Origin of the sequence: Exiguobacterium sp. s150, from assembly GCF_018618435.1 — a bacterium.
Classification (GTDB): domain Bacteria; phylum Bacillota; class Bacilli; order Exiguobacteriales; family Exiguobacteriaceae; genus Exiguobacterium; species Exiguobacterium alkaliphilum.
This window is the reverse complement of sequence record NZ_JACSMC010000010.1, coordinates 1-57,671: the sequence shown is the minus strand read 5'-3', so window position 1 is coordinate 57,671 and position 57,671 is coordinate 1. Positions and strand designations below refer to the sequence as shown.

Below are 57,671 nucleotides of genomic sequence, written 5' to 3'. Positions count from 1 at the left end.
CGCGTCTTGACGCATCGCGTCGCCTATTTGATGGCGTCGAAACAGATTGCGCCGTGGAACATTCTCGCCATCACGTTTACGAACAAAGCGGCCCGTGAGATGAAAGACCGAATCGCCCGTCTCGTCGGCGGTGTCGCGGACGATATTTGGATTTCGACGTTCCACTCGATGTGCGTCCGAATTTTACGCCGGGACATCGATCGCATCCGTTATGACCGGAACTTCTCGATTCTTGACTCGTCCGATCAATTGACGGCGATCAAGCAAGTGCTCAAAGAGTTGAACCTTGACCCGAAAAAATACGAGCCACGGACGCTCCTCGGTATGATCTCGAACCATAAGAACGAGCTCCGCACGCCACAAGAGGCGGCCGCACTCGTCGGCAACAACCCGTACGAAAAAGTCATCTCGGACGTTTATACGGCCTATGAGAAGAAGTTGAAGCAAAACAACGTGCTCGACTTTGACGACTTGATTATGAAGGCGATCCAGTTGTTCCAAGAAGCGCCGGACGTGCTCGCGTTCTATCAGAAGAAATTTCGATACATCCATGTCGACGAGTATCAAGATACGAACCGGGCCCAATATACGCTCGTTAAACTGCTCGCCGAGGCGCATGAGAACTTGTGTGTCGTCGGGGACTCAGACCAGTCGATTTATCGCTGGCGCGGCGCCGACATCGCCAACATCTTGACGTTTGAGAAGGACTATCCGAGCGCGCACGTCATCTTGCTCGAACAGAACTATCGCTCGACGAAACGCATTCTAGAGGCGGCGAATGGGGTCATCCAAAACAACTCGAGCCGTAAAGATAAAAAATTGTGGACGGAAAACGCGGAAGGGGAGAAACTCCTCCTTCATGTCGCTTCAGACGACCGTGATGAAGCGTTCTTCATCATCAATCAGATGAAAGAGCTTCGCCAAGAAGGAATCGATTACGGCGAGATGGCCGTCCTTTACCGGACGAACGCCCAGTCACGTGGTCTCGAGGAGATGCTTCTCAAGTCGAACATCCCGTACAAGATGGTCGGTGGGACGAAGTTCTATGAACGAAAAGAAATCAAAGACATCTTGGCGTATTTGCGCTTAATCGCCAACCCGGATGAGGACATCTCGTTCGTCCGTGTCGTCAACGAACCGAAGCGGGGCATCGGCGCCGCGACGGTCGACAAGCTCGGCGACTTCGCCGCGATGCAAGGCGTATCCCTCATGGAAGCGATTCGGGACATCGAACTGTCGGGCATCGCCCCGCGCACAGCGACGAAACTCGCCGAATTCCGCAAACTCATGGTCGACCTTCGTCAAATGGCCGACTACTTGTCGATCTCCGAGTTGATTGAAGAAGTGTTGAAGAAGTCAGGCTACGAAGAGATGCTCAAAATCGAGAAGACGCTCGAAGCGGAGAGCCGGCTCGAGAACTTGCAGGAATTTCTCTCCGTCGCCCAAAACTTCGAAAAGGAAAGTGATGAACAGACGCTCGTCGCCTTCCTCACCGATTTGACGCTCGTCTCCGACCTCGATTCACTCGAAGAAGTCGACGAGTTGCATCAAGTCACCCTGATGACGCTCCACTCGGCGAAAGGACTCGAGTTCCCGGTCGTGTTCTTAATCGGAATGGAAGAAGGGTTGTTCCCGCATAGCCGTGCGTTGAACGACCCCGAGGAGATGGAAGAAGAGCGCCGTCTCGCCTACGTCGGCATCACGCGGGCCGAGAAGCGTCTCTATTTGACGCGAGCCCAGTCCCGCATGTTGTACGGCCGCTTTCAAAACAACCCGGAGTCGCGCTTCTTACATGAGTTGCCGGAGACGTTATTAGAACGTTCAGGTAAAGCGAAGAAGCCGATGCCATGGAATCCGGTCGAGTCGCCAGGGAAACTTCCCGTGAACGGCTTCAGCTCAAAACCGAAACCGAAGCTCGCCCAGTCGTCTGGCGCCGAGTCGATCGGTTGGAATGTCGGAGATAAAGCGAATCATAAGAAGTGGGGACAAGGCACGGTCGTTCAGACGCGTGGCGAAGGCGATCAGCTCGAACTCGATATCGCCTTCCCGGCCGTCGGCATCAAACGCCTACTCGCCAAGTTTGCCCCAATTGAAAAAGCGTGAGGTGATCATATGGAGATGGCAGAACGTGTTGAAGCGTTACGACAGAAGTTAAATCAGTACGGCTATGAATATTATGTGCTCGATCGACCGAGTGTCCCGGATGCGGAATACGACCGTCTCATGAACGAGCTCATCGAAATTGAGACTGATTATCCGGAACTCCGGAGTCCCGACTCACCGACGCAACGGGTCGGCGGCGCCCCGCTTGACGCGTTCGTCAAAGTGACGCACGACACACCGATGCTATCGCTCGGGAACGTCTTCTCAAAAGAAGAGCTCGTCGAATGGGTCGAACGCATCGAGAAAGACCTCGGCTACAGTCCACTGTTCGTCGCCGAGCTCAAGTTTGACGGGCTCGCCGTGTCGCTGAAATACGAGGACGGCCGGCTCGTCCGTGGCGCGACGCGCGGTGACGGGACGACCGGGGAAGACATCACGCAAAACTTAAAGACGATTCGTGCGATTCCGCTCCGATTGAACGAGGACGTCACGTTCGAGGTGCGCGGTGAGGCGTACATGCCGAAACGGTCGTTCGAACATTTGAACGACGAGCGCGAACGTCTCGGTGAACCGCTGTTCGCCAACCCGCGCAATGCGGCAGCCGGTTCGCTCCGACAGCTCGACTCGAAAATTGCGGCGGCGCGGAACTTGGCGTTCTTCGCCTACGGCCTCGTCTCGACCGATGACCTCGTCGCCTCGCACGACGAAGCACTCGCGTATTTAGGCCGTCTCGGCATCGCCGTCAGCCAAGAGTACACGACGTGTCAGACGGCCGATGAGTTGTGGGACTATATCGAGACGTACGTCACGAGACGGTCTGAACTCCCATATGAGATTGACGGCATCGTCATCAAAGTCGCGGCGTATGAAGAACAAGAGCAGCTCGGCTTCACAGCGAAGAGCCCTCGCTGGGCGGTTGCCTATAAGTTCCCGGCCGAGGAAGTCGTGACGACGATTGAAGACGTCGACTTCAGCGTCGGCCGGACCGGGAAAGTCACGCCACGGGCGCGGTTCGCACCGGTCTCCGTGGCCGGTTCGACCGTGACGTACGCGACGCTTCACAATGAAGACTTTATCAAAGAGAAGGACCTCCACATCGGCGATCGTGTCGTCATCAAGAAAGCCGGGGACGTCATCCCGGCCGTCGTCTCCGCGCTCGTTAGTGAACGGACCGGGAACGAACAGGAAATCGTCTTCCCGACACATTGTCCGGCGTGTGACTCGGAGCTCGTCCGATTAGAAGGCGAGGCCGATCATCGTTGTGTCAATCCGGAGTGTCCGGCTCAGCTATTAGAAGGGTTGATTCATTTCGTCTCACGTCCGGCGATGAATATCGATGGACTCGGTGAGAAAGTCATCACCCAACTGCATGAGGCCGGTCTCGTCCATAATGTCGCCGACTTGTATCGTCTTGACCGCGAGGCGCTCCTTGCGCTCGACCGGATGGGTGAGACGTCGGTGACGAACTTGCTCGCGGCGATCGAGCAATCGAAACAGAACTCGCTCGAACGGGTATTGTTCGCGCTCGGCATCCGTCTCGTCGGCCAAAAGGCGGCGACGCTCATCGCCGAACGATTCGAGACGATGGATCAAATCATGACGGCTTCTGTAGAAGCGTTGACGGCGATTGACGGCATCGGTACGAAGATGGCCGAATCGATCACCCTCTATTTCGAGAAACCGGAAGCCCAAGATCTCGTGCAGGAACTCGCTGAAGCAGGTGTCAATTTGACGTTCAAAGGGACGAAGCGCCCCGTCGACACGGACGCGCCGCTTGCAGGGAAGACGGTCGTCTTGACCGGCAAACTGCATGAGATGACGCGTGGCGAAGCCGGGAAGAAGCTTGAACTGCTCGGCGCGAGCGTCACCGGAAGCGTCAGCAAGAACACAGATTTGCTCGTCGCCGGTGAGAAGGCTGGTTCGAAATTGACGAAAGCGGAGTCACTCGGCATCGAAGTGTGGGACGAAGCGGCGCTCCTTTCGTTCTTATCCGAACAGAATTGAAACGAGTCACCATCTGAACGATTTTCAGATGGTGACTTTTTTTCATTGACCTAACGTTCAAAAAAATCAAGGTTTCGACGGATTTACGAAAACGCCGGAAGGGTAATGAATAGTATCCTTACAATTTGCAAAATCTTCCTGAATTAGAGGACCCTTTGACACCACGACTCGCGCACACACATCCTCTTTTCTCCCTCCGTGCCGAGGCGGTCATCGGACAGACATGTCGACTGGCATTCAGCTTAGAGGAGGGACACATCATGACGCACGCCACCCGTCAATGGACTGCATGGATCGCTTTGATTGCCTTATTGATCAGCTTACTTACACCGAACGTTCTTTACGCCGAGACCGCGAGTACGGTTTATGTACAGGTCGACTTGACGACCGAGGAAGCAGACAGCTTATTCGAATCGAGTCTCGTCTATGAAGACGTGACGTATTACGGGGTTCGGGAAACTATGGACACATGGCGCTTCATGATTGATGCGCCGAGCGTCGACGGGTCCTTGATTGACACGGTCACGCTGTACGATGAAGGTCGCGTGCCGTACTCGTTTACGGCCTTCACGATTACAGAGGGAGCGGCGATTGAACCGGTCGTGGAAGAAGTGTTAACGGAAACGCCACCTGTCGAAGAAACAGAGTCGGCGGAATTGATTGTTGAAGAAGTCGTGGAAGAAGCGCTTCCTGAAGAATCGGTTGTAGAAGCAACCGTCGCAGAGGAATCGAGCGTGGAAGAAGCAGGTGTCGAAGAACCGGTCGTGGACGTCGAGGTGATGACAGAAGAAATAGCGGCGACCTCTGTCACCCCTTCTGTCACGATCGAGAAGCTCGCACTCGGGGCGGACGGCGAAATCACGGAAGTGCTCGCAGGCGACTTGTTGACGTATCGACTCATCATCAACGTGACAGGGGCACCGATTGAAAACTTCTCGGTGTCGGACACGGTACCGGAAGCGTTGACGGTCGTCACGGATTCGGTTGAAGTGATTGGTCCGGAAGGTGTGGAGACGCCCGTCCCGACCGTCGTCAGCGGCCCGCCCGCCTTCTATTGGACGTTCCCGGTCATACCGGTCGGGACGACGACGATTCAGTTTGACACGTTCGCCCCAGACGTTGAGATGGAGACGGATGTGACGAACACGTTTTGTATCGGTGTCGAAAGCCAAGACATCCCGAACGACTGTGCAAACGTGACGGTGACCGTCGTGCCAAACCAAATGATTGGACTTGAGGTCGGAAAAGAAGCGAATATCGATCAAGCCGTCGTCGGCGGGATGATCCCGTACACGTTCGTCATCGAGAACACTGGGGAGACATCGCTCACGATCACTTCGATTGAAGATGAATTCTTTGACGGTGGCATCAGCACCGAAGCCGTCCGCGCATTCAATGAGACGTTGCAGACGAGACTCGACGGGTTGATTGGAGAGGACGGGCTCGCTCCGTTCGAACGGGTTGAAACGACAGTCAACCTTGACGTGCCGGACGATTACGACGCGGCGACCTATCCTGAAATCGGGAATATCTTCCGAGTGGCCGCGACTGACGAATACGGTCGCGTGATTGATGCCGAGAGCCAACAAATCGTCTTGTTGAACCGGATCGACTTCACCGTGACAAAAGAGGCGACTCCTAAAACGGTGCACCCGGGTGACACGATCATTTACACGTATACAATCACAAACACGTCGAACGTCACACTCCATTTCGTCGACGTGATGGAAGAATGGACGAGCGGGGCGTTGACCGTTGCAGAACAGCGTGAGACGACCGAGACGTTACGCGACGGCATGCGTGCCCTGGCGGAAGTCGAGAACGGCCTCATACCCGGTGAAGAAATCGTCTTGGAGATGGAGAAAGTCTTATTGCCATCTTATGATGTACGAGCTGGCGAGACGTTGACGAATCGGGTAACCTTCACATTCGAAGTGAGCGGCAATCGCGTCTCTCGCTCGGCCGAGGCGACGGTGCATGTCAAACAAGCCATTCCTGAACGGGAAGATGACAGCGCGTACGTCCCAGCACCGACGACACCGACAACACCGACACAGGGCACGCTTCCGATGACAGGTTCGACGAGTACATGGGTGACGGCGCTCGGTCTCGTGTTCCTCATCCTCGGGCTGTTCGTGTTGACACATCGACGGCGCCCGTCGAATAAAGCATAACGCGTCTTCCTCCGGCTCAAGCGCCGGAGGATTTTTTGTCTAGTGGACTGATTCCGCTTCGACACTTTTTTCAGCGGTCGATTTTGCTATAATAGAAAAAGTGTATGAGGAATCGACTTGTAAAAGGAGTTAACTATAGATGAAATGGAAACAACTCGTCATTCCCGCAGTGGCCGCCAGTTTGCTACTCAGTGGATGTTCAATGAAGATCCCGATGGGGGAAGAAGAAGCGACGCCGACCGGGAATGAGACGGTGTCAGAAGGGGTCACCCCTGCCATTGAGGCCCGTGATTCATACTATCAGATGGTGATTCCGTTCAAACCGGCCGCCGCCCGTGGACTCGCACAGCGTCAAGTTAGTTCCTCGCTCGAGCTTGAAGAAGTCGAGCTCGGCTTGATGCGTCATTCGACTGGAGCGTTCAATCCGGACCAGTTCGCGTATCAAGAAGGTCAGCTCTTGACGAACACCGACGTGTTACAGCTTCTCGGTCGTAAGAGCAAAGAGCAGGAAGATGGCGCCTTCGTCCCACTCAACCCTGCCTACCAGAACGGGACGGCGGAAGTCTCGGAGGCTGATTTTGTCGACGCGAACAAAGAATCGCCGCTCTATCTCGCCTCGCTCGTCGAACAGAACTACATGCAACGAGCCGATAACGGCTATACGCTCGGCGGTGTCTCGTTCGCGCTCATCTTGAACCGGGAGTACGTCTTCCAAGCTCCAAACTTCGGGCCGACATATACCGAGCGATTGGACGAGAGCAAAGTCATCGCGGAAGGCGAGCGGATGGCGAATGAACTCGTGACGCAACTGCGGGAACGGGAAGATTTCAAAGATCTCGATATTAACGTGGCGTTATATATGAAGGCTTCGCAAGGCTCGCCGACACCCGGAAACTACATCAAGTCGGCTTTCGTCGGCAAGTCGGATCAAATCGCCTCAGGTGATTGGAAAGCAATCGATGAGCGTTATTACTACTTCCCGTCACGTGAGGCGACGAACGAAGTGCGCGACGACTCTCAAAAGTTCACGTTGTTCAGTGACCGGATCGCCGACGTCTTCCCTGACTTTAGTGGGATGATCGGCAAAGGATTCTATCAAAACGGTGACTTGTCACGGCTAGAGATTGATATCCCGATTCAGTTCTATAGTCGCGCCGAACTCGTCGGCTTCACGCAACATATCGTCGGTTTGCTCGAGAACCGCTGGGAATACAATCGCAGCGTCCCGATTCGGATTAACGTTACTTCGCTCGGAGGCAACCCAGAAGTCACGATTGTGTTTGAAGAAGGCATGTCGAATCCAAAGGTATATTTCTAAGAGAAAGGGCTTCGTTTTGAAACGAAGTCCTTCTTTTTTTCGTATAAAATAGTGAGGGTAATCTTTGACCTTATTTGACCAATTGGGTAGAATAGACTTAACAGAATCGGGAAAGGGATAGGTGAGGTGAAACGAAATGGCAAAAAACTATTATGACGTCCTCGGCGTGTCGAGGCAGGCATCCGAGCAGGACATTAAACGAGCATATCGAAAGTTGGCCAAACAATACCATCCGGACGTAAATAAAGACCCGGGCGCACAAGACAAGTTCAAGGCGATTCAAGAAGCGTTTGACGTATTGAGCGACCCAGAGAAAAAAGCAAATTATGACCGCTACGGAAGTGCGGAAGGACCGACGTTTGGTGGCGGGACATATAGCGGAGATGGGTACGGAGAAGGTTCGGCCCAGTTTGAGGACTTGTTCCGACAATTCGGGGGCGGCTCACGGACGACGTCCCGGACGTTCGGGTTCGAGGACATGTTCGGCAGTTTCTTCAATCAAGCCGTCGAGGAAGACTTGGATGAGACGGTACGCGTCAACGTACCGCTCAGTCAATTGACGAAAGATGCGAAAGTGAGTTTGCGTCTCCAGTCGGGGACAGTGAACGTGAAGCTCCCCCAAGGGGCCTATGAGGGACAAAAGCTACGCCTAAAAGGGAAGAGCAGCAAAGTCGGGCAGTCCGGCGACCGCGGCGACGTCTACGTCGAGCTCCATTTCACGGACGACGAGGCGTATCATCGGGAAGGTGCGAACGTGATTACCGTCAAACGACTGCGCCCGCTCGCGTTTCTGGATGGGACGGAAGTCATCGTCGCGACGCTCGACGGGGGCCGCGTGAAATTGAAAGTGAAACCGGGTTCGCGTCCAGGGCAACGGATGCGGATTCCAGGACGTGGCTTTATGACGACCTCGAAAGTCCGGTCTGACTTGTTCGTCCAGCTCGAGGTCGACTTGCCACTCGACGCCGCCCACCGATCTGTTTATGAACAACTTGAACGCTGAACATAAGGAGGAAACGGGATGGATTTCAATCGATTTACCGATAAAGCGCATGAAAGCATCGTCAGTTCACAAGCGCTCGCGAAACAGTATCACCATAGTGAGATGAACGAATGGCACGTCTTGGCATCGATGATCTCGCAAACGGACGGCATCATCCCACTTTTGTTGCAGAAGATGGAGTTAAACGTCGCAGAGATTGAAGCCGAAGTGGCGATGGCGCTTAAAAATGCGCCGAAGTTGCAAAATCCGACGACGCCGATGATTTCGGCCTCGCTGTTGAACGTTTTGACGACGGCCGAACGTGAGGCGACCGGGATGAGTGACGAATACGTCTCTGTCGAACATGTGTTGCTCGGCATCCTGTTGAATAAAAGCCAAGCGCAAAGCATGCTCGAACGAAAAGGGGTAACCGAGGACAAGTTACGCGAGGCGCTCACCGCCGTCCGCGGCAATCGCCGCATCACCTCGAAATCTCCGGAAGCGACGTATGACGTGTTGACAAAATACGGACGTGACTTGATTCAAGAAGTGAAGACCGGAAAAATCGACCCTGTCATCGGGCGTGATAGCGAGATTCGCCGCGTCATCCGCATCTTGAGCCGGAAGACGAAGAATAACCCCGTCTTGATCGGGGAACCGGGTGTCGGGAAGACGGCCATCGTCGAAGGGCTCGCCCAGCGGATCGTCCGCGGGGACGTCCCGGAAAGTTTGAAAGACAAGACGATCTTTAGCCTCGACATGAGCTCGCTCGTCGCCGGTGCCAAATATCGCGGGGAGTTCGAAGAGCGTTTGCAAGCCGTCTTGAACGAAGTGAAAGAGGCGGAAGGGAAAATCATCCTCTTCATTGATGAATTGCATACAATCGTCGGGGCCGGTAAGTCCGAAGGGGCGATGGACGCCGGGAACATGCTCAAGCCGATGCTCGCCCGTGGTGAGCTCCATTGTATCGGGGCGACGACGCTCGATGAGTATCGTCAATATATCGAGAAAGATCCAGCACTCGAGCGACGCTTCCAACAAGTGCTCGTCGACGAACCGGATGTCGAAGACACGGTCTCGATCTTACGCGGCTTGAAAGAACGGTTCGAGATTCACCACGGTGTCCGCATTCATGACAACGCGCTCGTCGCGGCGGCCGTCTTGTCGAATCGCTACATTACCGACCGTTTCATGCCAGACAAAGCGATTGACCTCGTCGATGAGTCGTGCGCGATGATTCGGACCGAGATGGAATCGATGCCGGCCGAACTCGATGAACTCGTCCGTCGCGTCATGCAGCTCGAGATTGAAGAGGCGGCGCTCAAAAAAGAAAGCGACGACGCGTCGAAGAAACGGCTCGAGGCGCTTCAACAAGAACTCGCCTCGTCACGCGAACAAGCGGACGCGCTTCGTCTACGTTGGGAAAACGAGAAAGAATCGACCCACCGCGTCCAACACATCCGTGGCGACCTTGAGAAAGTGAAGCTCGAACTGCAAGAGGCAGAGAGCCGCTACGACTTGAACCGGGCGTCGGAACTCAAATACGGACGTATCCCGGAACTCGAGCGTGAACTTGAAGAAGCCGAACGTCTCGCGGGATCGGTGACGCGTGAACTCGTCCGGGAGGAAGTGACGGAAGAAGAGATTGCCGAGGTCGTCTCGAAATGGACGGGCATCCCGGTGACGAAGCTGACCGAAGGGGAACGGGACAAGTTGCTCAACCTCGAGACGGTGCTCCACCAACGCGTCTTCGGCCAAGACGATGCGATTCGCCTCGTCAGCGACGCCGTCATCCGAGCACGGGCCGGCATTAAAGATCCGAACCGCCCGATCGGGTCGTTCCTCTTCCTTGGGCCGACCGGGGTCGGGAAGACGGAACTCGGGAAAGCGCTCGCCGAGGCGATGTTCGATTCGGAAGACCATATCGTTCGTCTCGACATGAGCGAGTATATGGAGAAACATGCCGTGTCGCGTCTCGTCGGTGCGCCTCCGGGCTATATCGGCTACGAGGAAGGCGGTCAATTGACGGAAGCGGTCCGTCGCAATCCGTACTCGGTGTTACTACTCGATGAAGTCGAGAAAGCGCACGCCGACGTGTTCAACATCTTGCTCCAGTTGCTCGATGACGGTCGCTTGACCGACTCGCACGGACGAGTCGTCGATTTCAAGAACACGATTGTCATCATGACGTCGAATATTGGGGCCGACATCTTGCTCGAGGCGGCGAAAGACGGCGTCATCGATGAGGCGGAGGAACGTCAAGTCATCGAGCGACTCCGTCGTCACTTCCGACCGGAGTTCTTGAACCGTGTCGATGAGACGATTCTGTTCCATCCGCTCACACGCGACCAAATCGGCCAAATCGTCGAGAAGGCGGTCGCCCGGATGGGAAGCCGTTTGACGGCCCGCTCGATTCACATCGAAATCACCGACGCGGCGAAAGCGTTCATCGCGGATGAGGCGTATGAACCGCAGTTCGGGGCCCGTCCAATTAACCGCTATGTGCAGCGGACGATTGAGACAAAGCTTGCCCGCAGCATCCTCGCCGGTGACGTCGAGGATGGCCAGACCGTGATGATTGATGTCGAGAACGGAGAGTTGACACTCCGTCCGACAACCGTGACCTATTAAGGAAAGGAGCGCCAGCAGATGCCGGCGCTCCTTTTTTAGTGATTGACTCGTGTGCGTCGATGGACGGCGCGTAGGACGAAATAACTGAGTGCGAGAAACGTTACATACAACAGGACGGCGAACGCAAAATTGAAGACGACCGGGATTGTCCCCATATCACGCTGTCGCGCGGCCTCGTCAAACCAAATCACAAGCCAAAAGAACAAACCGAGACTGACCGCGACGAGCGAGTAAAATCCGCCGTTCACGGTCTTTCCAAATCGCATGATCAAATGGCCGACCGGATAGCTAATCAAGGCGATGAGTGCGAGGCCGATGTAAAACAAGCCGTCAATCGGGACATACACGAACATGTGATCTCCACCTTTATCGAAGTAAAAGCAAATTCAATATATTTACATGTATCATACGATAAACCTAAAAAATGTAAAATGATTCTTTTTACGTAGACGGTTGATAGACGCAGTACGGTTCTTCGGCTTTATAGTCGCCCGTCACGGCGAACGCACGGGCCCGCGAACCGCCGCAGATGTAACGATATTCGCAATACCCGCACTTGCCTCCGTGCGTATCGGGGTCCCGGAGTGAGGTGAATACCGGATGATGTCGATAAAGGTCGGCGAGCGATGACTGTTTGACGTTGCCGCATTTGATCGGGAGAAAACCGGACGGCTGGACGTCACCGGTATGTGAGATGAAGACGAACCCGTTCCCATCGTTCGTCCCACGTGGCGCTTTTGCCAAATCATCGTGCGGATGACCGATGGGTGGAAGCCCGAGTTGTTTCCGGCGCGCGTTCTCTTGTCTAGCGACGCGGCGATAAAATTGGGCCTCGGTCGTCGAGACGATGAACGGGACCTCGGCTTGGAGGGCGAACGCCCAACGTAGCACTTCTTCATGCCGCTCTGGCGTGATCGGTTGTAAGAGCGAACCGCGTCCGGTCGGAACGAGGAAAAAGAGGGTCCAGACGGAGACACCGAGCGCACCGACGAGTTCGGCAATCGCGGGAAGTTGGTCCACGTTGTATTCCGTGACGGTCGTATTGATTTGAAATGACATGTCTTCCTGTTGAAAGTACGAGATGCCGCGTAATGTCCGGTCGAAACTGCCGCGTGTGCCTCGGAAGTAGTCGTGCGACTTGGCGTCCGGTCCATCAATTGAGAACGCCCAGCGTGAAAGTCCGGCCGCTTTAGCCCGCTTGACCGCATCGTGGGTCACGCGTGGGGTAGCCGAAGGCGTCATCGAGACGCGCATGCCGAGCGAGGCTGCGTACCGGGTCAGTTCGAATAAGTCGTCACGCATGAGCGGGTCGCCACCGGTAAAAACAAGAATCGGGTTGCCCATGGCGTGAATGTCACGGATGAGTGCTTTCGCCTGATCGGTATCGAGTTCATCGGGATACCGATGATATTGGGCTTCGGCCCGGCAATGAAGGCATGACAACGCGCAGGCGCGCGTCACTTCCCAAATGACGATGAACGGATTGACGTTGTAATCGATTCCGCTCATACGAGCACCTCTGGCGTTACGTTCAGACGTTCGACGGCCCGTTTGGCCGAATCGACACAGTCCGGCAATCCGACCCCGTCAAGAATCGCGCCGCACGCCTCGACCCCGTCCAGTGCGGCGAGGGCACGATTGAAGGAACGGACGTACGCTTTATGGCCGACTTCATATTGGGGCATCGTATCGAGGTGCCGTTCGACTTTCGTGAAGAGCGGCTTCCCGACGTGTTGAATCGTTCGTAGCTCGTCTAAGGCAAACGCGGCAATCGTCTCGTCGTCTTCCTTCAACAGGGGAGGCACGTGCTCGGATCCGATATAGACGCGTAGGAGCGCCATACCCGCAGGTGCCATGTGCGGCCACTTCTTATGCATCCAGCTGCAGGCGGTCAGTGCGTTGCCTTCCCGTTTGGCGATGACATACCCGGTCCCGTCGAGCGCTGCGACATCGGTCTCTTTGAAGGCGGCGAGCACGTTCAAGGAAGACGTTCGTTTCAAGTCGGATAACTGTGCTGCTTCAGCCAATCCGAGCATCGGGCCGAGCGCCTCTGGAGAAGTCGCGAGAATGATACCGTCAAACGTCTCGACCGTCCCGTCCGAGAGCTCGACTTCATGCGGGCGAATCGCGGCGACGCGTGTGTTCAAATAAAGCTGATCGATGGCCGGTCGGAGCGCTTCAGTCAATGTGCCGAGCCCGTTACGGAGCGACAAGAACTTCCCTGCCTCACGAGGTGTGGCCCCGGCTTGAACGGGCGGTGTCAATGCTTTCATGCCGAGGATCAGGCTACGTTTTTTCCGTTCAATCGTGATAAACTGAGGAAAAGTAGACTCGATGCTCATGTCTTGGAGCGTCCCGTTATAAATGCCCGACAAGAGCGGTTCGATCATCGACTCGACGACTTCAGGACCGAGCCGGGTACGGAAGAACGTGTCGAGCGAGATGTCTGTGCCGTGATAGACGCGCGGAAGCACGAGGTCGAGCCCGGCCCGGAACTTGCCGCGCCACGTGAATAAGTCGGTCTTGACCATCGGCCAAAACTTTGTCGGGATGCCCATGACGGAACCGTCCGGCATTTGACGCAGTTTTTGACGGACATAGATGTACGACGTCCCAGTCTTCGAACGAACCAGCTGCCCGTCTAAGCCGAGCTCTTGAATCAAGTCGGGCAGCGTCGGTTTCCGGGCCATATAGCCGTCGGGTCCGCACTCGAGGACGAATCCGTCCCGATGAATCGTTTTGATTTTCCCTCCAAGTCGATCGTTCGCCTCATAGAGTGTGACGTGCGCCCCGGCTTGTTTGGCGTAATAGGCGGCGGCAAGCCCGGTGATTCCGCCGCCGATGATTGCAATCTGTTTCAATTCATTCACCCATTTCCGTATAGTCTCACGCTTAACGGTACCGAGAATCGGCAACGAGACATAGGATAAGTATCACGCCGTTGTTAGACAAAACTGTCACGAATGAAAAGGAGGAACTGCCATGCTCTCATTCTGGCTGATGGCGTCCGTCGTCATCGTAGGCGTCATCACGTTCATCCTCGTGATGAATCGGCACGGCGACAAGCTCGAGGGCGACGAAGAGAGTCCGCCAATTCTATGGGCCGATGACAAGTGGTATAAAGATGACGGGCCGCCGGATGGATAACCGCGAGAAGATGTGGTAAGATGACCCGGTTGTAAACTATCGGATATGAGGTGATGATGATGAACGTATTAGAACAGCAGTTGGCGCATTTGGTCGACGAGTGTCGTCCGTATACGGCTCAAGGGAAAGTGGCCGATTATATTCCCGAGCTGGCTCATGTGAAAGACGATTTACTCGGCGTGGCGATTTGTCTGCCTGACGGTTCTTACATCCATGCGGGTGACGTCCATCATAAATTCACGATTCAAAGCGTCTCGAAGGCGCTCACGCTCTGTTATGTCTTGATGGAGTTTGGCGAAGACTATGTGTTCTCGAAAGTGGGGATGGAGCCGACCGGGGATGCGTTCAACTCGATTGCAAAACTTGAAGAGACGGTGCCGTCAAAACCACTCAACCCGATGATCAACGCCGGGGCGCTCGCCGTCACGAGTATGATTTTAGGCGACACGGCCGAGCTGAAGATTTATCAGTTTCGTCAATTTTTGGCGACGTTATTAAACGTGCCTGTCGAAGAGGTGCGCTACAACGAAAAAGTCGCCCGCTCGGAATACGAGACGACCGACTTGAACCGGGCCTTGCTTTATTTCATGCGTCATCACGGCATCGTCGAAGGAGACGTCGATGAGATTATCGATGTATACACGAAGCAATGTGCCATCGAAATCGATTGTTTTGACTTGGCTCGCATCGGCCGGATTCTATCCGGTAACGGCGAGGACCCGGTGACAGGCGAAGAGTTGATTCCGCGCCGTGTCGTCCGAATCGTCAAAGCGATCATGACGACGTGCGGCATGTACGATGCTTCGGGCGAGTTCGCCGTCCGCGTCGGACTTCCTGGTAAGAGTGGCGTGTCGGGTGCGATTCTCGCGACCGGCAAGCATGAGCTCGGGCTGAGCGATGTCGGATTCGGAATTTTCGGTCCCGCCCTCGACTCGAAAGGGAACTCGATTGCCGGGATGAAGTTGCTTGAACTGCTCGTCGAACGCTATACGTCACGTTAAAGCTTGACAGCGTTGACCGATTCGTCGAGTTCTGCCTCGAGTTGGCGCAGTTTCGATTCATATGCGGCACTCAGCTCTTCGGGCGGGGTGAACGCGGACCAGCGCAACAATAACTGATGGTGGTCGTTCATGTTCCCGAGCTCGGTCTGGAGCCGTTTTAATTTATGGACTTGGTCTTTCGACGCCTCGTCCTCATAGTTCAACAAATATTCATGCAAATAGCGCTCGCGTTTCACGGCGAGCCGGACTTTATGAAGCGTCTCGAGCCGGTCGGCCATCTGTGACGCTTCTTTATGGGTGGCGATGCGACGTTTTCGTTCATCTTTCGCTTTCTCGAGGAAAGACGCCGCGTCTTGTTTTTTGAAGGCGCGGAACAGCTGGCCACCGAGGAAACGACGCACTTGTTGGTCGAGTGACGGCGTCATCTTCTCGCTCACGCGGGTGGCGAGTACGGTTCGATTGACGGCACGCTGTCGCTCCATCTCGTTGAGAAAAGCGATATCGAGTTCCGAATCGGTCTCGAGCGCCTCGACGAGTACGTCGCCGTCCCGAACCGTTCCGAGTGCCTCCATGAGTTGTTTCAGCTGACGATACGTGGACGGTTTCGTCTCGTACAGTTGCATGAACGTTAACAGCTTCCGGAGGTGAACGCGCGCCTGATGGATGTCTTCACTGTTTTGAAACGTGAGCGCTTCGGTCATATAATGGTTGAACGTATTCCACGTCTCGAGCAACTCATATTTTAGTTTTTCCGCATTCCGTTGATTCATTCTACTGTTTCCTTTCTGAAATGAGATGAGGGTTGTCCATGTACCAAACACATACGCTTCAAGAAAAAATCAAACTGTTCTTCACCATCTTCTATCCGATTTTGGTGACACAAGTCTCTTTTTACTTAATCAGCTTTTTTGACACGGTCATGTCCGGCCGGGCCGGAGCGGTCGACTTGGCCGGTGTCGGCGTCGGGTCGAGTCTATGGATGCCGGTCTATACGGGACTGAGCGGGATTTTGCTCGCTGTCGCGCCGATTGTCGCGCAAGCGCTCGGGGTGAGAAATATCCAGCAGATTCAACGGACGTTGTTCCAAGGCGTCTACTTAGCGGTCGGCCTGAGCATCGCGACGCTCATCCTCGGATTCATCCTCGTGCCGACTGCCGTCGACGGGATGGGTCTGAGTGAAGAAGGGAAGCGCATCGCCAAAGGGTATTTGCTCGCCCTCGGGTTCGGGGTGTTGCCGATGTTCTTGTTCAACGTGTTACGCACGCTTATGGATTCACTCGGCAAAACGCGCGTCTCGATGCTGCTTATACTATTAGGGTTACCCATTAACGTCGGTTTAAACTACATCTTCATCTTTGGAAAACTCGGCGTCCCGGCTTACGGTGGCATCGGGGCAGGCATCGCCTCGGCGATCACGTATTGGCTTCTATTTTTCATGGCGCTCGCTTTCGTCCGAAGCGGCAAACCGTTCCTCGAGTATCGTTTCTTGCGCTCGTTTGAACGACTGCTTTGGCCACGCCAAAAAGAACTGTTGCAACTCGGGACGCCAATCGGGCTCGCCATCTTTGCCGAGGTGAGCATCTTCGCGGCGGTCACGCTTCTGTTGAGTTCGTACGGCGACAATATTGTCGCCGCGCACCAGGCGGCGATCAACTTCGCATCGTTCGTCTACATGTTGCCGCTCTCCGCATCGAGTGCACTCACAATCGTCGTCGGCTATGAGCTCGGGGCCCGCCGCTTAAAAGATGCGGTCCGATACGCTAAGATCGGCCTTTCGCTCTGTTTGGCCGTGTCGATTTTCTCGGGGGCGTTCTTGTTCTGGCAAAACGAACGGGTCGCCGCGATTTACACGAACGACGCGGCTGTCGTCGAACTCGCCGCCCACTTCATGATCTTCGCGGTGTTCTTCCAACTGTCGGACGCGGTCGCCGCGCCGATTCAAGGGATTTTGCGTGGTTTCAAAGACGTGAACGTGACGCTCGTCTTGTCACTCATCGCCTACTGGGTGATCGGGCTGCCGCTCGGGTATACGCTCGCCGAACCGCTCGGTGTCGGTCCGGACGGGTATTGGATTGGGCTCATCGCCGGACTTGCCGCTGGGGCCGTGCTCTTATTTGTTCGTCTCGTGTATATCGTCCGGCGTTATAAACCGGAACCGGTTGAAATCAAATCGTAAGTATATGGGAGACCCAGTCGACTGACTGGGTCTCGGTTTGTTGACTAACAGAATGATTTCACTCATCCTCTTGGCGCCTTCGCTTTCCTAGGGGCGAGCAGGGAGCCGCATCGCGTAACGCTGCTGCGCTCGCTATCCCCTTAGGAGTCTCCGGCGCCGCCGGATGAGCGCCGCGAGAGGCCGAACTTGTGAGGTCTCTCGTCTTTACATTTCTTCAATTTTATGTCGGGCAGTGCGCCACGGGACCATTGAATCCAAAAGAAGATGAACCAAATCACATGTCACGATTTGGTTCGTCAACAGATTGGGTCTTCTTTCGTGAAAAGAAATTCAATGTGGTTAAATTGGTATATACAACTATACTAGTTATTTGTTATGATAATGGGGAAGAACAGTGGTAGAAAGGTGGAGATTGATGATGGTGATTATCAATGCACACATCGTCTCGGGCGACGAGACGTTTGAACGAGGGTTTATTCGAATCAACGGGGCGACGATCGAACAAGTCGGCTCGATGTCAGACTATGTCGAACAAGAGGAAACGGTACACGATGTCTCCGGTGCGCTCGTCACCCCTGGGATGATTGATGTGCACGTCCACGGCGGGTATGACGTCGACACGATGGACGCTGACGAGACGACGTTGCGCCAATGGGCCGAATCGATGTTTGCTGAAGGCGTGACATCATTTTTTGCGACGACGATCACCCAGTCACCGTCGAACATCTCGCGTGCGCTCGAGGCGACGCGCCGTGTCATCGAGACGAATGATACGTCGCTCATCGGGATCCATTTAGAAGGGCCGTTCGTGAACGTCGAGAACGCGGGGGCGCAACCGGCCGAATACATTGTCGACCCGGATGCGGAGTTGTTCCGTTCATGGCAACAGGAGGCAGCCGGACATATCCGGCTCGTGACGTACGCACCGGAGCGACCGGGCGCACGGGAACTCGAGGGAGTGATGCGTGAGACGGGGGCTATCGGGTCGGCTGGTCACACGAACGCGACATACGTCGAGAATAAGCGAGCGGGCGTCAAACACGGGACGCATCTATACAATCAGATGCGCGGACTGCATCACCGGGAGCCCGGAACGGTCGGCTATTGCCTGCTCGAACGGGACGTGATGGCAGAGATCATTCCGGACGGGATTCACAGCCGCCCGGAAATGGTCGACTTCGCCTATCGGATGAAAGGGGCAGACGGGCTCGTCGTCATCACGGATGCGATGCGGGCCAAAGGATTGCCCGATGGACGGTATGAGCTCGGCGGACAGCCTGTCATCGTGGAGGCGGGGGCTGCCCGTCTAGAAGCGGGCAACTTGGCGGGAAGCGTGTTGACGATGGACGCGGCATTTCGGAACATCCTCGCGTTCACCGGCTGTACGACCGAAGAAGCCGTGAAGATGACTTCGCTCAACCAAGCGCGCGAGTTCGGGTTGACACATAAAGGGAACATCGCCAGCGGCTTTGACGCCGACCTCGTCATCTGGGACAAGACGTTATCAGTCAAACAGACGATTCACCGTGGGCGAATCGTCTTTCAGAAGGAGGAGCACGCATGAACATCTTAGTCGCCAATACACCACAAGACGCCGAACAGATTGCATACACGCTCATTAAAGAACGCCTGACCGGGAAACGTGAATTCGTCCTCGGGCTTGCGACCGGGAGTACGCCGGTCGGCATGTATAAAATGTTCAAACAAGACCGATTGGATTGCAGCCATGTGACGAGCGTCAATTTGGATGAATATATCGGGCTCGCGCCGGACCACCCTCAAAGCTATCATCACTTCATGGAAGAGAAGCTGTTCGATGACGTGCCGTTCAAGGAGAGCCATGTGCCACGCGGGGACGCGCCCGACCCGGAACAAGAGACGGCACGTTACGAGGCGCTCGTCCGTTCGATCGGTGTCGACCTGCAGTTGCTCGGAATCGGCGAGAACGGACATATCGCCTTTAATGAGCCGGGGACTGCGCTCGACGCGAAGACGCACGTGACAGAATTGACAGAGTCGACACGCGAGGCGAACCGACGTTTCTTCGACTCGATTGACGAAGTGCCGACCCAAGCCATTACGATGGGCCTCGACACGATCATGAACGCACGTGAGATCGTCCTCGTCGCGACCGGGACACGAAAAGCGGAAGCGGTCCATCACATGATTGAGAGCGTCCCGACGATCGAGTGGCCGGCGACGATTCTACAGGCCCACCCGAGCGTCACGGTCGTCCTCGACAAGGAAGCGGCGTCGCGATGCGCGGAGGCGCTCCAAGCCCGAGGCAATGAGGCCGCGGCCCGTTTCTTCTCTATCCGAGCTTGACTCCTGCGGACATCAGTCCGCAGGTTTTTTATTTGTGGGAAATTGTATGGAAATGAATTTGTCATCAAAACGTTTTCGACAAACGGTATCGTTTCCTCTATAATAAGTGAAGCTCGTATCATTCGACCGTGAAGGAGAAACATATGAATTCAAGAACCCAGGCTCGTAGACGTCGCACAGGACCGTCTGCGTTTTATAAACTGTTCAGTGCAGTATTACTCATCGTCATCATCGCCGGCTCGAGCATGTATGGGACAGCCTTTTATAAAGCACACAACATGTTGTCGGGGACACAAGTGACACTTGACGACGACCCGATGGTAGAACCGACCCGGTTTGATAAAGAAGATACTGAAAGCTTCCTCGTGCTCGGGACGGATTTATCGCCCCAGAAGAAAGCACGTGGTGAATACGGACGTTCTGACGTCATGATCGTCGTCATCTTGAACAAGAAAGAAAAACAGACGACGATGCTTAGCATCCCGCGTGACTCATACGTCAACATCGACTATACCGGCTACAACATTCCGTACGGGAAGACAGGTCTTGACCAAGACAAAATCACGCACGCCTATTACTTCGGTTCGATGGACGAGTCGAACCCGAACAACGGTATGCGGATGTCAACGAAGACGGTCGAAAACCTCGTCGGGATTGAGATTGACCACGTCGTCTCACTCAACTTCCAAGGGTTCGTCGACTTTATCGATGCCGTCGGCGGTGTCGAGATTGACGTCCCGTTCTCGTCGAAACAAAACAGCTACGACGCTTCGCGTGAGGTCGTCGAAGTCGAGGCCGGCCTCCAGCAATTGACCGGTGAAGAAGCGCTCGCTTACGTCCGCAACCGCTATGACGACCCACGCGGTGACATCGGCCGCGGTCAACGTCAGATGGAAGTCATCAACGCCGTGCTCGAACAGTCGCTCGGGACGTCGCTCCTCAACAACTACGATAAAGTGTTGAAGGCCGTCGGTGACAATATGCAGACGACGCTCGGACCGAACGACTACATGCGCTTGATTGAAGACGTCGGTGCGCTCAACAACACGGTGCAATACCAGTTGACGGGTGAAGGTGCCCGCGCCAGTGACGGACATTTCTACTACTTCTTGAACGAGCCATTGCTCGATGAGGTCCGTTACCGTGTCCAACAAGCGGATGCCGGAAACGAAGTGCAGGCGATGACCGACTCAGAGCTCGAGTCGTATATGTACGACCCATCTGGAATCACATATGAAGCACAATAAAAACGATTTGCCACCTCGGCAAATCGTTTTTATTATGACCGCTCCATCGCGACCGTGAACGAGTAGGCGTCGCCACGGAACAACGAGCGGCTATATTCGAACATGTCTCCGCTATCGAGGTACGTCCGTTGATCGATTAAGAGCACCGGTGCCCCCGGCTCAATCGTCAAGAGTTCGGCTTCTTCCTCACCGGCACTTCGGGCTTCAAGCGTCTGCGTCGCATTTTTCAAATGGAGCCCTGCTTGCTCGGCATATTCATAGATTGACCCGGTGGCGTCCTCTTTCGTCAACTCGGGTAATAAGGAGACAGGGATGTAGGCCGTCTCGAGGGCGAGCACTTGCTCGTCGGCCAAGCGAAGGCGTTTCATCTCGTACACCGGGGTGTCGAGCGCGACGCTCAAGCGACGTGATACTTTATACGGGGCCGGAATCGTTTGGAACGAGAGCAGGCGTGAATACGGCCGCATACCGCGGTGTTTGATTTCTTCGGTGAAACTCGTCAAACCGGAGAGTGTCATCGAGATTTTGTTCGTCGCGACGAACGTGCCGCGCCCTTTTTGACGATGGAGATAGCCGTCATTGACTAAGTTTTTGATCGCTTGGCGGACGGTCATCCGGCTGACATCGTACGTCTCGGAAAACTCGCGTTCGGACGGGATGAGATCACCGGGTTGCAGAAACCCGTCATCTATTTGTTGCTTTAAATAAGATTCGATTTGATAATAAATAGGAAGCGGGGATTTTTTATCAATCTGTAACATCTCAATCGCTCCTGACTCATAAGGATTATGCCTTATTATAGACTAAATCAAACTAGTTGTCTGAACACATTATAGAGAAAAGAGGTTACAGTTATGACCGGATGGCAAGGACAAACGACCGTAACAGCACATAAAGAAGATAAGCGTGGCCATTGGATCGCTCTTGAAGAGACGCACTTTTATGCGGAAGGCGGCGGACAACCGGCTGATGCCGGAACAATCGCAGACGAAGCGGTACACGATGTTCAACAAATCGACGGCGTCGTGTGGCATTTGCTAGAGCGACCGATTGAAGTCGGTACAGCAGTGACTGCACAAGTCGACGTAGCGACACGTCGCGACCACTCCATCCAACATACGGCGCAACACGTGTTGACGGCCATCCTTGAAGACCGATACGGCATCGAGACGCTCAGTTTCGGTATCGGAACCGATGACGCCTCGATTGAGATTGGGACGCATGCGTTCGACTGGTCGCAAATCGAGCAACTCGAGCAAGACGTGGCGACGGTCATTTACGAAAACCGTCCGATTCACATCCGTCAGCTTGATGTTAGTGAAGTGGATCAGACGAAGTTGCGAAAGCCGACGGACCGGACCGGGATGATTCGCATCGTCGAAGTCGAGGGTCTTGACTATAACGCATGCGGCGGGACTCATGTCGCATCGACCGGACAACTCGGTTTCGTACACGTGACGGCTTTGAAAAAAGTCCGAGGGAACATCCGTTTGACATACGTTGCCGGTCGGCGGGCAATCCGGGAAACTCAATCGGCACGCACAGCACTTCGGACGGTCCATCAGACGTTGTCGACGACGAACGAGACCGTCGCGGCCCGCGTCCTTGAAGAACGGAACGCTCGGATTGAGCGTGAGAAAGAAGTGAAGGCGCTTGAGGCCCGGGTCGCCAAGGCGAAAGTGGCCGCCTTCTTACAAGAAGACAATTACGTGATCACACATATCGGCAAGACCGAAGGCGAGACGCTCACAACGATGATTATCGAACGGATCGCCGCGACCGGACGGATTGCCGTCGGGGCCAATCATACGGCCCAAAAGTTGATTCTCATGCATGACGGGACGCACGACATCGCCATCGGAAAGTTTTTGAAACGGGCGCTCGACGACCTCGGGATTGGCCGAGGCGGTGGCAGCCATAAACAAGCGCAGGCACGATTCGAGTCGGTGCTCGACTTAGAGAAGGCGACGGCAGAAGTCGTCAAACGTTTACAGGAAGGGGTCGTCTCATGTTAATAGTGAAGCACGGTCAGACAGACACGTTGATTGAACAAGCGCGACACGTCCGAGAAGTCGTCTTCATCGAAGAGCAAGGCATCGACCCGGCACTCGAATATGATGAACTCGACTCGGTCTGTGTCCACGTCGTCGGAACGGTCGAAGACGTTCCGGTAACGACGGCCCGGCTGCGGCTGGTTGAAGACGGCGTCGGGAAAGTCGAACGCGTCGCGACATTGAAGACGGCGCGCGGGAACGGGTATGCCCAGGAAGTCATGTTCGAGATTGAGCGCGTCGCGAACAGCCAAGGCATCCATACGCTGAAGCTCGGGGCTCAACTGACGGCGCTCCCGTTCTACGAGCGGCTCGGGTATGAGGCGTATGGCGACGAGTTTTTAGATGCGAATATCCCGCACCGGATGATGAAAAAGACGTGGTAATGCTTTTTAGAAATTTTCCTTTTTTCTAAAAAAAGGTTGGCAAGTCGTTTTTCATTTGTTATAACTAAAACTAACAACTGACAGATAGAGGTTGCGAATGACATGAGTAAGCTTGATCGAGACGGACGCATTCCGGATCGGGCCGAAAGGGGAATTTCGCCGAAGTCGACGTTCGCATGCGTACGAACGAAGGCTGGGGTAGTCGTGAATAACGCCTACACTGCCATGGATGAAATGCCATGGAGCGCTATCTACGGAACGATTCTTTAATCGTTTTTCAACTGCGCGTACAAGCGGCAGGCCGTAGGGAGAGTGCTTCCTACCGGTCTGCCGCTTTTTCTGTTGGTGGACATCATGAAAGTGGGGAACTTGATGACAACCGTATTAAAATTTGGAGGCAGCTCCGTTGCCACAATCGAACAGATTCAGGCAATTTCTGAGTACTTGCAAACCCGAGCTGAGGCCGGTGAGAAGCTCGTCGTCGTCGTATCTGCGATGGGCAAAACGACGGATTCACTCTTGTCACTCGCAAAACAGATTACGGAACGGCCGACGATTCGAGAACTCGATCGCTTGCTCGCCGTCGGAGAAGAACAGACGATCAGCCTGCTGAGCATCGCGTTGAACTCGCGAGGCGTCGCGGCCATCTCACTCACCGGACAGCAGGCCGGAATCGATACGATGGGTATCCATACAAAAAGTAAGATTAAGGCAATCCGTAAAGAAGTGCTCGAAGAGAAGCTCCGGACGTACGACGTCGTCATCGTCGCCGGTTTCCAAGGTGTCAACGAATTCGGTGACGTCACGACGCTTGGTCGTGGCGGCTCGGACACGACGGCCGTCGCTTTAGCGGCCGTCCTCAGTAAACGCTGTGAGATTTACACAGACGTCGCCGGCGTCTACACGGCCGACCCGCGCATCCATAAAGAAGCGCGCCGGTTGGATACCGTCTCATACGACGAGATGATGGAGATGAGCGCGCTCGGCTCGAAAGTGATGGAAATGCGCAGCGTCGAGCTCGCGAAAAAATACGATGTGAACATTTTTGTAGGAAAGACGCTTGCGAGCGAAGGAGGAACGTGGATTATGGATATGACCCAAGCAATGGAACAAAAAGCGGTGACGAGCGTGAGCGTCGTGAAAAACGTGCTCAGCGTCTCGATTAAACACATCCCGCATTCGGTGGCAGGGGTTGCCGATATTTTCGAGAAATTGTCACAGCGCCATGTCAATATCGATATGATCAGTCAGACGGCGTTCGACGGGGAAGTATTCCTCTCGTTCACGTGCCCGCTCGATGAAGAGGCGTTCCTTGAAGAAGCGCTCGCCGAGTTGACGGAATCGTTCCCGCAAATCAAGATTGACCGCCATACCGAGCATGCGAAAATCTCGGTCGTCGGGATCGGGATGCGCGACGCGACGGGTGTCGCCTCTGAATTGTTCGCGACGTTCCGTGAGAGCGGCATCCCGTTCTACCAGGTCACGACTTCCGAGATCAGCATCTCATACACGATTAACGAACAAGACGTCGAAGCAGCCGTCGCGGCCATCGCGACACGCTTCAAATTATAAGGAGGACGCGACATGTATAACGTAGCCGTCGTCGGCGCGACCGGTGCCGTCGGCCAAAAGATGATTGACGTATTGACAGAATATGAATTCCCGATTAGCGAGCTGTTGCTTTACGCATCGGCCCGCTCGGCTGGAAAAACAGTGACCGTGAACGGCCAGGACGTCGTCATCCGAGAACTCTCGGACGCGATTTACGCGGACCCGATCGACATCGCGCTCTTCTCGGCCGGTGGGAGCTTGAGTGAACAGTATGCGCCTCGGCTTAGCGAACAAGGCGTCATCGTCATCGACAACTCGAGCGCGTTCCGGATGCAGGCGGACATTCCGCTTATCGTCCCGGAAGTGAACCGTGTCGAGCTGAGCCCGGAGAAAACGCTCATCGCCAACCCGAACTGTTCGACGATTCAATCGGTCGTCGCGCTTGCCCCGCTCGCTGAAGTATACGGCTTGACGCGCGTCGCCTATACATCGTATCAAGCGGTCTCAGGGTCGGGCCAAAAAGGAATTGAAGATTTAGAGCGCGGAAGCCGCGGGGAAGAACCACAAAACTACCCGTATCCGATTTACGACAACGTGTTGCCGCATATCGACGTCTTTTTAGACAACGGTTATACGAAAGAAGAACAGAAGATGATTGACGAGACGCGCAAAATCTTGAACGCACCGAACCTCGGTGTCACGGCTACGTGTGTCCGTGTCCCGGTCCGTAATAGCCACGCCGTCTCGATCACGGTGACGCTCGACCGTACGGCGACGCTCGCTGAAGTGAAAGCGGTGCTCAGTGACGCACCGGGCATCGTCCTTATGGACAACCCGAGTGAGCTTGTCTATCCGACACCGCTCGATGCGAACGGGACGGACGACGTCTACGTCGGACGCGTCCGCGTCGACGAGTCGCAACCGAACACGTTCCATCTCTGGTGCGTCGCCGATAACGTTCGAAAAGGTGCCGCGGCGAACGCTGTACAAATCGCCCAATGCATGATTGGCCAGACCGCCACAAAATAAGGAGGAGATCATATGTTCACAGGAGTCGCAACTGCACTCGCCACACCGTTTCAACAAGACGGGTCGCTAAACCTTCCCGCATGGGAAGCGTTGATTGAAGAACAAATCCAAGAAGGGGTGAGCGGGCTTGTCATCGGAGGCACGACAGGTGAAGGAATGACGATCACGGACGCAGAGTTCGAGACGCTCCTTACGAAAGCGATCGCCGTCGCAAAAGGACGTGCCGTCATCATCGCCGGAACCGGGTCGAACAACACGGCGCTCAGCATCGAAAAGACGAAGCGTGCCGCTGAACTCGGCGCTGAGATGGCGATGGTCGTCACACCGTACTACAACAAGTCGACGCAAGCCGGACTCATCGCGCACTTCACAGCGATTGCGGATGCGTCACCGATTCCGCTCATGCTCTACAACGTGCCGTCACGCACCGGTGTCGCCCTCGAACCGGCGACGGTCAGGGAACTCGCTGACCATCCGCGCATCGCTGCGCTCAAAGAAGCGAGCGGGGATATCTCGGTCATGGCCCAAATGATGGCCCACTTACCGGAAGGCTTCCCGGTCTATTGCGGCAATGACGATCAAATCTTGCCGTACATGGCATGGGGCGCACAAGGCGTCGTCTCGGTCCTCTCAAACGTCTATCCAGGTGCGACCGTCGCACTCGCCGAGGCGCTCCTTGCCGGAGACTTGGAAACGGCACGCAAGTGGCAAATTCGTTTGCTTCCAGTCATCGATGAACTGTTCGCGGAAGTGAACCCGATTCCGGTCAAAGCCGCACTCAATGCGCGCGGCTTCGGCTTCGGTGAACCACGTCTCCCGCTCGTCCCGATGAGCGCGACGGCCGAGGCACGGTTGTTATCGGCAATGGAGCAGTTCAACGAGGTGAGACAGTGAACTTACTCATTCATGGATACGGGGCGATGGGTCAGATCGTCGAAGAAGTCGCCCATACACAAAACTTGAACGTCGCCGCCATCGTCTCACCGGCGGGCGGCGAACATCCGACGTCACTGCGAGACGTCGAGGCGGACATCGATGTCGTCATCGACTTCTCGAACCCGGCGCTGTTAGATGACGTGCTCGCTTACGGAAAAGCGAATAAAGTCCCGCTCGTTATCGCGACGACCGGCTTCTCGGAAGCCGAACTCGCGAAAATCGAGGAAGCGTCACGCGCGATTCCAATCTTCCAGTCGTATAACACGTCTTATGGAATCGCGCTGTTAAAACAGTTATTAGACCAGCTCGTCCCGCTCACGCTCGGTTATGACATCGAAGTGATTGAGGCGCACCACCGGAAGAAAGTCGACGCACCAAGCGGGACGGCGGAGTTGCTCGCCCGTGCCATCGAAGCGAAACGTGACGTCACACCGGTATATGACCGGACGCCACGCCGCGAAGCGCGGGAAGCAAACGAACTCGGCATGCACTCGGTGCGTGGCGGTACGATTTTCGGTGAACACACCGTCCTCTTTGCCGGGGACGATGAAATGCTTGAATTGAAACACACGGCCCTGTCGAAACGCGTCTTCGCGAACGGGGCACTCGCTGCGGCGGCGACGATTCTCGACCGCCCGGCCGGACTTTACAATTTAACGAACCTATACGAGGAGGCTACTCATGTTACTCACAAACGCTTATGAAATCGCGCAATACATTAAAGATGCCAAGAAAGAAACGCCAGTCAAATTATACGTCAACGGCCAATTGGCCGGTCTCACAATCGAGGACGCGAAAGCGTTCGGATCGGATGAGTCGAAGCTGTTCTTGACGACAGCAGAACGTGCGGCTGCGTTCCTTGAAACGAACGCGTCGGTCATCACGGATTCCCACCTCGAGTTTGATCGCCGCAATAGTGCCGTTCCAATGCTTGACACAACTCAACTCAATGCGCGCATCGAGCCAGGCTCATTCATCCGCGATCACGTTCAAATCGGGAACAATGCCGTCGTGATGATGGGTGCGGTCGTCAATATCGGAGCGGTCATCGGAGACGGTTCGATGGTCGACATGAACGCGGTCATCGGCGCCCGCGGCACACTCGGGAAAAACGTCCACCTTGGAGCCGGCGCAGTTGTCGCAGGCGTCCTTGAACCACCTTCAAAAGACCCGGTCATCATCGAAGACGGTGTCATGATCGGTGCGAACGCGGTCATCTTGGAGGGCGTCCGTGTCGGAGAGAACGCGGTCGTCGCAGCCGGTAGTGTCGTCACACAAGACGTACCGCCAGGCGTCGTCGTCGCCGGTACGCCTGCCCGCAACATTAAGCAAAAAGATGAAAAAACAGCAGAAAAAACACAACTTGTTGATGACTTACGCTCCCTGTAACGTATAATAGACAGAAAATATCAAAAATGAATGGGAGAGTTGAACGATGGAACAGTATGGACAATGGATGTGGCAAGACGGAGCTTGGATCGAGCCGACGGATGCGAACACGAGCATCATGACGCACGCGATTCACTATGGCAGCGGCTTTTTTGAAGGGATTCGGGCGTATCACACAGAGGAAGGCCCGGCCATCTTCCGACTCCGCGAACATTTAGAGCGACTCGTGCGTTCATGTGCGTACTATCATGTCGACTTACCTTATACGGTCGATGAGCTCGAGCAAGCGACAATCGAATTGATTGAGCGCAATGGATTCGAAGCTTGTTACATTCGCCCATTCGTTTTCCTCGGCACACCTTGGCAGGCACTCATGCCGACACAGGAAACGAAAGTACATGTCGCAATCTCGTGCTGGCCGCTCGGCGAGTATTTCAGTAAGACGGTCGGCATCCGGGCGAAAGTCGCTTCGTATCGTCGCGTATCTTCGACGATGATGCCGATGCAGGCAAAAGCGGCGGCCAACTATATGAACTCGCAACTCCTTAAAGGGGAGGCGGTACGAGACGGTTACGATGAAGCGATCGCTCTCGACATGAACGGGAACGTCAGCGAGGCGAGCGTCGCCAACATCTTCCTCGTCAAAGGGAAAAAGATTTTCACACCGTCACTCGACTGTTCAGTGCTTGACGGCATCACGCGTCAAACGGTGATCGACCTTGCCCGTGAAGAAGGGTTCGAAGTCATCGAACGTCATATCGGACGGGACGAGCTCTATGTCGCGGATGAGATTTTCTTGACAGGTACAGCGGCTGAAGTGACGAGTGTCATCGAAGTCGACAACATTTCAATCGGAGGCGGCGTGCAGACGGTCGCAACGAACATGCTCACCCGTTATCGTGAAGCGGTGACGGGGCAAATCGAGCACCGTCGTGACTGGGTCACGTTCGTCAAAGCAGCAGTGAAAGAGTAAAGGAGTTTTTGTATGGGAGTCACAATTGACTTGAATGCGATTCGCGAAAACAAACGTCGGATTGAGGCGCTCGGCCGACCGGTGTTCGCCGTCGTGAAAAACAACGCCTATAATTTAGGGATGAAGCCAGTTGTGACGACGCTGTACGAAGAAGGGGTACGTCACTTTATGGTGACGACGCTCGATGAGGCGACGGAAGTCCGGTCAAGCGCACCGGATGCCCGCGTGCTCGTCATGAATCCTGTCTATGAATGGACGAGTGTGCACGAGCAACAGCTTGACGTCGCCATCGGTTCCTACGACTGGCTCGTCGCACAGCGCAGTCAATTGGACGGCGTTCGTCTTCATTTGAAGCTAGACGTCGGCATGAACCGTTTCGGTGCGAAGACGTATGACGAAGCGCTCGCCATTCTCGCGTATTGCCAAGACGAAGGGCTTGACCTCGTCGGATTATGCACACACTTTCCGCTCGCCGATGCGGACAATGCAGAAATTGAGCATAGCGTCCACGTGGAACGGTTCGCCGACTGGTCGACGCGACTGATGGAACGGCAAACGTTTGAAGTGGTGCACGCGGCCAATAGCGCGGCCACGCTCCAAGCCGACCCGCGCCTCGGTCACTGCACACACGTCCGCGTCGGCATCTTCTTGTATGGCTACTCTTCCGTGGAACCGGTCGATTGGCTCATCCCGGCATTTCGTTGGGAGACGGAAGTCATCGCCATCCATGACATCGAAGCCGGTGCGCACGTCGGATACGGGACGGGCTATACGGCCGAAACGAGAGAACGCATCGCCGTGCTTCCGGTCGGTTATGGGGACGGGCTCATGCGGGCCCGGCGCCATTTACCGGTCCACATTCAGGAGAAGGCGTTCCCGTTCGTGAGCAACATCTTTATGAGTCACAGCTTTTTACGCGTTGATGCGTCGGTTCAAATCGGGGACCGTGTCGAATTGTACGGGAACACGACGAAAATCGACGACATCACGCGGACGGGTTATGCGAATAACTCGGAACAATTATGCGCACGCTCATGGCGTGTCCCGCATCGCTATGAAGGAGGAAATGTATGTACACCACCAACCAATCAGTTTGTATGATCGAGGGCGTGTCCGTTCGTGAACTTCAAGCGACATATGGGACGCCGCTCTATATCATGAGCGAACCGGAACTCGAGAGCCGCCTCGGCCTCGTCCGGAGCGCATTTTTAGACAAATATCCGAACACGTATGCGCTCTATGCGTCAAAAGCGATGTCAATCGCGGCCGTGTACGAGAAAGTGATGGCGGCTGGTCTAAGCATCGACGTCGTCTCGCGCGGCGAGATGTTCGTCGCCCTTCATGCGGGTGTCCCGGCCGACCGGATTCACGTCCACGGGTCGAACAAGACGGTACAGGATATCACGTTCGCGCTTGAGCACGGCATCACCCATTTCACAATCGATAACATGCGGGAAATCGGGTTGCTCTCGGGCCTTGCCACGCAGCACGGTGTTGACGTCGACGTCTTGCTCCGCATCGTCCCACAAGTCGTCGGAGGCGCCCACGAGGCGATTCAGACGGGTGGAGTCGACACGAAGTTTGGCTTCCCGACACATGACGACACGTATTTAGAAGCGGTCCGAGCGACACTTGAAGCGGATCGTCTTCGTCTGCAAGGCATCCATTGCCACGTCGGGTCACAGATTCAAGAGCCGACGCTGTTCATCAACACGGTGAAGACGATGGTCAACTTCATCGAGACGATTCGTCAACAGACGGGCTTCACAGCCGACGTGTTGAATATCGGGGGCGGCTTTGGTGTCGCTTATCTCGAGTCGGACGATCCGCTCGACTTTGCCGACACGATGACGCAAGTGATGGATACGCTCATCGCGGAAGTGAACCGCTTCGGATTGCCGCTCCCGAAAATCGGGATCGAGCCGGGCCGCTGGCTCGTCGCCAACGCCGGGGCGACGCTGTATGAAGTCGGGACGGTGAAAGAAGTGAGCGGTGTCCGCACGTACGTCTCGGTCGATGGCGGGATGACGGATAACATCCGTCCCGCTCTTTATGACGCCGAATATGACGTCATTGCGGCGACACGGATGAATGAAGAAAAGACGCTCGAAGCGAAGATCGTCGGCGCATGTTGCGAGTCGGGGGATATCATCTCGAACCGTTCACTCATCCCGCCGGTCGAGGCAGGGGATTTGCTCCTCGTCAAAGCGACGGGCGCCTATAACTTCTCGATGGCGAGCAACTATAACCAAATGCTTCGCCCGGCCGTCGTCTTCGTGAAAAATGGGACACATCGTCTCGTCGTCCGCAGACAGACGCTCGAAGATCTGGTCGTGTGTGAAGTCGTCGGACAATCATCGTAAGGATAGCCAGAAAAGGGATTCAGTCATGCGACTGAATCCCTTTTCGTGTCAACGACCATTTGTCAGGTTAATCGAGTTGTGCGTTCACTTCTGCTTCATATCGTTCCACAAGTTTGTTGTTGTCCGTCGTACCGTATTTCTTTTCTAAGACCGGGATGAGACGTAACCAAATCGTGTTCTTTTCATAAAGGTCTCGGTCAAACTGATGATTCAACTCTTGAAGGGATAAACCGAGGGCGCTCGCGTAGGCGAGATGAATCGGCAAATCACTTTGGTCCGGTCCTTGTTGAATGAAACGGTCAATCTCGTCTTCGGTTACGTGAATGTTGTACGTCTCTCTTGCGACCGTCTTCCATGAGACATCTTGTTCCATCGCTTCAGTCGAGAGTGCGATGACTTGCGCGTCTGTTAAGTCGGTTTCATAGTACAGCTTCTCTTCTGCCAACGTCCGAATGACCCACTTCCGTAACGGCTCCTCGACGTCGAACTGGTTTGCTTCGATGATCGCGTCATCAAACAGTTTCTTATAGTCGTCGAACGTGAAATTGTCTACGATTTGGCGCTGTTCTTCTTCACTTTTCATTTCAATCGTTTCAGGCTGAGAGGCCGCGGACTGACATGCTGCTGTGAAGATGGCGAGTGAGAGCGTACATAATAGCAATGATTTGAACCGTGCGGTCATGACGATCCTCTCCTTATCTGTTTGTTCGTTCATGGCGGTTGTTTCGACGAATGGAGCATGAGAGCGATTCACTACTATATACTCGCTAAATAGCCATCAGGTTCCCTTTATCTTCGGTCAAATCGCTACACATGAGAACGATTTTCAATTATGATGAAACAGATAGTAGAGGGGGTATTGACATGATTGAAAAGACAGCGGGACAACAGTTGATTGAATCGCGGCGGACGATTCGGATGTTTACGGAAGGTGAACTCGACACGGCTGAGTTGTATGAACTTTTGACATCGGCCCATCAAGCGCCGTTTCATAATAAAGTCGAACCGTGGAACGTCTATTTGTTCAACGGAGACGGGAAAGACGTGTTACTGTCCGCGCTCGAGCCAGCGTTTGAAGACGGACCGGAGTCGAAGCGGGAAAAGATTGCCGGGCGGATTCGGAATGCCGCTGCCTGCATCTACGTGACGACGAAGCCGTTCGAGACGGAGAAAGACAAGAAGGATGCGTTGCTCGCGACGGCGACGTTTATCCAGAACTTCCATCTGCTCTGTAGCGAGCGAGACATCGGCCTCGTCTGGCGGACGGGCGGTATCTTTGAGGATGCGCGCCTGCAAGACATGATCGGTGCGGAAGGAGAGACGTTCGTCGGGTTGCTCCAACTCGGGCGATTCGAGGACGTCCCACCAAAGAAACGTCGTCAGTCGGTTGACAGTTGCCTCACGATTTTTGAATAAAGAAAAGCTCGAGCGGAGACCAGTGTCTACGCTCGAGCTTTTCGTCTATGCAAGTTATTTTTTTAATTTATTTGCGAGCCAGTCTTGAATGACGTTTGCTGGAATCATTATGATCACGTTCCCCCGGTTTTGATTTCTTCCTCTATACTATTATCCGATTGGATCCGTTCCCAAACCTCTCGATGTGCGCCTTGCAACGTATCATCGAACGAATCCTCGACATGAAGGCAATAGCTTGGGTTAATGGACGAAGCGTACAAGTCTAACATGAGTTGAGCGTGGTTGAGATGCATACAATTGGCTCCTTTCGACACGTCGGCTTGACTACATCCTCAGTATACAAAGGAATCATGAAGAAAATTCAGGGGAATCGTTAACAATTTATGAATCTTGTAAACGCTTTCACAAACTTTCTTTACGTTCGATCGGTTCGCACGTCGTCAAATACTGCTCTGCTCGTTTGGCGTACTTGTTGACCGTCCGCTCCATGATAAACCGATCTTCATCGTTCAGCGGTCGGACGACTTTTGCAGGTACCCCCATGACCATGACCCCTTCTGGGATTTGCATGTTCGGCGTGACGAGCGCACCGGCTGCGACGAATGAACCTTTCCCGACCTTGGCCCCATCGAGGACGGTCGCGTGCATCCCGATGAGACAACCTTCTTCAATCTCACAACCGTGAATCATCGCCATGTGTCCGATGGAGACACGGTCGTGAATGATTGTCGGTGAGCCTTCGTATTGATGGACCATCGAACCGTCCTGGATGTTGACGTACGAACCGATTTGAATCGGACCTTCGTCCCCGCGGATGACCGTATTGAACCAAACCCCAGAATGGGCCCCGATCGTGACGTCGCCGATGACATGGGCACCGGGAGCGACGAAGACCGTCGCGTCGACGTTTGGAAGTAAATCACCTAATTTGTACTGCATATGTGTAACCCCTTTCAAACAGATATGCTCTTATTGTCGCACAACTTGAAAAAGAAATTGCGCCGAAAAGATTTTTCTTGTTAAGATAGATAAAATACGTTGAAAAAAGGAGACACACAGATGGAAAAACAACATTTGATTGACATCGCCGCGAAGAAAAAGAAAGCAGCGGTCGTCTTTAAAGATGTGGCGGTCATCGACGTGTATAGCCGTGAGACGATTCGCACCGATGTCGCAATCGACGCGGGATACATCGTGGCCATCGGGGAAGGCTACGAAGGAGAGACGGAATACCATGACCCGTCATGGACGCTCGCACCGACGTTTATCGATTCACACGTCCACATCGAGTCATCGATGGTGCCGCCACACGAGTTCGCGAAAGCCGTCCTGCCGCTCGGCGTCGCAACGGTCATCGCGGACCCACATGAGATTGCGAACGTGAACGGGGCGCTCGGGATTGAATATATGTTGGCTGACGCGAAAGGACTCCCACTCGACGTCCGGATGATGCTCCCGAGCTGTGTGCCGGCGACGCCGTTCGAACATGCGGGCGCAAAACTTTATGCGGAGGACTTGGCCCCGTTTTTAGGCGATCCGGGCGTGCACGGCCTCGGCGAAGTGATGGATTATCCATCGGTCGAGGCCGGGAGCGTAGACATGCTCCAGAAAATCGCGCAGACGGAGGCGGTCGGGAAAGTCGTCGACGGTCACGCATCCGGTCTCGGTCCTGACCAACTGAACGTCTACCGGACGGCTGGGATTATGACGGACCACGAGTGTACGACGGCCGAAGAGGCGCTCGAGCGGGTTCGCCGCGGATTTTACGTTCAAATCCGGGAAGGTTCGGTCGCCCGGAACGTCGAGAAGGTGAGCCGGGCCATCACGGAAAGTAACGCCCATCGCTTCTTGTTCTGTACCGACGACAAGCATTTGGACGACCTCGTCGCCGAAGGTGGGATCGACTACAACATTCGCATGGCGATCAAACAAGGCGTCAAACCGGAGACGGCGTATGCCGTTGCGAGTCTACATGCGGCCGAGGCTTACGGGTTGAACGACATCGGGGCCATCGCGCCTGGGAAGAAGGCGAACTTTGTCATCTTGTCAGACGTCCAATCGGTAAAAATCGAAACCGTCTATGTGAACGGCGAAGTCGTTGCCCGTGAAGGCCAAGCGACGTTCGAAGCGAACGGGATTGAAGTGCCGAAACCGATGAAAGGGGAGTTGAGACTTCCGGCGTTGACGAGTGAATCGTTCCGGTTACCTGTCAAAGAAGAGGCGGTCGACGTGATTCAAGTGTTGCCGAACAGTCTGTTGACGAAACGGGAGCGCCTCGTCTTCAGTCCAGACGAATCCGGGGCAGACCTCGACCAAGACATCGCCACGCTCGCCGTCATCGAGCGACATCACGGCACGGGGCATATGGCACTCGCGCCGGTCACAGGCTTCGGCTTGAAGCGAGGCGCGCTCGCCGCGACGGTGGCCCACGATAGCCATAACCTCGTCATCGCCGGCGTCAGTCCGAACGACATGTTGCTCGCGGCCGAGACGCTCGAGAAGGTCGGTGGTGGCGTCGTCGCAGTATCAGAAGGGGAAGTGCTTGCGGTCTTGCCACTCGAGATTGGTGGACTCATGACGAAGCGTCCTTACGCTGAAGTGGCGGACGTGCTCGAACAGTTGAACGACGCGCTCGACGTCGTCGGGGCGCATCGTCATTTCAATCCGTATTTGACGATGTCGTTCCTCGCGCTTCCGGTCATCCCAGACTTGAAATTGACGGACATGGGACTATTCGATGTGACGACGTTCTCATTCATCGAGTCATGAGTCGGTCTAACGTATGATTTTTGTTAAGAACGGCTCGGAACGATTGAACGGTTTCCGGTAAGTTGGTATAGTTACAACAAGTTTCATCGGTTCAAATTGAAAGGGGGGATATCACAGATGGAACAAGTTGCTTATAACCGGTTGTATGATGAACATGAGGATTTGATCAATTCTGTATATCGTGCCTTCAAAGACCGATATGAAGAATTGCCGGACGAGACGCGGACGAAACGTCGGTTACGCCGCCTCATCCTCTTGACGATTAAAGAGCAAACGTCGTCACATGCCGAGCGGTTCGTGTTGTATCATTTCTTTAGCGATTTCTTTAAAGCGGTCGAGGCAAATGACCAAGAAGCACTCGCTGTATTGAAACAAATCATCCGTGACGAAAAATAAGTGTTGAAATGTGTCATGGACCTATGATAATTTAGACGTAACTTTTAAATGAATATTCGTGCTATCGATGAGGTAGAGGTGCGATGCTGATGAGTATGTAGTCGGAGGATGACAACGATGAAGGCTACAAAAAGGCAGAATCGCCGAAGTGCAACACCCATGGTCTATGGGGTTGTGCTGGGCTGACGGGGAATACGCGTCAGACTGCCATACATATTTACGTATGGAGCGCTCCAAGTCGGCTAAGAAAGACGGAACATCCAGCGAGGGTGTCGGCTTTGTTGCCGATGCCCTCGCTTTGCGTTTTTTTAAGCATAGGGGGCCTCATCTCAAACAAAAGAGGAGGAAATCAGCATGGTAGATTATTCAACTTCGGTACTATCACTCGTACCGGCATTACTTGCCATTATTATGGCCATCACAACGCGGAAAGTCATTCCGTCGCTTGGCGTCGGGATTATCGCAGGGGTATTGCTCTTGCATAACTTCAATCCGCTCGACTCGATCTCATACTTATGGTCAAACGTTCTCGCCTTGTTCTGGTCGGACGGCGAGTTGAATGAGTGGAACGTGCTCTTGATCGCGTTCTTGCTCTTACTCGGTATTTTGTCGTCAATCATTCAAACGTCAGGCGGAGCCCGGGCGTTCGGTGAGTGGGCGGCTGCAAACGTCAAGACGGCACGCGGCGCACGCCTCGTCTCGTTCGGACTCGGGATTTTGATTTTTATTGATGATTACTTTAACAGTTTGGCTGTCGGTAACATCAGTCGTCCGCTAACGGACCGGAAAAAAGTCTCACGTGCGAAACTCGCGTATACGATCGACTCGACGGCCGCACCGGTCTGTGTCATCAGCCCGCTTTCAAGTTGGGGGGCATACATCATCGCACTCATCGCCGGTATCTTGGCGAAATACTCGATTGACAGCTATTCGTCGCTCTCGGCATTCATTCAAATGATTCCGATGAACTTCTATGCCATCTTCGCATTGCTCTTGACAGGCTATGTCGCCTTCACAGGTCTCGCGATCGGGCCGATGCGTACGCATGAGCTCCGCGCGCTTCAAGGCGAGCTATATGACGTATCAAAAGGTGCTCCGATGGGCATGAGTGAAGACATTAAAGAACACGACAACGGGAAAGTTCGTGACTTGATCGTACCGATCCTCGTGTTGATCGTCGCGACCGTGTCGGCCATGCTCTATACGGGCGGTCAGGCGCTCGCGGCAGACGGTCAAGCGTTCTCGCTCCTCGGTGCGTTCGAGTCGACTGACGTCACGCGTTCACTCGTGGCCGGAGCCGTCATCAGTTTGATTGTCACGTTCTTGCTTTTAATCGGCCGTAAGATTCCGGCTGGTGACTATGGACGCGCGACATGGGCCGGAATTCGGGCGATGTGGCCGGCAGTCCTCATCCTCTTGTTCGCTTGGACAATCATCGCGGTCATCGGTGACATGAGAACAGGGGACTACTTGGCGAGCTTCGTCACGGATCGCATCGCAGCCTCGTACTTGCCGCTCATCTTGTTCGCGATCGCCGGACTCATGGCGTTCTCGACCGGGACGAGCTGGGGGACGTTTGGTCTCATGCTCCCGATCGGGGCGGACTTGATCATGGCGGTCGAACCAGAGCTCTTGCTCCCGACGCTCGCAGCCGTCTTGGCAGGTGCCGTGTTCGGTGACCACTGTTCACCAATCTCGGATACGACGATTCTCAGCTCGACGGGTGCCGGGTCGCACCATATCGACCACGTGTTGACGCAGCTCCCGTACGCATCGATTGCGGCTGGTGTCTCTGCGATCGGGTACTTGGTACTCGGGATCACGACATCGATGTGGATCGGTTTCTTCGTAGCATTCGCGGCGTTCGTCGTCATGCTCGTCGTCGCTCAAATCATCTCGAGACGCGGACGTGTCCCGGCAGAAATCCGGGCCGAGCGCGAAGCGTAATCGTCAAAGCAGGCATGTCCCATCTTGGGGCATGCCTGCTTTTTTTTCTCCGCATTCAAAAAACCCTTTCCGCGTGCGCGGAAAGGGTTGTCGATTAGTTGACGTCCAACCATTTGAAGCTTGCGTCAGCTCCGAACGGGTGGCGGTACATGTTCTTAATGTTCGTACGTTCGAGGTACGCCTCACCTTTTTGATAGATCGGTGCGATGGCGAAGTCATCTTCAAGCAAGATGCGTTCTGCTTCTTGCATCGTCTCCCAACGTTTCATCTCATCGGCTTCTTTCTTCGCTTCTTGAACGAGCTTGTCGTACTCTTCGTTCGAGTAGGCCATCCGGTTGAACGGACCGTCTGTGACCCACATGTCGAGATACGTCATTGGATCCTGATAGTCTGGCCCCCAACCGGCAGCAGAGACGTCATAGTCGCCCGCACCCTCGAGCTCGAGGAAGTTTTTGAACGGTTGTTGCTTAATGTTAAGCGTAAGTCCTGGCAAGTTCTTCTCGAGCTCACCTTTGATGAACTCGTTCACTTTTTTGAACGCTTCTTCGTCACGTGAGAGGAACTCAAGTTCGACTGTCTCGACACCAAGTTCAGACAATCCTTTTTCCCACGCCGCTTTCGCTTCGTCGACGTTATAGCTGAGAAGGTCTGGATACTTCTCACGGAAGTCCGCACCGTCAGACGTGTACGTGAAGTCTTTCGCCACGATAAAGTTCGCAGGTTGTGAACCGTCTGTCAAGATGACGTCCGTGACACCTTGTTTATCGAACCCTTTTGCGAGCGCCTCGCGGATGTTGACGTTTTGGAGCGCCTCGTTCTTTTGGTTGAAGCGCAAGAAGTTGATGCGTGCGTCAGCACGCGTCTTGAACTCGTCGCTGTCTTGGAATTGCGGTACGAATTCAGATGAGAGGAGCGTATAGTCCGCCTCCTCTGATTCGAATAAGTTGACGCCTGTCGAGACATCTTTCACGACTTTGACGTTGATCGTCTCCATCTTCACGTTGTCTGCATCCCAATAGTCTGGGTTTTTCTTGTATACCCAACCCGTGTTATCTTGCCAACTTTCGAGCACGTAAGGGCCGTTGTAAAGTGTTTTGTCGACGGTAGTTGCGAACGCTTCGCCTTGTTCTTCGACGAACTCTTGTTTTTGTGGCATATACGTCGGGAAGCCAGTCAACCCGAGGAAGTAAGGAGCCGGTGCTTCCAATGTAACTTCGAGTGTCTTCTCGTCAACGGCTTTGACACCGAGGTCGTCGACGTCAGCTTCGCCTGCGAGAATGCTGTTGGCGTTTTTCAAGTCTTGCAAGATGTAGGCGTACTCGGCACCCGTCTCAGGGTTCAAGGCGCGTTTCCATGAGTAAACGAAATCGTCGGCCGTAATCGGTGAGCCGTCAGACCAGTTGGCGTCACGTAATTTGAATGTGTATGTAAGGCCGTCCTCTGACACGTCGACATCTTCTGCGATCCCTGGTGTCGGTTGGTTGTTCTCATCGAGTCGATACAGTCCCTCGAAGACGTTGTTCGTTACGATGATTGACGTTGAATCCGTCGTCAGCGTCGGGTCAAGCTGTGGCAAGTCCGTCGCCGAAACGAGTGTGATTTCTTTTTTCGCGTCGCCTGATGAAGAACCTTCAGAAGAGCTTGATGATTCTTCGCCGCCTCCGCAAGCTGCTGTGGCGAGTAATGCGACTCCCGATAAAGCTAACCATTTCTTGTTGCGCATTGTGATTCCTCCCGAAAATTCTGATTGTTTCGAATATAGTGTTTATTAAACTACAATTATTATGAATACGCAATTTATTTATCTTAATTATTCGAAAATATAAACATTAGTAAAATACCTATCAAACGACCCTTTTATTCAGTAGAATGGAAAAATCGTCGGATGATTATACGCTATGCGTGTATAGTTATTCGTCAGACGTCAAAGCAAGTGGAGGTCGTTTTGAATGAAGTCACAGACAGCCGGAATCGGCTTTTTTGGTCTCGCGGCAATGGTCGTTGGTACGATGATTGGCGGCGGGGCGTTTAATTTACCAGGTGCGATGGCGCAAGGGGCAGGGGTCGGATCCGTCTTGATTGGGTGGTCGATTACCGGGCTCGGCATGATCATGCTGGCGTTCGTCTTTCAATTTTTAGCGAATCTGCGTCCGGAACTCGACGGTGGGATTTATGCGTATGCGAAGGAGGGCTTCGGTCGCTTCATCGGATTCAACAGCGGTTGGGGCTACTGGATGTCCGCCTGGATCGGCACGGTCGCGAACATCACCCTCATCTTCAGCACGCTCAGCTACTTCTTCCCCATCTTTTCGGCTGAGCATCGAACGTTTCGGTTGCTGATGAGCGCACTCCTCATCTGGGGATTGTTTTGGTTGATTCGGATGGGGATGCGCGAGGCCGCGCTCCTGAATATCGTCACGACGATCGCCAAGCTCGTGCCGCTCTTCCTCTTCATCATCTTGATTTTGTTCGCGTTTCGAATTGAGACGTTCCAAATCGATTTTTGGGGAAGCGATGGCTTCAGCTGGTCGCACGTGTTTCCTCAAGTCAAATCAACGATGCTCGTCACACTTTGGGCGTTCGTCGGGATTGAAGGGGCGGTCGTCCTCTCGTCTCGTGCGCGCCATAAGCGCGATGTCGGACGGGCGACGGTCATCGGACTCGTCGGGACGCTTCTCATCTATATGATGATTTCGATTTTCTCATTCGGGGTGATGACGCAAGAACAGCTAGCGGCGCTCCCGGAACCGTCGATGGCGTACGTGCTCGAGGCGGTCGTCGGTCCGATTGGCGCGACGTTCATCAACATCGGCCTACTCGTTTCACTTGGGGGTGCCCTACTCGGTTGGACGATTTTAGCGACCGAAATCTCTTATGTGGCGAGCCGGGACGGGGTGTTCCCGCGCGTGTTCAATCGATTGAATCGAAATGAGACGCCTGTGAACGCGCTGTTCATCACGCAACTGTTCACTCAAATCGTGACGGTCATCGCGCTTTTCTCCGAACAGACGTATTTGGTACTGTCGAGCATCGCCGGAATCGCGGCGCTCGTCCCTTACTTGTTCTCGGCGCTATTTGGATGGAAAGAAGCACGGCGCATGCACGCGCGCCGCTTGCTCGTCGTGTCAGGCATCGCCTCGCTGTACGCCGCTTGGTTGCTCTATGCGTCTGGCATCGAGTACGTCCTCATCGCGATGATTTTATACGCACCAGGAATCTTCGTGTTCATGGTGGCGGAACGGGAGCAGGGACGTCCGTTTCTCAGCCGGATGCAATATGCGATTGCCGTCCTGATTCTCCTCGCCGCCACGTATGGCGTGTATGGGCTGTTGACGGCGACGATTGCGCTGTAACTAAAAATCACTGACCGCGTTGGTCAGTGATTTTTATTGTGCTTCTGATTAGTCAATAGCTCGATGATGCGCTCAGGCGGCATCGGTTTGGCGTATAAGAACCCCTGGAACGAGTCGCAGTCGGTCGTTCGCAAATGGTCGAGCATCTCTTCATCCTCGACGCCTTCTGCAACGACATGAAGGTTCAAGCTCTTACCGAGGTGGACGATGACATCGAGTAAGTGTGATTTTAAAGCGAGCCAATCGTCTAAAAAGACTTTGTCGATTTTCAGCTCGTCGACTGGGAACGACTTCAAGTATTGGAGCGAAGAGAAGCCGGTACCGAAGTCATCGATTGACAAGCGGTAGTCGAGACGTTTGATTTGATTCATCCGGGCGATGATCTCCTCGGTCTGCTGCATGACAAGACTTTCCGTGATTTCGAGAATCATGTCCGTCGGATTCAAATGCAGCTGTTGTTTAATGTTTCGAAGTGTATTGATGAAGCTCTCGCTTCGGAATTGGTTCGGCGAGATGTTGACGGCCATCGACAACGAATGGTCGACGAGCGGTTGCCACACCTTCAACTGTTTCGCCGCTTCTAAGATGACCCAGTTGTTGATCGGAACGATGAGCGCCATCTCTTCGGCGAGCGGGATGAACTCGGACGGCGGGATTTGGCCGAGCTCGTCGTGATGCCAGCGCAGCAACGCCTCGAATCCGATGAGTCGATCCGTCTTCAACTCATACTTCGGTTGATACTCTAGATAGAAATGTTTTTCTTCAAGCGCTTGATAGAGCGCTTTTTCAATATGGATTTGACGTGAGAACGCGTCGTCCATGTCTTTCGTGACGAATTGGATCGTTCCGACCCCGATTCGCTTGCCTTTGAACAAGGCGCTTTCCGCCCGGGCGTACAATTCTTCGAGTGAGTTCGTCGCGGACGGGTAGAACACACAACCGATTGAAATCGACAGCATGATCGAATGATGATAGATGCGGAACGGGCGTTGTAGCTCATATTGCAACTGACGCAACAACCGGAATACATCCTCTTTCGATTGCTCCAAGAACAAGACGCCGAACAAGCCGCCAGACGGATGGAACATGACGCTCGTGTCCGGGAGGTGACGAGAGGCACGCTCTTTGATTTGAAGCAACAGTTCGTTACCGACGCGAGAGCCGAACGATTCATTGATGATTTTGAAGCGATCAATATCGAACAGGGCGATATGGACGATTCCTTCGGATTGATCAGCGAGCTGAAGGATGTCGCGATATTCGCGCAACCAGCCTTTCTTGTTCAGTAGGCCGGTCAAGTCGTTGTGATACGCCAAATACTCGACTTCACGTTCGAGCCGTTTCTTGTCGGAGACGTCGAAGCCGAACGCCGTATATTGGAGCACCTCGCCCTGTTCACTTAAAATCGGGACGACGGTCAAATTGAGCCAACAGACGTTCGTCGTATGCCGTTTCGATTGAATCGGCATCTCCCCGTGCCAAATCCGGTCAGAGGAAAGGGCTGCGCGCACCGTATCGGCGATGGGCGCTTTCTCATGCATTGGATGCACGAGATCGAACCAGTCTAGGCCGATGAAGCGATGCTCCGATTCACCGATCAATTCACAGAGCATCGGATTGACAGCCGTGATTCTCCCGTCGGCATCGGCGGATAAGTAATATGTCGTCTGTTCAATCATCGCTTGGAAGTGATGCAACAAGTTGAACTGTTCGGTACTGATGAGCGGACCGAACCTTTTCGGTAAAAAGGCAAGGAAGTAGCCGGTATAGCCGGCGATGGCGAATGATTGCAAATAAGCGGTCGCATAGACGAGCGACCCGTCTTTATGTTGAAACGGCGTCATCGCCGTCGTCGAGAACGGATATTGGAGGAGCAGGGGTGCCCACGTTTCGAGCGCACTGTCTAACTGTTCGACGACAGGCAACGCTTGGTGGAGCACCTCGTCCCGTTCCCATCCGAACAGCGCTGTCGCATGTTCGTTCCAAAGTAGGACGTCGCCGCCGAGATCGATATAACAGCACGGAATTGACAGCGCATCGATGAACGCATCAATCGGCAAGTCACGTAAAGAAGCCACACGAATTCCTCCCATCCTCATCAAATGAATCATAGTCTACGTTCAGTGTACCTTATTTTCCCAACCCGAGGAATGGGCAAGTTCGCCGTTGTCAAAAGAAAGACGGTCATCATATACTGAAAGAGTAAGAACGACTTTTTAAAACAAGGGGGAAATCAAATGTCAAAGACACAAGATGTGATTGAATTGACAGAGAAGTTCGGGGCGCACAACTATCATCCGCTCCCAATCGTCATCTCGGAGGCGAAAGGGATTTGGGTGACGGATCCAGAGGGGAACCGTTACATGGATATGTTGAGCGCTTATTCGGCTGTCAACCAGGGGCATTGTCATCCGAAAATCATTCAAGCACTTAAAGATCAAGCAGACAAAATCACGTTGACGTCACGGGCGTTTTACAATGACCAACTCGGCCGTTTTTACGAAAAAGTGGTAACGCTTACAAATAAACAGATGGTGTTACCGATGAACACGGGCGCTGAGGCGGTCGAGACAGCCGTCAAAGCGGCGCGGCGCTGGGCGTATGAAGTGAAACAGATTCCAGGACAGGCAGAGATTATCGTCTGCTCCGGAAACTTCCACGGACGGACGATGGCGGCTGTATCGATGTCGACAGAGGCCGAATATCAGCGTGGGTTCGGCCCGCTCTTGCCAGGATTCAAAGTCGTCCCATACGGTGACATCGAAGCGTTTGAAGCGGCGTTGACGGAAAACACAGCGGCGTTCATCGTCGAACCGATTCAAGGAGAAGCCGGTATCATCATCCCGCCGGAAGGCTATTTGAAGCGTGCGAGCGAGCTGTGCCGTGAGCAGAACGTCTTGTTCGTCGCCGATGAGATTCAATCTGGCCTCGGTCGTTCTGGAAAATGGTTCGCCATCGAGTGGGAAGGTGTCGAGCCAGATATGTTCATCCTTGGAAAAGCGTTAGGAGGCGGCGTATTCCCGGTTTCGTGTGTCGCGGCCAATGAAGACGTGCTCAGCGTGTTCAGCCCAGGGTCACACGGTTCGACGTTCGGTGGAAACCCACTCGCAGCGGCCGTCTCGATTGCCTCGCTTGAAGTGCTCGAAGAAGAGAAACTTCCAGAGCGTTCGCTCGAACTCGGCACGTACTTCATGGACCGCTTGAAGACAATCGACAACCCGTTGATTAAAGAAGTGCGCGGACGCGGACTGTTTATCGGGATCGAATTGACCGAGGCGGCCCGTCCGTACTGTGAGGCACTGAAAGAGCGTGGGCTGTTATGTAAAGAGACACACGAGACGGTCATTCGCCTCGCGCCTCCGCTCGTGATCACGAAGGAAGAGCTCGACGAAGCGTTCGAGGCCATTTCGGCCGTATTCGCTCCAGCGGCTATTTCATAAGCAGGCCCATTTTGTTATAATTTAAGAAGCAATCAGACACCTGCCGCAAATAACGGCAGGTGTTTTCATTAGGGAGGAACAGCGATGCTGTATGTATACGTTGGACTGGCCGGTGCGCTCGGGGCGTTGCTTCGCTATGAGATTGGCGTTGGCGTGCATAACGTTTATGGCGGGTCGTTTCCGTTTGAGACGCTCGCGGTCAATTTGATTGGAAGTTTTGTGCTCGGTTGGCTCACGCACTTCTTGTTTCGGACAGGACGCTTGTCACCGATGGTCGTGACGGCGCTCGGGACGGGATTCATCGGGTCGTTTACAACGTTTTCGACGTTCAGTGTCGAGACGATCGTCATGATTGAGGCGAGAAACCTCGTCGGTGCGATGGTTTACGTCACGCTCAGTGTCGTCCTCGGCTTGTTGAGCTCATGGTTAGGCTATAGGTTGGGCAACCGACGTTTTCGTCGGTTTGAACATCGTAAGGGGGGAGCGTCATGACGATTTTGGCTGTCATGGTCGGTGCGTTCTTTGGGGCGATGGCCCGGTTTGGCATCGGTCAACTTGTGAAGCGATGGACGGCCTCGGTTTTCCCTTGGGCGACGCTGTTCGTGAACGTGACGGGTTCGTTCTTTCTTGGCTATCTGTTCAACGCGTCGATGAACGAGACAGTGCTGCTTGGAGTCGGGGTCGGCTTTCTCGGTTCGTTCACGACGTTCTCGACGTTCAAGCTCGAAGTGATGCGCTTCGTGACGAAAGACTGGGTTCAGTTCGGCCTGTATTTATTCGCCACATACATCCTCGGGATTCTTGCCGCTTACGCCGGCTATCATCTCGGGTAACGCACAATCCCCTCGGAAACGATTCCGAGGGGATTGTTTATTCTGCGAGTTGAAGCTTTTCAGCACATGAGGAGCATGTGCTCTCATAAGACTCACACTGTTCGTCCATATGTTGCCCACACTCTTGACATGTCTTGTCCGGTAACTTCCGATAAAATTCAACCGATGATTCGAGACGGCTTGCCCATTCGTTCATGATGAAATGCCTCCTTCAAGGTCGTGGATTCGTATTTGGTTGTTTTGATTGTATTATAACAGGTGTTATTAAGTCAATAATAATATATAACAGATTTTGTGAACTCGATTTGCTAAACTATAGGTAACGAGAAACGAGGTGACATCGATGAAGGCACCCCAATGCGAGACGATTGCGATTCAACAGGAACAAGTAGCCGAACTGCAAACGCAACTTGACCAATTTGATGCGACACGCGTTAGTCGATTATTTAAGGCGTTTGCCGATCCGACACGAATGAAGGTGTTGTATGTGTTGACGCTCGAACAGGAGTTATGCGTGTGTGACGTGGCGGCCGTGATCGGGCATTCGAACGCGACGGCGTCCCATCACTTGCGGACGCTCCTCGACCAAGGGCTCGTCAAGTATCGGAAAGACGGAAAAGTCGTCTATTATTCGCTCGATGACGACCATGTCCGCTCACTTGTCGAGATTGCGATGGCGCACAGCGCTGAACGGCATCCGACTGAACCTTAACGAACTTCCGCTCCATTGCGGAAGTTTCAGGCTGTAGACAAAACATTGTCTGCAGTTTTTTTATTTGTCCGACCGGGCACAGCTCGCTTTTCTGGGGGCAAGCAGGGAGCCGCATCGCTTAACGCTGCTGGGTCTCCCTTTGCTTGCTATTCCCCTAGAAGTCTCGCCGTGCCCTTGGTCGGTCCACGCATCCATCCCTCATTTCGTATCCGCGCTCCTTTTTTATAATGAGAGGTGGAGAACCCGTCATGGAGGCGATGCTACCCTTTGCCGCCCTCAATCTCAAGAAGATGGCAGGCTTGGCATGGAAGAAAGCCCAGCTCGCCTGAACAGGGTCTCGGGCAGAACGCCTCAAGGCCCGAAAACGAAAAAGTCACGTTTCAATTCGCCTGAAACGTGACTTTTTCTACAATCTGGAACTTCCGCTCCATGGCGGAAGTTTTTTTTGGTTGCGGGCGTCGAGTAACAGCGTTATGCTATATTCAAATGAATATTTGAATGTAACAGGAGGAATGCGAGATGGCGAATCGAGATATCTTGCCGATCGAAGGTGTAACGTGTACAAACTGCGCGGCTAAAATCGAACGACGTGTCGAAGGCCGATCGAGTGTGGCATCGTGTCAAATCGATTTTGCGGCGAGTCGCATGATGATCGAATGGAATGAACCGAATGACCATGACGCGGAACTGCAATCGATTGAACAAGAGATGGCACAGATTGAACCAGGGGCCCACTTTGCTCGAAAGGAAGCAACGGGCGATCACGTCAATCATCTTTTGTGGCGCTTTGGGACGGCGCTCGCCTTGTTTGGTGTCGGGATCTGGTCTGACTCACTCTTCTTTTATGCCATAGCGTATGTGATCGTCGGATATGACGTTGTGTACGCTGCGATTCGAAACACCTGGCATCGAGAGTGGTTCGACGAGAAGTTTTTAATGACGATTGCGACGTTCGGCGCCTTTGCGATCAACGAGTATCCGGAGGCGGTAGCCGTCATGCTGTTCTATCAGCTCGGAGAATACGTTCAAGGTCGGGCCGTCCGAGCTTCCCGTCGTTCCATCCAGTCGTTGTTGACGATGAAACCGACGATGGCGCGGGTGCTTGAAGCCGATCAAGAAGCTATACGCCGGCCAGAAGAAGTGGCAATTGGATCGAGGCTCGTCGTCTTACCGGGCGAGCTCGTCCCGATGGACGGGCGCGTCGCCACGGGCGCAAGTTCGCTCAACACGGCCTCTCTCACCGGTGAGTCGCTTCCGAAATCGGTGGAGGCGGGTGAGCCCGTTCTCGCCGGCATGTTGAATTTGGATGGACGGTTAGAAGTCATCGTCGAACGTCGGTCGACGGAATCGACCCTTCAAAAGATGATCGCTCTCGTCGAAGAGGCGAGCGCGAAGAAGGCGAAGACCGAACAAATGATCACCCGTCTCGCAAAAATCTATACACCCGTCGTCGTCGGTCTGGCCGCCATCGTCGCGTTCGTCCCGCCGCTCTTTGGCGGAACATTAGAGGAATGGGTATATCGCGCGTTGATTTTCCTTGTCATCAGTTGCCCGTGTGCGCTCGTCATCTCGATTCCGCTCGGATATTTCGGCGGCATCGGGGCTGGGTCGAGACGAGGCATCTTGGTAAAAGGGGGCCAGTACTTAGACGCGCTCGCTGAAGTGGATACGATTGTATTCGATAAGACGGGAACGCTCACGACGGGGCAGTTTAACGTCACGTCCATCGAGACGAACGGACAGCTGTCGACGGACGAACTCGTTCAGATTGCCGCGCGTGTCGAGCGTGCTTCGACACACCCGCTCGCGACGGCCATCGTCGAACTTGCTGGGGAAGGGACTTCTTTTGCCGATGTCCATGAAGAGCCGGGTTATGGCCTGATGGCGGTGGACGGGGAAGACCGCATCTACGTCGGCAGTGCCCGCTACATGGAGAAGTTAGGCCATCGTGTCCAGGGGGCTCGGGTCGGAACGCACGTGCACATCGTCAAAAATGACGAATGGTTAGGACGGATTGAACTGATGGATGCACTCAAACGAGATGCACGCGAGACGATTCTTGCCTTGAAACGCGGCGGATACCGGACGGTCATGTTGACCGGTGACCGGGCCGTCGTCGCCGAGGCGGTCGGTGCGGAACTTGGCCTCGATGAAGTGACGAGCGAGCTCTTGCCCCATGAAAAAGTTGAAGCGGTCGAACGACTCGTAAAAGACGGGAAGGTTGCGTTTGTCGGGGACGGCATGAACGATGCCGCGGCACTGGCTCGAGCGGACGTCGGTCTCGTCATGGGAGGAATTGGGAGCGACGCAGCGGTCGGGGCTGCCGACGTCGTGTTGATGAATGACGAACCGCACGACCTCCTCACGGCAATCGAGCTAGGGAGACGTACGAAACAAATCGTTTGGCAAAATATCGTCTTCGCTTTCTTCATGAAAGCACTCTTTCTTATCCTAGGCGTTTGGGGAATCGCCTCCATGTGGGAAGCGGTCTTCGCGGACGTAGGAGTCGCTTTGATTGCGATTGCGAATGCGACACGTTTGATTCGAAGTACAAAAAAAGACCCCAACCGAGGTTGAGGCGAGCGGACCGATCAGTCTCGATCGATCCGCTTTTTCGTCTTGGCCATCAAAAAGATGAGAATGACGAGGATGGCGATGAGCAGGATGGCAACCGAGATGAGTGCTTGAGTCGCGATGTCGATTTCACGCTGAGTCGCTGTCAACTGCTTACGAATGTCGTTATACTGCATCTTCTTCAACGAACGCAAGTCCTCTAAAATCGTCTGGCGTTGATCGGTCATCGTCTCGGCGACGGCGGTCGCTTCCGCAAGGTCGCCGGTCTCATAGATGACGAGCACACGGTCCGCCTCTTGTTCCCAAATGCCGTCCCGATACAATAAATCGAGAAGGGAACTCGGTGTTTCTGGGTCGCCTGCGATGGAGGCCTTCAACTCTTTCGCGCGTTGGGACATGCTGTAGTACGCTTCGAGGAAGCGTCGGTCGTCATAGGCGAGAAGCCCACGAATCGCGTTGGCCCGTTCGATGTTGTAATACATGATTTCTTCGATGGCTTGATAGGAATCGAGTCGAGGCCCGTGGATGGCCTCGATTCGCTCGTTCGTATTGCGCAACTGGACGATGAAGCTGGCGATGACGAGGACGAGCAAAATGGCCAATGCACCGAATAACGCCAACCATTTCCGCTGAGACATGGTGCTTCCCTCCCTTCTGATGACAATCGTACAACAATTTTAAGCGTTCGGCATAAATTATTTTTTTGGAAAAGAAAAAAACGGGTAAACGTTTAAATACATAGGATGGTGTACCTTGTTATCGTTTACAATTGGGATGAGGTACGATTTCAATCATAAGGAGAATAACTATGCCAGAGAACTCGTCGTTAAAAAAGTTACACCAAGTGTTAAAAGACAAACGGACCGATTTACACTATGAAATCCCGTCTTTGTGGAATCGAATGCGCTTTTTGTCGGAGCCGGTCCGTGATGGTGTCGAACGGGTCAACCCATACGATTTCTTAATCGAGACGATCGAGAAAGGCATTCTTCCGCATGCAGTCGACGGCCGTGACTATACCGAATCTGTCGCCAAGGCGGACGCTTATCTAGAGACAGGCGGCGACTGGATCAAGCGGGCTTCGGTCTACTCGATGCAAGTGCGGACGTCGACGTCTTGGGACCATGACGGGTCGGGCTATGTCGAGATGAACAATTCACAAGGAATGAAGGATACGGGGACGTTCGTGAAGACGCTCGCTTTGTTGCCGCATCTCCTCTATATGGGCATTGACACGTTGTTCTTGTTGCCAATCTCGCAACACAGCCACAAGAATAAAAAGGGCGAGTTCGGTTCACCGTACGCCGTCCAAGACTTTTTTGCGATTGACGAGGAATTGAAAGAGACGCTCACCGGGGACGGCTTGACCGTCGAAGAAGAGTTTGCGGCGTTCGTCGAAGCGTGTCACATGGTCGGCATCCGTGTCGTCATCGATGTCATTCCCCGCACGTGCGCGCGCGATAACCGATTGATTCTAAAGAACCCGGAATGGTTCTATTGGATTCCGGTCGCCGAGCTCGACCATTATCATCCGCCGCACGTACCGGGAATCGGTGAGAACGTGAAGCCGGAATACGCGTTCTTGCCGATGATTTACGGCTCGCAAGATGTATGGCAACATTTGCGTCGCTTCTCGATGGCGCCAAACTTGGTCGATGCGGCGAAGTGGGAGCAGGTGAAAAGCTATTTACTCGATCATCCGGAAGAGAACTTGCTCGCCGTCATCGAACGGGAATTCGGATTGACGACCGCCCCGGCGTTCTCGGACTGCATCAACGACCCGCAGCCGCCATGGTCTGACGTCACGTACTTCCGCTTGTTCCTCGACCATCCGACGGCTGCCGGCCCGTACGTGAACGACGCGAACTTGGCGCCGTACATCTTGTTCGATTCGATCAAGTCGAACCAGTTCCGGGGCGAGCAAATCAATGAGCCACTTTGGGCGATGCTGACGGATATCATCCCGCATTATCAGCGGGAGTATGGAATCGACGGTGCGCGCATCGACATGGGGCACGCGTTACCGGTCGATTTGGCGCAACGAATCTTGACAGAGCCACGTGCGCTCGATTCGAACTTCAGCTTCATCGCCGAAGAGTTGATTGAAGTGGGGGCTTGGGCGGCGCGTGACGCCGGTTATAACATGATTATCGGATACGGGTTCTATAAAGAGCCGCGCTTTGATACGCACGACACGCACCAATTCTTTTATGACTCGCGTTTCTTGCCGCTCCCGGTGTTCGCCGCCGGTGAGACCGCGGACACACGCCGCATCGCGACCCGTGACGGCGGCCGTCAAGCGAGCCGATTGCTCACCGTGTTGAACGGGTTCATGCCGAACGGGGTACCGATGACGAACTCGGGGCTCGAACTGTATGAGACGCAACCGATGAACACCGGCCTCGACTGTCGACCGGAAGAAGCGTATCAACTCTTCCCGACCGACCCGTACTTCGGGAAGCTCGCCTTTTTTGACGCCTATCAGTTCCATTGGGATCATCCTGAACGGGACGAGATGATTGAACTGATGCATCAAGTGGCTGGCATCCGTCGGCGTTGGCTCGATGTCCTCGTCAACCCGAGCCACTTTGAGCCGCTGACGATGGGGCAGATGGATGCGCCGTTTATCGGTCTGGCTTGGTTGCGTCCAGACACGAACGAGACGCTCCTCGTCGTCGCCAATACAAGTATGCATCAACCGTTACAGGGCAAGGTCGCCCTTGACGGTGTGCGTCGCCGGAACTGGAACGCGAGCCGCTTCGCTGAGATGGTATATTCGCCGAACTCATGGCCGTATGCCGAGCACAGTTTCGATGACAACTGGGACCTGTGGGTCGATTTGAAACCGGGTGAAGTGAAAGTGTATGAGATGAAGTAACGTAAAACGCCTCGGACCGAGAACAGGTCCGAGGCGTTTGTTATTGTCGTTGTTTCATGTAAAAGATGACGAACTCGTCAAGTGGCATCGGTTTCGCGTAGCGGTAACCTTGCATCGAGTCGCAGCCGATGCGACGCAAAAACGTCTCTTGATATTCGGTTTCGACCCCTTCGGCGACGAGAGCCATCCCGAGTTGTCTCGCCATCGCGACGATCGTCGCGGTGACGGTCTGATACTCTCGATTCTCTTCGAGTTGCATCGTGAACTCACGTGGAATCTTGAGTTCGTCAATCGGATAGCGGACGAGGTAGGCGAGTGAGCTATACCCGGTCCCGAAGTCGTCGATGGACAGTTTGATCCCGAGCGCCTTCAATTCGAGGATACGATTCAAGACGCGTTCTGAGTGATGCGCCGCGACTGTCTCCGTCAATTCGAAGTTTAAGCGGCCCGGCTCAATCGGGAAACGGTTGAAGAGCGTCGTCAAATAGTCAATCAAATGCTCATCGAATAGTTGGCGCACGGACAAGTTGACCGAGAGCTTCGGCAAATCGATGTCGCCTTGTTCGAACGCGTACATGAGTTGGAACGTCTCGTGAATCATCCATCGACCGAGGTCTTGGATGTGTCCCGTCTCTTCCGCGATCGGGATGAACTCGCTCGGCGGGATGAAGACGCCGTCACGTTGCCAGCGCATGAGCGCCTCGGCACCGATGATTCGCTTCGATGCCGCATCGACCTGTGGCTGAAGATAAAGCGAGATTTCGCCTTTTTCGAGCGCGGTGTCGAGCCCTTCCATCAACAGCTTGCGTTCTTCTTTGTCTTCGCGTAGCTCTGGCGCAAACAAGACGGTCTCATCCCGTCCCTTCTCTTTTGCTTTGTACATCGCCAAATCGGCATTCGACAGTAAGTGTTTCAGCGTCGCCCCGTGTTCAGGGTAACGGACGATCCCGATGGAGGCGTGAATCTCGACGAGCGTCCCGCCCAAATAGTAAGGGGGGCTGTAGACGAGCCGACGAAGCCGTTCGATCAACATCTCATTATCATCGTGTTCGGCAACGACGATGAATTCATCTCCACCGAGACGGCCGGCATATTCGTTCGGCAACAAGGCGAGACGGAGCCGTTTGCCGATATGTTGTAACAACTGGTCGCCCATGTGATGTCCGAATTGGTCGTTGATTTCTTTAAAACCGTCCAAGTCAGAGAACATCAATGTGAACGGTCGCCCATCCTCGATGAGCTGTTCAATCTGCTCTTGGAGGGCGTAGCGGTTGTGCAATCCGGTCAAGCTGTCGTGGTTCGCTTGATATAAAATTTGTTCCTGCTGGACGATCATTTGTGTGATGTCTTTGACGATGGCATAGATTCCTTCGACGTCACCGTTGATAATCATCGGGATGTTCATCAGTTGCCAGACCCGCTTCGTGCCATCATCGGTCACGATGTTGACCTCAAGCGTCTCCGGACGCCCGGACGTCAAGTCGTGAAGGGCGGTCGCGTAAGCGCCACGGTCCTTCGGCTCAATCACGTCGAGAATATTCGTCCCGATTAGCGTTTCGGCAGTGTGACCGAGAACGGAACTACCGGCTTCGTTGACCGACAGCACCTCGCCGTCTAAGTCGAATAAGAAAATCGGTTCGGCGTGATAGGCGAACAGCGAGCGATACTGTTGTTCGCGGATTTCGAGTTCGTGCGCTTTCGTCGTCACGGCGGTCTCGAGGTCGGTGTTGACGGTATGTAGGCGATGGCTAATCAACGCGTTTTGTTTCGCGACGACGAACTGCCGGATGAGAAGCAGCAACACGGCGTTCGCAATCATCGAATCGAGGACGGACGTGCCGAGCAGACGATCGGATGCGAGCATGAACAACATCACGACCGTGCTGTAGATGATGTAATCGAACACCGAGTCATGGATGAGGACATCCTCGTCTGTCTCATCAAACAAAAAGCTGAGCGAGATGAGGAAGATGCTGCTCACTTGCAGGACATGGACGAGGTCATGTCCAATCCCACCAAAGGCGACGACTTGATTGACGATCGAGGCGACCGTGAAGCCGAGGATTCCGATGAGAAGCAGGATTCGAAACGATTGGCCCGATGTGACGATGCGATTCAAATACAGGAAGGCGAGCACCATATAAAGGCTGACGAGCACCATCTGTTCTTCAAATCCGTTCAAATAGTCGCGATACACGTCTCCCTGTGAAACATAAAAGTAGAGATGGAGTGCGCCGACGAACAGAAAACTGAACAAGGCGAATACATCGAACGTGCGGAGTTTCAACGTACGAATCTCAATCGACTGCGTGATGACGATGAGTGCCATAATCAAATAAAAAAAGTTTTGGCTAAACAACATCAAGTCGCTCGAAACAGGTACCTCATAACGCAAGGCGGTCACGTACGTGATGAAGCAGACGTTTCCGGCCGTAATCAAGGTGTGGATATAACGTCGCATGCCACGATGGGTCACGGCAGCGTAACAGCTAAACAAAGTCGCGATACACGTGACGACGATCAAGTACACGAACAGGCTCGTCTCGCGCAGCGCGTAAGGACTGAAAACAATCAATAACAGTCCAAGAAAAAACGTCCCGACGAGCAGGGCGGGAACTGATTGGCGCAAGGAGTGGCTAGACAACTCATGCACCTCCTTCTATATTCTATTAGGCTCACTCGTATTATCGGACCGAATCAACGTTTGTTACACTAAAAAATCGACAACGAAGCGTTGTCGATTAAAGGGTATAGGAATGTTCTTTGAAGTTACCGACGACCGAATCGATTTCTGACACCGTGATAAACGCTTCCGAGTCGATATCCGACACGATTTGGCGCAATTTTGGAATCTCGTTGTTCTGGACGACGACGTAAAGCATCTTCTTCGAGTCGTTCGAATATCCACCGATCGCATCCATAATCGTGACACCGCGCTTCAAATTCTGCTTGATCACCAAGTTGATTTCATCAGACTTCTTACAGATGATAAAGCACTGTTTTTGGGCCGAGAAGAAACGGTGAATCGTCAATAGCGTCCGCGACCGTACGAAACTGAGCACGAGCGCATACATGACGGCCTTGATGTCGAACGTAATGAAGACGAGCACGTACACGATGATGTCTTGCGTCAAAAAGATTTTAGGGAGCGAGAGATTCCGATTCGTCGTATAGATGACTTTTCCGAGAATGTCGAGTCCACCTGTCGAGGCGCCTGCGAATAAGAGTAGCGCCAACCCAAGGCCAGAAACGATACCACTAAAGACGGAAGCGACGAGTGGGTCATCGAGCGGGGTCGGTGGAATGAGCACCGGCAGCGCATCGATTAAAATCGAGGACAACACGACGACGATTCCCGTCATGAAAATAAATCGCTTTCCTAGAAACTTGATTCCGACGATGAAGAGCGGGATATTCAACAACAGTTGAGTTAGCCCGATTGGCGTGCCGAATAGTTCGTTGACAATGAGTGTGATTCCGACGATTCCCCCCGAGCCGATTTCGTTTGGCTTCAGGAGCAAACCGACGAAGATGGATTGTAGAATCGTCCCGGCGATAATGAACAGGACCGTTTCGACGGCGATTCGTTTTCTTGATTTTGCATACATAGAAGTTGGCTAGGCGCCATACGCCCCCTTTGATAAAGTTCTCAAGCAAGCGTACTTCGACCGACGCTGAATTTCAAGAGTCTGATTTACATCTCGTGATGAAAGCGGTCGATATCGCTAGCGAGTTGTTCATGGACGAAGTCAATCACTTGGGCATCGTCGAACAAACCGAGCGGTGCGTCGTCCGGGATAGCGTCGAACGGCGAGACGAAATAGAGAACGGCCGCGACGAGTGCGTCTTCTTTTTCTGGTTGCATATCGAACTGATCGTTATAGATTGCCCGCAATATATTGAGCAACTGTTTCATCTGGAAATATAGCGTCAGTTCTTCTTCACGCTCGATGTTCGAAATGTCATAGGAAGCGACGTCGACGGTCACTTTGGCGAGGGCGAGTTCACCTTGGACGAGCAAATCTCCGCGCTGTTCGTTGGCTGTGTACGCCGTCTTCGCTGTGTCTAGAAAGTGTGCATACGTTGTTTTCCAATCTGGCATATGAATTCCTCCTTCTTTCTACATCTACTAATATGCCCGTTTTTGCGATTTGGTTGCAACTTTTCCGAAAATTTAAGAAAATAAGAGAGAACGAAAAAAGGAGGAACTGTACATATGTCTACTTATACAATCCCGACCGAAGCGGAGTTTGCCCGTTATGCGGAACTCGCCGTAAAAAAAGGTGTCAATATCCAACCGGGCCAACAGCTTGAAATCCGTGCCGATATCAGCCAAGCACCACTCGTCCGTCAAGTCGTCAAAGCAGCATACGCTGCTGGAGCCAAACAAGTTTTCGTTAACTGGAGCGACGAGGAGTCGACGAAGATTCGTTATTTTGACGCGCCACAAGACTCATTTAAAGAATTCCCAGAATGGTTGAAAGCTCGTTTTGAGCAACTTGCAGAAGAGAAGACAGCGTTCTTGTCGATTGTCAGTGATGATCCCGATGCGTTAAACGGTGTCGACTCGTCTCGAATCGCGGATTCGAACCGTGCCGCCGGCGTCGCACTCGCGAAGTGGCGGAAGTACGTCATGAGCGATAACGTCAGCTGGTCGATTATTGCCGGCGCTTCTGACGCGTGGGCGAAAAAAGTGTTCCCAGACCGTGAGGATGCGGTCGCAGCACTTTGGCGTGCCATCTTCGCGGCGACACGCATGGACGAAACAGACGTCGTCGCTGCGTGGGACGAACACGATCAAGCGCTTCGGACACGTGCGAAGCTATTGACGGAAAAGAAATACGCGAAACTGCATTATAAGGCGCCGGGTACGGAATTGACGATCGGCCTTCCGAAGAAGCACGTCTTCCTTGGCGGCGGCGGACCGAATACGGACGGCGTCGACTTCATCGCCAACATGCCGACCGAAGAAGTGTTCACGCTTGCCGATAAAGACGCGGTCGAAGGACACGTGTCGAGCACGAAACCGCTCAGCTACAGCGGAAACTTGATTGACGAGTTCACGCTTTGGTTCGAAGGTGGGAAAGTCGTGAGAGCGGAAGCGAAACAGGGACAGGCTGCACTCGATGAGTTACTCAACCTCGACGAAGGGGCGCGCCGAATCGGTGAAGTCGCGCTCGTTCCAGACGATTCGCCAATCTCGAACTCAGGCCTCCTCTTCTACAACACGTTGTTCGATGAGAACGCCTCATGCCACTTGGCGCTCGGACGTGCCTACTCGACGTGCCTTGAAGGCGGACCGTCGATGTCAGCGGAAGAACTCGCCGAGAACGGGGCGAACGATTCGATGACACACGTCGACTTCATGATTGGGTCGGCCGAGATGGATATCGACGGGGAGCGTGAAGACGGTTCACGCGAAGCGATCATGCGTGCTGGGAACTGGGTGATTTAAAGAAGGAAGAGGCGAATCCGATATGATATGCTCCCCAATAGGTAGACAGATAAAATAACAAATCTGTTTATCTGATTGGGGAGTGTTTTTTTTATGGCGAGAAGTCGGCATT

Annotated in this window: 48 protein-coding genes and 2 riboswitches (1 of these 50 running past the window's edge); of the genes, 34 read left to right on the top strand and 14 right to left on the bottom strand. The window is 53.9% G+C overall.

Annotated elements, in window-relative coordinates; all coding sequences use genetic code 11:
- From pcrA to clpB, 6 genes are all read left to right on the top strand, one after another.
- Positions 1–2,103 carry the 3' portion of a DNA helicase PcrA gene (gene pcrA, locus KNP76_RS07130; protein WP_034814344.1) on the top strand. It extends 114 nt beyond the left edge of the window, so 2,103 of the gene's 2,217 nt are visible here — the last part of the coding sequence; its start codon lies off the left edge, out of view; it ends in the stop codon at positions 2,101–2,103.
- Positions 2,104–2,112: 9 nt separating this feature from the next.
- Entirely contained in the window at positions 2,113–4,107 is a 1,995-nt protein-coding gene (gene ligA / locus KNP76_RS07125; RefSeq protein ID WP_214843744.1) for an NAD-dependent DNA ligase LigA, read from the top strand.
- Positions 4,108–4,367: 260 nt separating this feature from the next.
- The gene (locus KNP76_RS07120; RefSeq protein WP_214843742.1) at positions 4,368–6,281 is read left to right on the top strand and encodes a DUF7507 domain-containing protein; all 1,914 of its coding nucleotides are present in this window, start codon (positions 4,368–4,370) and stop codon (positions 6,279–6,281) included.
- A 139-nt stretch (positions 6,282–6,420) separates the two neighbouring features.
- Positions 6,421–7,599: a CamS family sex pheromone protein gene (locus KNP76_RS07115; RefSeq protein WP_214843740.1), complete on the top strand. Its 1,179-nt coding sequence runs from the start codon at positions 6,421–6,423 to the stop codon at positions 7,597–7,599.
- A 136-nt stretch (positions 7,600–7,735) separates the two neighbouring features.
- The gene (locus KNP76_RS07110; protein WP_214843738.1) at positions 7,736–8,602 is read left to right on the top strand and encodes a DnaJ domain-containing protein; all 867 of its coding nucleotides are present in this window, start codon (positions 7,736–7,738) and stop codon (positions 8,600–8,602) included.
- Positions 8,603–8,620: 18 nt separating this feature from the next.
- Positions 8,621–11,212 carry an ATP-dependent chaperone ClpB gene (clpB, locus tag KNP76_RS07105; protein ID WP_034814350.1) on the top strand — a complete coding sequence of 864 codons (2,592 nt, stop codon included), beginning with the start codon at positions 8,621–8,623 and terminating at the stop codon, positions 11,210–11,212.
- Between the two features lie 35 nt (positions 11,213–11,247).
- On the opposite strand, the gene KNP76_RS07100 is transcribed toward clpB, so the two are convergent.
- From KNP76_RS07100 to hemG, 3 genes are all read right to left on the bottom strand, one after another.
- Positions 11,248–11,565 carry a hypothetical protein gene (locus KNP76_RS07100; protein ID WP_034809007.1) on the bottom strand — a complete coding sequence of 106 codons (318 nt, stop codon included), beginning with the start codon at positions 11,563–11,565 and terminating at the stop codon, positions 11,248–11,250.
- 88 nt (positions 11,566–11,653) lie between these two features.
- The gene (locus tag KNP76_RS07095) at positions 11,654–12,721 is read right to left on the bottom strand and encodes a TIGR04053 family radical SAM/SPASM domain-containing protein (protein ID WP_214843736.1); all 1,068 of its coding nucleotides are present in this window, start codon (positions 12,719–12,721) and stop codon (positions 11,654–11,656) included.
- The gene (gene hemG / locus KNP76_RS07090; protein ID WP_214843734.1) at positions 12,718–14,082 is read right to left on the bottom strand and encodes a protoporphyrinogen oxidase; all 1,365 of its coding nucleotides are present in this window, start codon (positions 14,080–14,082) and stop codon (positions 12,718–12,720) included. The genes KNP76_RS07095 and hemG overlap by 4 nt, the downstream gene beginning before the upstream one ends.
- Before the next feature lie 112 nt (positions 14,083–14,194).
- Here hemG and KNP76_RS07085 point away from each other — a divergent pair, with 112 nt between their 5' ends.
- On the top strand, positions 14,195–14,359 hold the full coding sequence (locus KNP76_RS07085; protein WP_167331249.1) for a hypothetical protein: 165 nt from the start codon (positions 14,195–14,197) through the stop codon (positions 14,357–14,359).
- 56 nt (positions 14,360–14,415) lie between these two features.
- Entirely contained in the window at positions 14,416–15,360 is a 945-nt protein-coding gene (gene glsA, locus KNP76_RS07080) for a glutaminase A (protein WP_371816171.1), read from the top strand.
- On the opposite strand, the gene KNP76_RS07075 is transcribed toward glsA, so the two are convergent.
- Positions 15,357–16,130 carry a CHAD domain-containing protein gene (locus tag KNP76_RS07075; RefSeq protein ID WP_034814354.1) on the bottom strand — a complete coding sequence of 258 codons (774 nt, stop codon included), beginning with the start codon at positions 16,128–16,130 and terminating at the stop codon, positions 15,357–15,359. The two genes, glsA and KNP76_RS07075, sit on opposite strands and share 4 nt — an antisense overlap.
- Before the next feature lie 38 nt (positions 16,131–16,168).
- On the opposite strand from KNP76_RS07075, the gene KNP76_RS07070 reads away from it, so the two are divergent.
- From KNP76_RS07070 to KNP76_RS07055, 4 genes are all read left to right on the top strand, one after another.
- Positions 16,169–17,536 carry an MATE family efflux transporter gene (locus KNP76_RS07070; protein WP_214843732.1) on the top strand — a complete coding sequence of 456 codons (1,368 nt, stop codon included), beginning with the start codon at positions 16,169–16,171 and terminating at the stop codon, positions 17,534–17,536.
- Between the two features lie 415 nt (positions 17,537–17,951).
- Positions 17,952–19,100, top strand: a complete 1,149-nt coding sequence (gene nagA, locus KNP76_RS07065; protein ID WP_214843730.1) for an N-acetylglucosamine-6-phosphate deacetylase — start codon at positions 17,952–17,954, stop codon at positions 19,098–19,100.
- Positions 19,097–19,861, top strand: a complete 765-nt coding sequence (nagB, locus tag KNP76_RS07060) for a glucosamine-6-phosphate deaminase (RefSeq protein WP_214843728.1) — start codon at positions 19,097–19,099, stop codon at positions 19,859–19,861. The genes nagA and nagB overlap by 4 nt, the downstream gene beginning before the upstream one ends.
- Positions 19,862–20,004: 143 nt before the next feature.
- The gene (locus KNP76_RS07055) at positions 20,005–21,108 is read left to right on the top strand and encodes an LCP family protein (protein ID WP_034814358.1); all 1,104 of its coding nucleotides are present in this window, start codon (positions 20,005–20,007) and stop codon (positions 21,106–21,108) included.
- A gap of 32 nt (positions 21,109–21,140) precedes the next feature.
- Here KNP76_RS07055 and KNP76_RS07050 read toward each other — a convergent pair whose 3' ends face one another.
- A complete protein-coding gene (locus tag KNP76_RS07050) occupies positions 21,141–21,869 on the bottom strand; it encodes a GntR family transcriptional regulator (RefSeq protein ID WP_211779959.1) in 729 nt (242 codons plus the stop codon).
- 93 nt (positions 21,870–21,962) lie between these two features.
- Here KNP76_RS07050 and KNP76_RS07045 point away from each other — a divergent pair, with 93 nt between their 5' ends.
- From KNP76_RS07045 to lysA, 10 genes are all read left to right on the top strand, one after another.
- Positions 21,963–23,123, top strand: a complete 1,161-nt coding sequence (locus tag KNP76_RS07045) for an alanine--tRNA ligase-related protein (protein WP_214843726.1) — start codon at positions 21,963–21,965, stop codon at positions 23,121–23,123.
- Positions 23,117–23,545, top strand: a complete 429-nt coding sequence (locus KNP76_RS07040; protein ID WP_214843724.1) for a GNAT family N-acetyltransferase — start codon at positions 23,117–23,119, stop codon at positions 23,543–23,545. Before KNP76_RS07045 ends, KNP76_RS07040 begins: the two co-directional genes overlap by 7 nt.
- Before the next feature lie 77 nt (positions 23,546–23,622).
- Positions 23,623–23,803, top strand: a riboswitch (Lysine riboswitch).
- A 114-nt stretch (positions 23,804–23,917) separates the two neighbouring features.
- Positions 23,918–25,117 (top strand): aspartate kinase, encoded by a 1,200-nt coding sequence (locus tag KNP76_RS07035; RefSeq protein WP_034814424.1) that lies wholly within the window; start codon positions 23,918–23,920, stop codon positions 25,115–25,117.
- A 12-nt stretch (positions 25,118–25,129) separates the two neighbouring features.
- On the top strand, positions 25,130–26,125 hold the full coding sequence (locus KNP76_RS07030; RefSeq protein ID WP_214843717.1) for an aspartate-semialdehyde dehydrogenase: 996 nt from the start codon (positions 25,130–25,132) through the stop codon (positions 26,123–26,125).
- 12 nt (positions 26,126–26,137) lie between these two features.
- Positions 26,138–27,019 carry a 4-hydroxy-tetrahydrodipicolinate synthase gene (gene dapA, locus KNP76_RS07025; RefSeq protein WP_214843709.1) on the top strand — a complete coding sequence of 294 codons (882 nt, stop codon included), beginning with the start codon at positions 26,138–26,140 and terminating at the stop codon, positions 27,017–27,019.
- Complete coding sequence (dapB, locus tag KNP76_RS07020; RefSeq protein ID WP_214843707.1) at positions 27,016–27,765, top strand: 4-hydroxy-tetrahydrodipicolinate reductase; 750 nt, start codon at positions 27,016–27,018, stop codon at positions 27,763–27,765. The genes dapA and dapB overlap by 4 nt, the downstream gene beginning before the upstream one ends.
- On the top strand, positions 27,743–28,450 hold the full coding sequence (gene dapD, locus KNP76_RS07015) for a 2,3,4,5-tetrahydropyridine-2,6-dicarboxylate N-acetyltransferase (RefSeq protein WP_214843705.1): 708 nt from the start codon (positions 27,743–27,745) through the stop codon (positions 28,448–28,450). The genes dapB and dapD overlap by 23 nt, the downstream gene beginning before the upstream one ends.
- A gap of 46 nt (positions 28,451–28,496) precedes the next feature.
- Entirely contained in the window at positions 28,497–29,423 is a 927-nt protein-coding gene (locus tag KNP76_RS07010; protein WP_034809956.1) for a branched-chain amino acid transaminase, read from the top strand.
- Positions 29,424–29,435: 12 nt separating this feature from the next.
- Complete coding sequence (gene alr / locus KNP76_RS07005; RefSeq protein WP_034814373.1) at positions 29,436–30,524, top strand: alanine racemase; 1,089 nt, start codon at positions 29,436–29,438, stop codon at positions 30,522–30,524.
- Positions 30,494–31,786 (top strand): diaminopimelate decarboxylase, encoded by a 1,293-nt coding sequence (gene lysA / locus KNP76_RS07000; RefSeq protein WP_251137389.1) that lies wholly within the window; start codon positions 30,494–30,496, stop codon positions 31,784–31,786. Before alr ends, lysA begins: the two co-directional genes overlap by 31 nt.
- A gap of 67 nt (positions 31,787–31,853) precedes the next feature.
- Here the strand turns inward: lysA and KNP76_RS06995 are convergent, their stop codons facing one another.
- Positions 31,854–32,468, bottom strand: a complete 615-nt coding sequence (locus KNP76_RS06995) for a hypothetical protein (protein ID WP_211779952.1) — start codon at positions 32,466–32,468, stop codon at positions 31,854–31,856.
- A 182-nt stretch (positions 32,469–32,650) separates the two neighbouring features.
- On the opposite strand from KNP76_RS06995, the gene KNP76_RS06990 reads away from it, so the two are divergent.
- Positions 32,651–33,202: a nitroreductase family protein gene (locus tag KNP76_RS06990; protein ID WP_235193489.1), complete on the top strand. Its 552-nt coding sequence runs from the start codon at positions 32,651–32,653 to the stop codon at positions 33,200–33,202.
- A 402-nt stretch (positions 33,203–33,604) separates the two neighbouring features.
- Here KNP76_RS06990 and KNP76_RS06985 read toward each other — a convergent pair whose 3' ends face one another.
- Complete coding sequence (locus tag KNP76_RS06985; RefSeq protein WP_034814380.1) at positions 33,605–34,141, bottom strand: gamma carbonic anhydrase family protein; 537 nt, start codon at positions 34,139–34,141, stop codon at positions 33,605–33,607.
- Positions 34,142–34,261: 120 nt separating this feature from the next.
- Between KNP76_RS06985 and ade the strand changes: the two genes are divergently transcribed.
- The 3 genes from ade to KNP76_RS06970 all read left to right on the top strand — a co-directional run bounded on the left by ade (position 34,262) and on the right by KNP76_RS06970 (position 38,314).
- Complete coding sequence (gene ade / locus KNP76_RS06980; protein WP_034814382.1) at positions 34,262–35,971, top strand: adenine deaminase; 1,710 nt, start codon at positions 34,262–34,264, stop codon at positions 35,969–35,971.
- Positions 35,972–36,088: 117 nt separating this feature from the next.
- Positions 36,089–36,367, top strand: a complete 279-nt coding sequence (locus tag KNP76_RS06975) for a hypothetical protein (protein ID WP_214843703.1) — start codon at positions 36,089–36,091, stop codon at positions 36,365–36,367.
- Positions 36,368–36,432: 65 nt separating this feature from the next.
- Positions 36,433–36,609: riboswitch (Lysine riboswitch) on the top strand.
- 112 nt (positions 36,610–36,721) lie between these two features.
- Positions 36,722–38,314: a Na+/H+ antiporter NhaC family protein gene (locus KNP76_RS06970; protein WP_214843701.1), complete on the top strand. Its 1,593-nt coding sequence runs from the start codon at positions 36,722–36,724 to the stop codon at positions 38,312–38,314.
- 94 nt (positions 38,315–38,408) lie between these two features.
- Here KNP76_RS06970 and KNP76_RS06965 read toward each other — a convergent pair whose 3' ends face one another.
- Complete coding sequence (locus KNP76_RS06965; protein ID WP_214843699.1) at positions 38,409–40,037, bottom strand: peptide ABC transporter substrate-binding protein; 1,629 nt, start codon at positions 40,035–40,037, stop codon at positions 38,409–38,411.
- A 226-nt stretch (positions 40,038–40,263) separates the two neighbouring features.
- Here KNP76_RS06965 and KNP76_RS06960 point away from each other — a divergent pair, with 226 nt between their 5' ends.
- Entirely contained in the window at positions 40,264–41,667 is a 1,404-nt protein-coding gene (locus tag KNP76_RS06960; RefSeq protein ID WP_214843697.1) for a basic amino acid/polyamine antiporter, read from the top strand.
- A 23-nt stretch (positions 41,668–41,690) separates the two neighbouring features.
- Here the strand turns inward: KNP76_RS06960 and KNP76_RS06955 are convergent, their stop codons facing one another.
- Positions 41,691–43,745 (bottom strand): putative bifunctional diguanylate cyclase/phosphodiesterase, encoded by a 2,055-nt coding sequence (locus tag KNP76_RS06955; RefSeq protein ID WP_371816170.1) that lies wholly within the window; start codon positions 43,743–43,745, stop codon positions 41,691–41,693.
- 159 nt (positions 43,746–43,904) lie between these two features.
- On the opposite strand from KNP76_RS06955, the gene KNP76_RS06950 reads away from it, so the two are divergent.
- The 3 genes from KNP76_RS06950 to KNP76_RS06940 all read left to right on the top strand — a co-directional run bounded on the left by KNP76_RS06950 (position 43,905) and on the right by KNP76_RS06940 (position 45,940).
- Positions 43,905–45,107: an ornithine--oxo-acid transaminase gene (locus KNP76_RS06950; RefSeq protein WP_214843695.1), complete on the top strand. Its 1,203-nt coding sequence runs from the start codon at positions 43,905–43,907 to the stop codon at positions 45,105–45,107.
- An 84-nt stretch (positions 45,108–45,191) separates the two neighbouring features.
- Positions 45,192–45,599, top strand: coding sequence for a fluoride efflux transporter CrcB (crcB, locus tag KNP76_RS06945; protein WP_034809934.1), 408 nt, complete (start codon positions 45,192–45,194; stop codon positions 45,597–45,599).
- Positions 45,596–45,940, top strand: coding sequence for a fluoride efflux transporter FluC (locus tag KNP76_RS06940; RefSeq protein ID WP_034814391.1), 345 nt, complete (start codon positions 45,596–45,598; stop codon positions 45,938–45,940). Before crcB ends, KNP76_RS06940 begins: the two co-directional genes overlap by 4 nt.
- Positions 45,941–45,977: 37 nt before the next feature.
- Here the strand turns inward: KNP76_RS06940 and yhfH are convergent, their stop codons facing one another.
- Positions 45,978–46,136, bottom strand: coding sequence for a protein YhfH (yhfH, locus tag KNP76_RS06935; RefSeq protein ID WP_081825919.1), 159 nt, complete (start codon positions 46,134–46,136; stop codon positions 45,978–45,980).
- A 147-nt stretch (positions 46,137–46,283) separates the two neighbouring features.
- On the opposite strand from yhfH, the gene KNP76_RS06930 reads away from it, so the two are divergent.
- Positions 46,284–46,652, top strand: a complete 369-nt coding sequence (locus KNP76_RS06930; RefSeq protein WP_034809929.1) for an ArsR/SmtB family transcription factor — start codon at positions 46,284–46,286, stop codon at positions 46,650–46,652.
- Between the two features lie 519 nt (positions 46,653–47,171).
- A complete protein-coding gene (locus KNP76_RS06925; protein WP_034807550.1) occupies positions 47,172–49,229 on the top strand; it encodes a heavy metal translocating P-type ATPase in 2,058 nt (685 codons plus the stop codon).
- 14 nt (positions 49,230–49,243) lie between these two features.
- Here KNP76_RS06925 and KNP76_RS06920 read toward each other — a convergent pair whose 3' ends face one another.
- Positions 49,244–49,864: a hypothetical protein gene (locus KNP76_RS06920; RefSeq protein WP_034807553.1), complete on the bottom strand. Its 621-nt coding sequence runs from the start codon at positions 49,862–49,864 to the stop codon at positions 49,244–49,246.
- 170 nt (positions 49,865–50,034) lie between these two features.
- On the opposite strand from KNP76_RS06920, the gene KNP76_RS06915 reads away from it, so the two are divergent.
- Positions 50,035–52,104, top strand: a complete 2,070-nt coding sequence (locus tag KNP76_RS06915) for an alpha-amylase family protein (RefSeq protein ID WP_251137387.1) — start codon at positions 50,035–50,037, stop codon at positions 52,102–52,104.
- A gap of 40 nt (positions 52,105–52,144) precedes the next feature.
- Here KNP76_RS06915 and KNP76_RS06910 read toward each other — a convergent pair whose 3' ends face one another.
- The 3 genes from KNP76_RS06910 to KNP76_RS06900 all read right to left on the bottom strand — a co-directional run bounded on the left by KNP76_RS06910 (position 52,145) and on the right by KNP76_RS06900 (position 56,206).
- On the bottom strand, positions 52,145–54,733 hold the full coding sequence (locus tag KNP76_RS06910; protein WP_251137386.1) for a putative bifunctional diguanylate cyclase/phosphodiesterase: 2,589 nt from the start codon (positions 54,731–54,733) through the stop codon (positions 52,145–52,147).
- Positions 54,734–54,845: 112 nt separating this feature from the next.
- The gene (locus KNP76_RS06905) at positions 54,846–55,712 is read right to left on the bottom strand and encodes a YitT family protein (RefSeq protein ID WP_051690222.1); all 867 of its coding nucleotides are present in this window, start codon (positions 55,710–55,712) and stop codon (positions 54,846–54,848) included.
- A gap of 86 nt (positions 55,713–55,798) precedes the next feature.
- Entirely contained in the window at positions 55,799–56,206 is a 408-nt protein-coding gene (locus KNP76_RS06900; RefSeq protein WP_211779947.1) for a YkvA family protein, read from the bottom strand.
- A gap of 114 nt (positions 56,207–56,320) precedes the next feature.
- Between KNP76_RS06900 and KNP76_RS06895 the strand changes: the two genes are divergently transcribed.
- Positions 56,321–57,559, top strand: coding sequence for an aminopeptidase (locus tag KNP76_RS06895; protein ID WP_214843691.1), 1,239 nt, complete (start codon positions 56,321–56,323; stop codon positions 57,557–57,559).
- Positions 57,560–57,671: the final 112 nt, after the last annotated feature.

What these genes read in the sequence shown, in the direction of transcription:
- KNP76_RS06915 (WP_251137387.1), top strand. Translation starts at nt 50,035, where the DNA reads ATGCCAGAGAACTCGTCGTTAAAAAAGTTACACCAAGTGTTAAAAGAC.
- yhfH (WP_081825919.1), bottom strand. Translation starts at nt 46,136, where the DNA reads ATGAACGAATGGGCAAGCCGTCTCGAATCATCGGTTGAATTTTATCGG.
- lysA (WP_251137389.1), top strand. Translation starts at nt 30,494, where the DNA reads ATGTACACCACCAACCAATCAGTTTGTATGATCGAGGGCGTGTCCGTT.
- KNP76_RS07010 (WP_034809956.1), top strand. Translation starts at nt 28,497, where the DNA reads ATGGAACAGTATGGACAATGGATGTGGCAAGACGGAGCTTGGATCGAG.
- ligA (WP_214843744.1), top strand. Translation starts at nt 2,113, where the DNA reads ATGGAGATGGCAGAACGTGTTGAAGCGTTACGACAGAAGTTAAATCAG.
- KNP76_RS07055 (WP_034814358.1), top strand. Translation starts at nt 20,005, where the DNA reads ATGAATTCAAGAACCCAGGCTCGTAGACGTCGCACAGGACCGTCTGCG.
- KNP76_RS06965 (WP_214843699.1), bottom strand. Translation starts at nt 40,037, where the DNA reads ATGCGCAACAAGAAATGGTTAGCTTTATCGGGAGTCGCATTACTCGCC.
- KNP76_RS07045 (WP_214843726.1), top strand. Translation starts at nt 21,963, where the DNA reads ATGACCGGATGGCAAGGACAAACGACCGTAACAGCACATAAAGAAGAT.
- KNP76_RS07035 (WP_034814424.1), top strand. Translation starts at nt 23,918, where the DNA reads ATGACAACCGTATTAAAATTTGGAGGCAGCTCCGTTGCCACAATCGAA.
- KNP76_RS06905 (WP_051690222.1), bottom strand. Translation starts at nt 55,712, where the DNA reads ATGTATGCAAAATCAAGAAAACGAATCGCCGTCGAAACGGTCCTGTTC.
- dapD (WP_214843705.1), top strand. Translation starts at nt 27,743, where the DNA reads ATGTTACTCACAAACGCTTATGAAATCGCGCAATACATTAAAGATGCC.
- nagB (WP_214843728.1), top strand. Translation starts at nt 19,097, where the DNA reads ATGAACATCTTAGTCGCCAATACACCACAAGACGCCGAACAGATTGCA.
- KNP76_RS06990 (WP_235193489.1), top strand. Translation starts at nt 32,651, where the DNA reads ATGATTGAAAAGACAGCGGGACAACAGTTGATTGAATCGCGGCGGACG.
- dapA (WP_214843709.1), top strand. Translation starts at nt 26,138, where the DNA reads ATGTTCACAGGAGTCGCAACTGCACTCGCCACACCGTTTCAACAAGAC.
- KNP76_RS06970 (WP_214843701.1), top strand. Translation starts at nt 36,722, where the DNA reads ATGGTAGATTATTCAACTTCGGTACTATCACTCGTACCGGCATTACTT.
- KNP76_RS07030 (WP_214843717.1), top strand. Translation starts at nt 25,130, where the DNA reads ATGTATAACGTAGCCGTCGTCGGCGCGACCGGTGCCGTCGGCCAAAAG.
- KNP76_RS06985 (WP_034814380.1), bottom strand. Translation starts at nt 34,141, where the DNA reads ATGCAGTACAAATTAGGTGATTTACTTCCAAACGTCGACGCGACGGTC.
- KNP76_RS06995 (WP_211779952.1), bottom strand. Translation starts at nt 32,468, where the DNA reads ATGACCGCACGGTTCAAATCATTGCTATTATGTACGCTCTCACTCGCC.
- KNP76_RS06895 (WP_214843691.1), top strand. Translation starts at nt 56,321, where the DNA reads ATGTCTACTTATACAATCCCGACCGAAGCGGAGTTTGCCCGTTATGCG.
- KNP76_RS07110 (WP_214843738.1), top strand. Translation starts at nt 7,736, where the DNA reads ATGGCAAAAAACTATTATGACGTCCTCGGCGTGTCGAGGCAGGCATCC.
- KNP76_RS07100 (WP_034809007.1), bottom strand. Translation starts at nt 11,565, where the DNA reads ATGTTCGTGTATGTCCCGATTGACGGCTTGTTTTACATCGGCCTCGCA.
- KNP76_RS07085 (WP_167331249.1), top strand. Translation starts at nt 14,195, where the DNA reads ATGCTCTCATTCTGGCTGATGGCGTCCGTCGTCATCGTAGGCGTCATC.
- KNP76_RS06900 (WP_211779947.1), bottom strand. Translation starts at nt 56,206, where the DNA reads ATGCCAGATTGGAAAACAACGTATGCACACTTTCTAGACACAGCGAAG.
- alr (WP_034814373.1), top strand. Translation starts at nt 29,436, where the DNA reads ATGGGAGTCACAATTGACTTGAATGCGATTCGCGAAAACAAACGTCGG.
- KNP76_RS06940 (WP_034814391.1), top strand. Translation starts at nt 45,596, where the DNA reads ATGACGATTTTGGCTGTCATGGTCGGTGCGTTCTTTGGGGCGATGGCC.
- KNP76_RS07120 (WP_214843742.1), top strand. Translation starts at nt 4,368, where the DNA reads ATGACGCACGCCACCCGTCAATGGACTGCATGGATCGCTTTGATTGCC.
- nagA (WP_214843730.1), top strand. Translation starts at nt 17,952, where the DNA reads ATGATGGTGATTATCAATGCACACATCGTCTCGGGCGACGAGACGTTT.
- ade (WP_034814382.1), top strand. Translation starts at nt 34,262, where the DNA reads ATGGAAAAACAACATTTGATTGACATCGCCGCGAAGAAAAAGAAAGCA.
- KNP76_RS06925 (WP_034807550.1), top strand. Translation starts at nt 47,172, where the DNA reads ATGGCGAATCGAGATATCTTGCCGATCGAAGGTGTAACGTGTACAAAC.
- KNP76_RS06930 (WP_034809929.1), top strand. Translation starts at nt 46,284, where the DNA reads ATGAAGGCACCCCAATGCGAGACGATTGCGATTCAACAGGAACAAGTA.
- KNP76_RS07115 (WP_214843740.1), top strand. Translation starts at nt 6,421, where the DNA reads ATGAAATGGAAACAACTCGTCATTCCCGCAGTGGCCGCCAGTTTGCTA.
- crcB (WP_034809934.1), top strand. Translation starts at nt 45,192, where the DNA reads ATGCTGTATGTATACGTTGGACTGGCCGGTGCGCTCGGGGCGTTGCTT.
- glsA (WP_371816171.1), top strand. Translation starts at nt 14,416, where the DNA reads ATGATGAACGTATTAGAACAGCAGTTGGCGCATTTGGTCGACGAGTGT.
- KNP76_RS06920 (WP_034807553.1), bottom strand. Translation starts at nt 49,864, where the DNA reads ATGTCTCAGCGGAAATGGTTGGCGTTATTCGGTGCATTGGCCATTTTG.
- KNP76_RS06960 (WP_214843697.1), top strand. Translation starts at nt 40,264, where the DNA reads ATGAAGTCACAGACAGCCGGAATCGGCTTTTTTGGTCTCGCGGCAATG.
- KNP76_RS06975 (WP_214843703.1), top strand. Translation starts at nt 36,089, where the DNA reads ATGGAACAAGTTGCTTATAACCGGTTGTATGATGAACATGAGGATTTG.
- KNP76_RS07075 (WP_034814354.1), bottom strand. Translation starts at nt 16,130, where the DNA reads ATGAATCAACGGAATGCGGAAAAACTAAAATATGAGTTGCTCGAGACG.
- KNP76_RS07095 (WP_214843736.1), bottom strand. Translation starts at nt 12,721, where the DNA reads ATGAGCGGAATCGATTACAACGTCAATCCGTTCATCGTCATTTGGGAA.
- KNP76_RS07050 (WP_211779959.1), bottom strand. Translation starts at nt 21,869, where the DNA reads ATGTTACAGATTGATAAAAAATCCCCGCTTCCTATTTATTATCAAATC.
- KNP76_RS07040 (WP_214843724.1), top strand. Translation starts at nt 23,117, where the DNA reads ATGTTAATAGTGAAGCACGGTCAGACAGACACGTTGATTGAACAAGCG.
- KNP76_RS07070 (WP_214843732.1), top strand. Translation starts at nt 16,169, where the DNA reads ATGTACCAAACACATACGCTTCAAGAAAAAATCAAACTGTTCTTCACC.
- clpB (WP_034814350.1), top strand. Translation starts at nt 8,621, where the DNA reads ATGGATTTCAATCGATTTACCGATAAAGCGCATGAAAGCATCGTCAGT.
- KNP76_RS06950 (WP_214843695.1), top strand. Translation starts at nt 43,905, where the DNA reads ATGTCAAAGACACAAGATGTGATTGAATTGACAGAGAAGTTCGGGGCG.